The organism is Salinarimonas soli, from assembly GCF_008386575.1.
GTDB classification, from domain to species: domain Bacteria; phylum Pseudomonadota; class Alphaproteobacteria; order Rhizobiales; family Beijerinckiaceae; genus Salinarimonas_A; species Salinarimonas_A soli.
The window spans coordinates 1-55,797 of the sequence record NZ_VUOA01000056.1 but is presented as its reverse complement, the minus strand read 5'-3'; the positions used below and the strand labels follow the sequence as shown (position 1 = coordinate 55,797).

Annotated in this window: 41 protein-coding genes and 1 pseudogene; 22 read left to right on the top strand and 20 right to left on the bottom strand. The window is 69.8% G+C overall.

Annotation, left to right across the window (positions count from 1 at the left end; all coding sequences use genetic code 11):
* Nucleotides 1-263: LysE family transporter (locus F0L46_RS24890; protein WP_188312141.1), on the top strand; the 263-nt coding region annotated here is incomplete at its 5' end.
* A 220-nt stretch (nucleotides 264-483) separates the two neighbouring features.
* On the top strand, nucleotides 484-738 hold the full coding sequence (locus tag F0L46_RS24885) for a SemiSWEET transporter (protein WP_149822315.1): 255 nt from the start codon (nucleotides 484-486) through the stop codon (nucleotides 736-738).
* Nucleotides 739-840: 102 nt separating this feature from the next.
* On the opposite strand, the pseudogene F0L46_RS24880 reads toward F0L46_RS24885, so the two are convergent.
* The 4 genes and pseudogenes from F0L46_RS24880 to F0L46_RS24865 all read right to left on the bottom strand — a co-directional run.
* Nucleotides 841-1,197 (bottom strand): annotated as a pseudogene (locus F0L46_RS24880) (GNAT family N-acetyltransferase); the annotation flags it as partial.
* A complete protein-coding gene (locus F0L46_RS24875) occupies nucleotides 1,194-1,841 on the bottom strand; it encodes a CatB-related O-acetyltransferase (protein ID WP_149822314.1) in 648 nt (215 codons plus the stop codon). The pseudogene F0L46_RS24880 and the gene F0L46_RS24875, both read right to left, overlap by 4 nt.
* A gap of 360 nt (nucleotides 1,842-2,201) precedes the next feature.
* Nucleotides 2,202-2,720 carry a sigma-70 family RNA polymerase sigma factor gene (locus tag F0L46_RS24870; protein WP_240540151.1) on the bottom strand — a complete coding sequence of 173 codons (519 nt, stop codon included), beginning with the start codon at nucleotides 2,718-2,720 and terminating at the stop codon, nucleotides 2,202-2,204.
* 518 nt (nucleotides 2,721-3,238) lie between these two features.
* Entirely contained in the window at nucleotides 3,239-3,538 is a 300-nt protein-coding gene (locus F0L46_RS24865; protein ID WP_149822312.1) for a SemiSWEET family sugar transporter, read from the bottom strand.
* A 271-nt stretch (nucleotides 3,539-3,809) separates the two neighbouring features.
* Between F0L46_RS24865 and F0L46_RS24860 the strand changes: the two genes are divergently transcribed.
* The 3 genes from F0L46_RS24860 to F0L46_RS24850 all read left to right on the top strand — a co-directional run bounded on the left by F0L46_RS24860 (nucleotide 3,810) and on the right by F0L46_RS24850 (nucleotide 11,077).
* Nucleotides 3,810-5,957, top strand: a complete 2,148-nt coding sequence (locus tag F0L46_RS24860; protein WP_188312140.1) for a hybrid sensor histidine kinase/response regulator family protein — start codon at nucleotides 3,810-3,812, stop codon at nucleotides 5,955-5,957.
* 164 nt (nucleotides 5,958-6,121) lie between these two features.
* On the top strand, nucleotides 6,122-7,903 hold the full coding sequence (locus F0L46_RS24855; protein WP_149822310.1) for a sensor histidine kinase: 1,782 nt from the start codon (nucleotides 6,122-6,124) through the stop codon (nucleotides 7,901-7,903).
* 81 nt (nucleotides 7,904-7,984) lie between these two features.
* Complete coding sequence (locus tag F0L46_RS24850) at nucleotides 7,985-11,077, top strand: PAS domain-containing protein (protein WP_149822309.1); 3,093 nt, start codon at nucleotides 7,985-7,987, stop codon at nucleotides 11,075-11,077.
* Between the two features lie 291 nt (nucleotides 11,078-11,368).
* On the opposite strand, the gene F0L46_RS27130 is transcribed toward F0L46_RS24850, so the two are convergent.
* A complete protein-coding gene (locus F0L46_RS27130; protein WP_276315624.1) occupies nucleotides 11,369-11,494 on the bottom strand; it encodes a hypothetical protein in 126 nt (41 codons plus the stop codon).
* Nucleotides 11,495-11,644: 150 nt separating this feature from the next.
* Between F0L46_RS27130 and F0L46_RS24845 the strand changes: the two genes are divergently transcribed.
* Complete coding sequence (locus F0L46_RS24845; RefSeq protein ID WP_149822308.1) at nucleotides 11,645-12,475, top strand: aminoglycoside phosphotransferase family protein; 831 nt, start codon at nucleotides 11,645-11,647, stop codon at nucleotides 12,473-12,475.
* A 500-nt stretch (nucleotides 12,476-12,975) separates the two neighbouring features.
* On the opposite strand, the gene gyrB is transcribed toward F0L46_RS24845, so the two are convergent.
* Both gyrB and F0L46_RS24835 read right to left on the bottom strand, forming a co-directional pair.
* Complete coding sequence (gene gyrB, locus F0L46_RS24840; RefSeq protein ID WP_149822307.1) at nucleotides 12,976-15,420, bottom strand: DNA topoisomerase (ATP-hydrolyzing) subunit B; 2,445 nt, start codon at nucleotides 15,418-15,420, stop codon at nucleotides 12,976-12,978.
* A gap of 165 nt (nucleotides 15,421-15,585) precedes the next feature.
* On the bottom strand, nucleotides 15,586-16,200 hold the full coding sequence (locus tag F0L46_RS24835) for a LysE family translocator (protein ID WP_149822306.1): 615 nt from the start codon (nucleotides 16,198-16,200) through the stop codon (nucleotides 15,586-15,588).
* A 216-nt stretch (nucleotides 16,201-16,416) separates the two neighbouring features.
* On the opposite strand from F0L46_RS24835, the gene F0L46_RS24830 reads away from it, so the two are divergent.
* Both F0L46_RS24830 and F0L46_RS24825 read left to right on the top strand, forming a co-directional pair.
* The gene (locus tag F0L46_RS24830; RefSeq protein WP_149822318.1) at nucleotides 16,417-17,586 is read left to right on the top strand and encodes a DUF898 family protein; all 1,170 of its coding nucleotides are present in this window, start codon (nucleotides 16,417-16,419) and stop codon (nucleotides 17,584-17,586) included.
* Complete coding sequence (locus F0L46_RS24825) at nucleotides 17,583-18,671, top strand: M48 family metallopeptidase (RefSeq protein ID WP_149822305.1); 1,089 nt, start codon at nucleotides 17,583-17,585, stop codon at nucleotides 18,669-18,671. The genes F0L46_RS24830 and F0L46_RS24825 overlap by 4 nt, the downstream gene beginning before the upstream one ends.
* Nucleotides 18,672-18,906: 235 nt before the next feature.
* On the opposite strand, the gene recF is transcribed toward F0L46_RS24825, so the two are convergent.
* From recF to F0L46_RS24785, 8 genes are all read right to left on the bottom strand, one after another.
* Nucleotides 18,907-20,052 (bottom strand): DNA replication/repair protein RecF, encoded by a 1,146-nt coding sequence (gene recF / locus F0L46_RS24820; RefSeq protein ID WP_149822304.1) that lies wholly within the window; start codon nucleotides 20,050-20,052, stop codon nucleotides 18,907-18,909.
* Nucleotides 20,053-20,065: 13 nt separating this feature from the next.
* The gene (gene dnaN, locus F0L46_RS24815; RefSeq protein WP_149822303.1) at nucleotides 20,066-21,187 is read right to left on the bottom strand and encodes a DNA polymerase III subunit beta; all 1,122 of its coding nucleotides are present in this window, start codon (nucleotides 21,185-21,187) and stop codon (nucleotides 20,066-20,068) included.
* Nucleotides 21,188-21,502: 315 nt separating this feature from the next.
* Nucleotides 21,503-22,996: a chromosomal replication initiator protein DnaA gene (gene dnaA / locus F0L46_RS24810; RefSeq protein ID WP_149822317.1), complete on the bottom strand. Its 1,494-nt coding sequence runs from the start codon at nucleotides 22,994-22,996 to the stop codon at nucleotides 21,503-21,505.
* Between the two features lie 798 nt (nucleotides 22,997-23,794).
* Nucleotides 23,795-24,061 carry a 30S ribosomal protein S20 gene (rpsT, locus tag F0L46_RS24805; protein ID WP_149822302.1) on the bottom strand — a complete coding sequence of 89 codons (267 nt, stop codon included), beginning with the start codon at nucleotides 24,059-24,061 and terminating at the stop codon, nucleotides 23,795-23,797.
* Nucleotides 24,062-24,264: 203 nt separating this feature from the next.
* Nucleotides 24,265-24,684 carry a CoA-binding protein gene (locus F0L46_RS24800; RefSeq protein ID WP_149822301.1) on the bottom strand — a complete coding sequence of 140 codons (420 nt, stop codon included), beginning with the start codon at nucleotides 24,682-24,684 and terminating at the stop codon, nucleotides 24,265-24,267.
* A 36-nt stretch (nucleotides 24,685-24,720) separates the two neighbouring features.
* Nucleotides 24,721-28,269: an error-prone DNA polymerase gene (locus F0L46_RS24795; protein ID WP_149822300.1), complete on the bottom strand. Its 3,549-nt coding sequence runs from the start codon at nucleotides 28,267-28,269 to the stop codon at nucleotides 24,721-24,723.
* A 235-nt stretch (nucleotides 28,270-28,504) separates the two neighbouring features.
* The gene (locus F0L46_RS24790) at nucleotides 28,505-30,007 is read right to left on the bottom strand and encodes a Y-family DNA polymerase (protein ID WP_149822299.1); all 1,503 of its coding nucleotides are present in this window, start codon (nucleotides 30,005-30,007) and stop codon (nucleotides 28,505-28,507) included.
* On the bottom strand, nucleotides 29,925-30,656 hold the full coding sequence (locus tag F0L46_RS24785; RefSeq protein ID WP_149822298.1) for an ImuA family protein: 732 nt from the start codon (nucleotides 30,654-30,656) through the stop codon (nucleotides 29,925-29,927). The genes F0L46_RS24790 and F0L46_RS24785 overlap by 83 nt, the downstream gene beginning before the upstream one ends.
* Nucleotides 30,657-31,014: 358 nt before the next feature.
* Here F0L46_RS24785 and F0L46_RS24780 point away from each other — a divergent pair, with 358 nt between their 5' ends.
* The 3 genes from F0L46_RS24780 to F0L46_RS24770 all read left to right on the top strand — a co-directional run bounded on the left by F0L46_RS24780 (nucleotide 31,015) and on the right by F0L46_RS24770 (nucleotide 32,869).
* Nucleotides 31,015-31,749 (top strand): helix-turn-helix transcriptional regulator, encoded by a 735-nt coding sequence (locus tag F0L46_RS24780; RefSeq protein ID WP_149822297.1) that lies wholly within the window; start codon nucleotides 31,015-31,017, stop codon nucleotides 31,747-31,749.
* A 173-nt stretch (nucleotides 31,750-31,922) separates the two neighbouring features.
* Nucleotides 31,923-32,582 (top strand): acyl-homoserine-lactone synthase, encoded by a 660-nt coding sequence (locus F0L46_RS24775; protein ID WP_188312139.1) that lies wholly within the window; start codon nucleotides 31,923-31,925, stop codon nucleotides 32,580-32,582.
* Between the two features lie 56 nt (nucleotides 32,583-32,638).
* On the top strand, nucleotides 32,639-32,869 hold the full coding sequence (locus tag F0L46_RS24770; RefSeq protein ID WP_149822295.1) for a hypothetical protein: 231 nt from the start codon (nucleotides 32,639-32,641) through the stop codon (nucleotides 32,867-32,869).
* A 244-nt stretch (nucleotides 32,870-33,113) separates the two neighbouring features.
* Here the strand turns inward: F0L46_RS24770 and ctrA are convergent, their stop codons facing one another.
* Nucleotides 33,114-33,815, bottom strand: coding sequence for a response regulator transcription factor CtrA (gene ctrA / locus F0L46_RS24765; RefSeq protein WP_149822294.1), 702 nt, complete (start codon nucleotides 33,813-33,815; stop codon nucleotides 33,114-33,116).
* A gap of 340 nt (nucleotides 33,816-34,155) precedes the next feature.
* Between ctrA and fliI the strand changes: the two genes are divergently transcribed.
* Together fliI and fliJ are read left to right on the top strand one after the other, a co-directional pair.
* Complete coding sequence (gene fliI / locus F0L46_RS24760) at nucleotides 34,156-35,496, top strand: flagellar protein export ATPase FliI (protein WP_149822293.1); 1,341 nt, start codon at nucleotides 34,156-34,158, stop codon at nucleotides 35,494-35,496.
* Between the two features lie 226 nt (nucleotides 35,497-35,722).
* Nucleotides 35,723-36,136: a flagellar export protein FliJ gene (gene fliJ, locus F0L46_RS24755; protein WP_149822292.1), complete on the top strand. Its 414-nt coding sequence runs from the start codon at nucleotides 35,723-35,725 to the stop codon at nucleotides 36,134-36,136.
* Nucleotides 36,137-36,173: 37 nt separating this feature from the next.
* Here fliJ and recQ read toward each other — a convergent pair whose 3' ends face one another.
* Together recQ and F0L46_RS24745 are read right to left on the bottom strand one after the other, a co-directional pair.
* Entirely contained in the window at nucleotides 36,174-37,988 is a 1,815-nt protein-coding gene (gene recQ, locus F0L46_RS24750; RefSeq protein ID WP_149822291.1) for a DNA helicase RecQ, read from the bottom strand.
* 35 nt (nucleotides 37,989-38,023) lie between these two features.
* Nucleotides 38,024-39,301, bottom strand: a complete 1,278-nt coding sequence (locus F0L46_RS24745; protein WP_149822290.1) for a BaiN/RdsA family NAD(P)/FAD-dependent oxidoreductase — start codon at nucleotides 39,299-39,301, stop codon at nucleotides 38,024-38,026.
* A 139-nt stretch (nucleotides 39,302-39,440) separates the two neighbouring features.
* Here F0L46_RS24745 and F0L46_RS24740 point away from each other — a divergent pair, with 139 nt between their 5' ends.
* Nucleotides 39,441-40,157 carry an endonuclease/exonuclease/phosphatase family protein gene (locus F0L46_RS24740; protein ID WP_149822289.1) on the top strand — a complete coding sequence of 239 codons (717 nt, stop codon included), beginning with the start codon at nucleotides 39,441-39,443 and terminating at the stop codon, nucleotides 40,155-40,157.
* 9 nt (nucleotides 40,158-40,166) lie between these two features.
* On the opposite strand, the gene F0L46_RS24735 is transcribed toward F0L46_RS24740, so the two are convergent.
* Nucleotides 40,167-41,591, bottom strand: a complete 1,425-nt coding sequence (locus tag F0L46_RS24735) for a sensor domain-containing diguanylate cyclase (protein ID WP_188312138.1) — start codon at nucleotides 41,589-41,591, stop codon at nucleotides 40,167-40,169.
* A gap of 175 nt (nucleotides 41,592-41,766) precedes the next feature.
* Here F0L46_RS24735 and F0L46_RS26405 point away from each other — a divergent pair, with 175 nt between their 5' ends.
* The 7 genes from F0L46_RS26405 (at nucleotide 41,767) to F0L46_RS24705 (ending at nucleotide 54,258) form a co-directional block, all read left to right on the top strand.
* On the top strand, nucleotides 41,767-42,093 hold the full coding sequence (locus F0L46_RS26405) for a hypothetical protein (protein ID WP_188312137.1): 327 nt from the start codon (nucleotides 41,767-41,769) through the stop codon (nucleotides 42,091-42,093).
* Nucleotides 42,094-42,200: 107 nt separating this feature from the next.
* Nucleotides 42,201-42,488 carry a DUF4164 domain-containing protein gene (locus F0L46_RS24730; RefSeq protein ID WP_149822287.1) on the top strand — a complete coding sequence of 96 codons (288 nt, stop codon included), beginning with the start codon at nucleotides 42,201-42,203 and terminating at the stop codon, nucleotides 42,486-42,488.
* A 24-nt stretch (nucleotides 42,489-42,512) separates the two neighbouring features.
* On the top strand, nucleotides 42,513-42,893 hold the full coding sequence (locus tag F0L46_RS24725; RefSeq protein WP_149822286.1) for a cell division protein ZapA: 381 nt from the start codon (nucleotides 42,513-42,515) through the stop codon (nucleotides 42,891-42,893).
* Nucleotides 42,894-42,973: 80 nt separating this feature from the next.
* Nucleotides 42,974-43,762 carry an MBL fold metallo-hydrolase gene (locus F0L46_RS24720; protein WP_240540150.1) on the top strand — a complete coding sequence of 263 codons (789 nt, stop codon included), beginning with the start codon at nucleotides 42,974-42,976 and terminating at the stop codon, nucleotides 43,760-43,762.
* 176 nt (nucleotides 43,763-43,938) lie between these two features.
* Nucleotides 43,939-49,773 (top strand): HAMP domain-containing protein, encoded by a 5,835-nt coding sequence (locus F0L46_RS24715; RefSeq protein ID WP_149822284.1) that lies wholly within the window; start codon nucleotides 43,939-43,941, stop codon nucleotides 49,771-49,773.
* Nucleotides 49,770-51,821, top strand: coding sequence for a response regulator (locus F0L46_RS24710; RefSeq protein ID WP_149822283.1), 2,052 nt, complete (start codon nucleotides 49,770-49,772; stop codon nucleotides 51,819-51,821). Before F0L46_RS24715 ends, F0L46_RS24710 begins: the two co-directional genes overlap by 4 nt.
* A gap of 97 nt (nucleotides 51,822-51,918) precedes the next feature.
* Complete coding sequence (locus F0L46_RS24705) at nucleotides 51,919-54,258, top strand: putative bifunctional diguanylate cyclase/phosphodiesterase (protein WP_149822282.1); 2,340 nt, start codon at nucleotides 51,919-51,921, stop codon at nucleotides 54,256-54,258.
* Between the two features lie 33 nt (nucleotides 54,259-54,291).
* Here F0L46_RS24705 and F0L46_RS24700 read toward each other — a convergent pair whose 3' ends face one another.
* Nucleotides 54,292-55,245 carry a crotonase/enoyl-CoA hydratase family protein gene (locus F0L46_RS24700; protein ID WP_210247686.1) on the bottom strand — a complete coding sequence of 318 codons (954 nt, stop codon included), beginning with the start codon at nucleotides 55,243-55,245 and terminating at the stop codon, nucleotides 54,292-54,294.
* Between the two features lie 253 nt (nucleotides 55,246-55,498).
* Between F0L46_RS24700 and F0L46_RS24695 the strand changes: the two genes are divergently transcribed.
* The gene (locus F0L46_RS24695) at nucleotides 55,499-55,768 is read left to right on the top strand and encodes a hypothetical protein (protein WP_149822281.1); all 270 of its coding nucleotides are present in this window, start codon (nucleotides 55,499-55,501) and stop codon (nucleotides 55,766-55,768) included.
* The last annotated feature ends 29 nt before the right edge of the window (nucleotides 55,769-55,797 follow it).

Genomic DNA, 55,797 nt, shown 5'->3' with positions numbered 1-55,797 from the left:
ACCCGCACGTCTACCTCGATACGGTCCTCCTTGTGGGGTCCGTCGGCGCCTCGCACCCACCGGCCGCCCAGCCCGTCTTCATCGCTGGGGCCGCGCTCGCGAGCGCGGCCTGGTTCGCGGCCCTGGGCTACGGGGCTAGGGTGCTGGCGCCTTTGTTCGCCAGGCCCGTCGGTTGGCGCGTGCTCGACCTCCTGGTCGGGACCATGATGCTGTCTCTCGCCACCGGGCTTATCTGGGGCGCAGTACGGAGGACCGCGCTATGAGCTCGCTCGACGTGTTGAGGGCATCCGCCAGCTCGTCCGCCGGCATCGAGCCCGCGCTCCTCGCCCGACCCCCAACGCAGGAACAGAGTGAGCCGCCTCGACGACCGGTGACAAACGGACGTTGAGGAGGCGATCCTTTGGCTTTCTTTTCAGCTCAGCTGAAACTGAACAATCGAGGATTGGGTTAAGTAGTTTCTTCCCCTCAAAATAAGCAAGAGCAATGGCCCTCCTCGACTATGCCGGCTACGCGGCCGCGCTGTGCACGACCTCCGCTTACGTCCCGCAGGTCCTAAAGGTCTGGCGCACCCGGACTACCAAGGACATCTCGCTCAAGATGTTCCTCGTCCTGGTGACGGGTCTCGCGCTCTGGCTCACCTACGGCGTCCACAAGGGCGAGATGCCGCTCATCGTGGCCAACAGCATCACCTTGTGTCTTGCGGGCACCATCCTCGCCTTCAAACTCAAGCACGGTTGAGGGGATTGGGGCGTCGGCGCGGCGGATCATGCGAATGAGAGGGTGCGGGAGCCCCTCGTCGTCGACCTCCCTGCGGCCCACGGCGATGAAGCCCAGGCGCGCATAGAATGCCCGTGCGCCCTGGTTCGCCTCGTAGACCTCGACTGCGATCTCACCCTTGAGGTCCGCCGCGTGCAGGACAAGTTGGCCCCCGATGCCTGTGCCGTGAGCCTGAGGATCGACGAAGAGGCCGCCGATGAAAGCGTCGATGAGGCCGATGAAGCCGAGGATCCGACCGTCGTGCTCCGCCACGACGGTCCGGGCCCGAGGCAGGTACACGTCACCCACGAGCGCACGCTGGCGCGCCAGCACATCCGCGCCTAGGAATGGATGTCCCTGCCGAGATGCGGCCTCCCAAATGGCGAGGCAGGCCTCCCGGTCCTTAGATAAATAGGGACGTAGGTGTAACGCGGCTCTCATCGGTCACATTCCGTCGATACCCAGCGTTCCAGGTCCGTGACGCTGCCGGTTGCGATCACCCGAGCGCATTCGCTGACCCGCTCGATGGGCCAGTTCCACCAGGCGATACCGAGCAGGGTAGCGATCTCCGCCTCGGAGTGCCGGAAGCGAATGACACGAGCGGGGTTGCCGGCGACGACCGCGTAGGGCGGCACGTCCGCGGTAACGACGCTCTTGGCCGCGATCACGGCTCCATGCCCGACCGTGACGCCCGGCATGATCGTCGCTTCGAAGCCGATCCAGACATCGTGCCCGATGGTGATGCCACCCCGGTTTGGCCAAGCATCAGGAAGTGCGTGCTCCCAGCCCTGCCCGAAGATGCCGAGCGGGTACGAGGACACCGTGTCGGTGAGGTGGTTGCCCCCGTTCAGGATGAACGTCGCCCCGTGCGCGACGGAGCAAAAGCGGCCGATGACGAGCCGGTCGCCGATGAAGGGGAAGGCGTAGCGCACGTTCTGCTCGAACGAGAGCGGGTCGTCAAAGGAGTGGTAGTAGGTGTAGTCGCCGACCTCGATTTGGGGGTTCGAGACGGTGGCCTTGAGGAACACCATCGAGGGCTGCGACGGGATGGGGTAGACGGAAAGCGGATTGGGACCGACCGGCATGGTTGGCTCCTGCGTGTATTTGCTGACGAGGGATGAGGGCCAGGGCGCGCGGGGGGCACCGGTCGGGGCTGGCGTCGGGCCGCGCTCGTCAGTGGATAACGTCAGGAGACCTCCAGGTTGGAGCAGTGCGTCTAGCAGGAGCCTTGGCCGTAGGAAAGTGGCTCGCTTTGGACCTGAGGCCCGTCGAGTGCTCCAACGCACCGGTGTCACGGATCGGTTCACACCACCTACGTGCCGCCGACCTTGAGCGCTCCTCCGCTCTCCGGAGGCACTCGTCCCCGGTCTCTGGCTAATGCCGGTTCTTGCCTGACACCGCCCAGCACCGGGCCCAAGCGTTTCAGGCTTCTTGGAACCGCGTTCTCACGCTGCGCACAGGGCGGTGCCTGGGCCCACCTCTTCGATAGGGACGACACCCAGGATCGCAGCCAAGTGGGCACGGGCGCGGCAGACCCTGCTCTTCGCCGTCCCGAGCGGGCATCCCATGATCTCCGCCGCTTCTTGGTAAGAGAGGCCCTCCGCGCCGACCAGCAGGATGGCTTCCCTCAGCTCAACCGAGAGCTCCGCGAGCGCCCGACGTAGGTCGGCGAGGTCGAGCCACGCCTCCTGGGCCGCGGGCGTGGCGATCCGCCCCGCATGGATGCCCTCCGGGTCGTCGATCTCCCGCCCCGCCTTCCGGCACCGCGAGAGGAACGCGTTGCGCAAGATTGTGAAGAGCCAGGCATGGACGTTGGTCCCAGGCTCGAAGCGGTCCCGGGCCCGCCAGGCTCGTTCCACCGTGTCCTGAACGAGGTCGTCGGCCACGTCCGGATTGCCGCACAACGAGATCGCGAAGGCCCGCAGCGAAGGCAGGAAGGCGACGAGCTCGTCCCTCAGATCCACGTCGCGCGTCGGTGCCGGATGAGCCCGACGCAAGCGGTCAAGCCGGGACAGGTTCAAGTGCATGGACGAAACCGGGATCGGGGATGCAGATCATCCCTGGGCTCGCTCCAACGCCACGCCGTCGAAGACCGTTCCCAAGCCCTGTGGCCAGGGGAGCGGCGGATATAAGCCAATGTCCCGCTCGGGCGGTTTGGCCGCAATGCAGGCCGAACCGTCGGCGTGCACTTCCCGGCGGACGTCATGACGCCCAGGAACAGGAGTAGACCAGCGGTGTTCCCACCTCAGTGCCGGCTCAGACGGCGCCCTGGTGGGTATGGACATGACAAACGGCGACGATCCTGGTTTCCGATCTTCCGGCACCGAGCCCGCCGCTCTCCACCGTGGGCTTCTCTCTGCTTTTGGCGAGATGCTTAGGAGATCATACGGGGGTCTGGTCCGAGAGCCGCTGCCGGAACGACTAAAGCGACTGGTGGGCCGCTTCCACCTGTGATGCATCGAGCTTGCTGGTTCAGCCTCGCCTACGACGCCGAAGGGCCCAACGTGTCCGCGATCTGCTCCTTCTTGCGCTGGGGCAGGAGCTTCATAACGAGGATGAAGGCCGAGAGCGCAAGGCAGATCCCGTTGGTCAGGGTGAGCGGCCACTCGCCTTTTATGATCCCGTAGGCGAGCCACAGGGCGAAGCCAACAACCGTGATGATGTACATCTTGGAGGAGATGGCGCTTGTGTCGCGGGTTTTCACGATGCGCCAGGCCTGCGGCGCGAAGCTCGTGGTCGAGCATAACGCCGCGAGGTAGCCGACGACGGTGACGATGTCCAAGTGGCGTGCCTCCAGGCCGAGTACCCCAGGCTAACGCCGTGACCAAACACTGGTTCTACCGTCCCGGACCTCGCGGGCATCTACCCGTGATCGATCCGATCCGTTAGGTTCGTGGCGACCCGCGCTGCATGCCGCGCGCACTGGCGCCGGCCCGTCCGGACGGGGCCGACCCACGACAAGGATGATCCCGCTTGCACACCGTTCCGCGCGCAACGAGTACCCGGGCGCAGGCAGCGCCCCCGTGTGGCGTTCGCGTCCGGCTGGTTCCGTGATGCCTGACCAGAAGCGCGCGCTACGTCCGGAGCACGCCCGCGCCGTCGGGCTCATGCGCCTGCTCCTGGCGGCCACCATCCTGGTGCCCATGGCCCTGTTCGCCTACGCGGCCTGGTTCAACCATGCGGCTGCCCTGCGCAACGCCGAGGACCGTCTCGGGCGCGCCGTCGAGGTGCTCCAGGAGCACGCGCTGCGCGTCTTCGAGACGGTCGAGCGCAGCCTTGCCGAGACCGACGAGATCGTGCGGGGGCTCTCAGACGAGGATATCAGGCGCGACGAGGCGCGCATCGGCGCGCGCCTGAGGCAGATCTCGGAGTCCCTACGCCAGATCCAGTCGGTCTGGATCTTCGACGCGGACGGACGCGCGCTGGTCACCAGCGTCGTCTCGCCCGTGCCGCGGACCGACGTGACCGACCGCGGCTATTACACGGCCCATGTCGAGCGCGACATCGGCACCTACATCGACCAGGTCCTCGTCTCGCGCGTCACGGGCAACCTGTTTTTCAACGTCAGCAGACGCCGGCATAGCCCGGACGGGCGGTTTACGGGTGTGACCGCCGCCGCTGTGTATCCATCTGCGATCAAGGAGTTCTACGCCCGCCTCGCCGGCTCGATTGCCGACCAGTTTGCCTTGGTCCGGGCGGACGGCGAGTTCCTGGCCCGCTACCCGTCCCCCGACGACAGGCCGGTTCGCCTCGACGCCAACTCCGTCTTCGCCCGATCTATCCGGACCCAGCCCGAGGGCGGCACGTTCGATGCCACGTCCCAGGTCGATAGGATTGAGCGCAGGTTCGTCTACCGCAAGCTCCCGGGCTACCCCGTTTATGTCCAGGCCGGCATCTCGACGGCGACGATCCGCGCCGAGTGGCTGTCCGCCCTGGCGAGCCAGCTCGCGTTCGGCCTGCCCGCCACTCTCGTCCTGATCGGGATCAGCTGGTTGGCACTCCGGCGCACCCGCACCCTGTACGAGGAGGCAGCCCGGCGCGAGGCGGCCGAGGGAGCGCTCCAGCAGGCCCAGCGCCTGGAAGCGGTCGGGCAGATGACGGGCGGCATCGCCCACGACTTCAACAACCTGCTGATGGTGGTGAGCGGCGGCGTCGACCGGCTGCGACGCGACCTCGTCGACCCGCGCCAGCGGCGCACCCTCGACATGATCGGCGCCGCTGCCAAGCGCGCGGAAGGGCTCACGCGACAGCTCCTCGTCTTCTCGCGCCGGCAGGCGCTGGCGCCGCAGGTCGTCAGCCTGCCCGATGCGCTGTCCGGCATGAGCGACATGCTGCGGAGTTCGCTCCGCGGCGACATCGAGCTCGTCGTCGACGCCCCAGAGGATCTATGGCGGGTGCGGGTCGATCCGGGAGAGTTCGAGATCGCGGTGCTGAACCTGGCGATGAACGCCAGGGATGCAATGCCCAGAGGCGGACGCATCGAGATTTCGGCTCGCAACCAACCTGGCGGAACAGGCGACCGGGTCGCGCTCACCGTGTCCGACACGGGCGCGGGCATCCCACCCGAAGTTCTGCCGCGGATCTTCGAACCGTTCTTCACGACTAAGGACGTCGGCAAGGGCACGGGCCTCGGGCTGTCCCAGGTCTATGGCTTCGCCCAGCAGTCGGCGGGAGAGATCACGGTCGAGAGCCGCCCGGGACGAACTACCTTCAGGCTTGTCCTGCCCCGTTGCCTTGAGACGACCGAGCATGCCCCGGTGTCGAAGCCCATAACCCCCAGCGTAGGGCGTGGGCGGGCGCTCCTGGTCGAGGATAATAGCGACGTTGCGGAAGTGAGCGCTGGCCACCTGCGCGACCTAGGGTTCGAGATCGACGTGGTCCCGGATGCCGGCAGGGCGCTGGAGCGCCTCGGATCCGGCTCGTACGTGGTGATGGTGTCGGACGTTGTCATGCCCGGCGGCGTCACGGGCCTCGACCTTGCCCGCGAGGTGCGCGCCCGGCATCCTGGGTTGCCGATCCTTCTGGTGACGGGCTATTCCGCGGTTGCCGATGAAGCCGTTGCAGAGGGGTTCACCCTCCTGCGAAAGCCCTACGACCTGCAGGAACTTGCAGGAGCTCTCGACGGAGTGCTGGCGTCAGCGGCTCACAACGAGGATGCCTTGACTGGTAGTCCGAGCCAAAGGACGGGAACGAAGGGCTAGGGGCCGTCGCGGGGGAGCCGTCGTGCGAGGCGCTTCCCGCCGCTGACGGACGAGCGGCAGGGCTGTCCCCAGGGCGCTCAACGGCCCCGCGCGGGGTTGATCCGCTTATAGCCAAGCGGCATGGGTAAGCTATGGTTTAGATCCGGTACGAGCAGACAGCGCGAATGACAACACCAGCAGCCGTGATTTCTCTAGGAAAGGTACTCGCGAGCACATCGGAGGTACATGCCTTCGATGTAGGTGACGACGCGGCTGCCCTGGTCGATGGGCTGCTTGACCCGTTCTACGCCCTCGACGCTGACTTTTGCGTCACCCTGTTCAACCGGGCCGCGGAGGAGCACTTCGGCCTCAAGCGGGCCGAGGTGTTGGGCCGTTGCATCTGGGACCTATTCCCGGGCCAGGTCGGCGGCGAGTTCGACCGGCGTTTTCGGCAGGTGCTCGAAACCGGCGTTGCCGACGTGTTCGAGACCGCCTCCATCGCCCGCGCCGATAGCGTTGTGCTGTTCCGGGTGTCGCGCTACCGGTCCGGCCTGGCGATCTCGTTCCGCAACATCACCCCGGTTCGACGAACGGAGGAGGCGCTTCGCCAGAGCCAGGCACGCTTGGAGATCGCCACGACCGCGGCCGAGATCGGTGTGTGGGACTGGAACCTCGTCACGAACGAGATGGTGTATTCGGAGCGGGCCAAGGCCGTGTACGGCTTTTCGCCCGGCCTGCCCGTCACCTTCGAGCAGGTCCGGGACGCGACCCACCCGGACGACTATCCTGAAACGTCGGCCCAGGCTCGACGGGCCACGGACCCCGAGCAGCGTGACAGGCGCCCGTACGAGTACCGCATCATCCGCCCGAGCGACGGTCAGGTCCGCTGGCTTCTGGCCCATGGTGAGGCCGTGTTCTCGAAGGTTGGCGAGTTCGAGCGGGCCGTGCGCTACGTCGGCACTATCCAGGACATCACCGAACGAAAGCAGGCGGAGGAAGCCGTCCGCGCGAGCGAGCGCCGGCTTGTTCTTGCCGTCGAGGCTGGCCGGATGGCGGTGTGGGAGTACGACGTCGCGACCGACTCGGTGCAGGGCTCGCCCGAGCTGAACCGCCTGCTGGGCTTTCCGCCCGAAGCGACTCCAACGGCCAGCGAAATGCGGGCCCGGTACTACCCCGGGGAGCAGGAGCGCCTGCAGGAGATCGGCACTGCGGCCCTGCAACGGGGCGACCGTTTCTTCGAGGCGGAATACCGCTATGTCTGGCCAGACGGCGACGTCCGGTGGCTTATGCTGCGGGCTGAAATCATCCTCTCGGTAGCGCAGGCGCCGGAGCGAGTCATCGGCGTCGTCCTTGACGTGACCGAGCGCAAGCGGGCGGAGAGCCGCCAGGACCTGCTCATCAATGAGCTGAACCACCGCGTGAAGAACACGCTCGCGACCGTGCAGGCATTGGCGCGCCAGAGCTTCCGTGACGGGACCGAGGGCGGGCCGAGCCAAGCCTTCGAGGTGCGTCTCCTCGCTCTGTCACGCGCCAACGACCTCCTCACACGGCGGAACTGGACCGGTGCGTCGCTTCGGGAGATCGTTGACCAGGCTCTTGCGCCGTACGCCGAGACCGGGACCGACCGCGTCGTGGTCGCAGGGCCGGACATCATCCTGCCGCCGAATATGAGCGTGTCTCTCGCCCTGGCGCTGGGCGAGCTGTGCACGAACGCCGCCAAGTACGGCGCGCTCTCCACGCCGACCGGTCGCGTCTCGATCACCTGGTCCGTCGACGAGCAGGGGACGCAGCTGAAGCTCACGTGGACGGAGCGGGGCGGCCCGCCGGTCCGCCCCCCAGAGCGGCGGGGCTTCGGGTCCCGGTTAATCGAGCGCCTTCTCGCTCAGGACCTGAACGGCGAGGTACGCCTCGCCTTCGATCCGGAGGGGGTGACTTGCACTGTCGAGGCGGTGGTGCAGGGCCAGTGACCGTTTTCTCGATTGCAAGGTGTGACGCATGGTCGAACGACCCGGGTGGCGCTATGTCTCGCAGGTGAGGAACGGATCCCCTTGAGCCAACCAGCCCGACTGCCCTCCCTACGGTCGCGCCTCGTCCTGCTCGCGCTGGCGATCCTCGTCCCGGCCCTCTGCGCGTCTGCCCTAATGCTCTACGCCGGCTACCGCCACGGCCGGCTGGAGGTGGAGAAGCACCTTCAGGAGACAGCTCGCGCCCTGTCCCTCACCGTCGACCGGCAGCTCGGGCAGGCCGAGGCCCTGCTCTGGTCACTGTCCGCGTCCCCCATGCTCCGGATGGGCAACTATGCCGGCTTCGATACGCTGGCCCGGGAGGCCGTCCGGATCCCGGGAGCCTGGGTCGTGGTCGAGGAGGACGGCCACCAAATCGTCAACACCCGCCTGCCGCCCGGCAGCACCCTTCCCAGCCCCGGAACGGCTTACCGGCAGGGCGTTGAGCCTGGACAGATCCGGATCAGCAACCTGTTCACGGGCACGGTGGCAAAGCAGCCGACCGTTTCAGTCGACATCCTGGTCGATGTGGGCGGTGGCCGCCAGCGCCACCTTTCCGTCATCATGCAGGCCGACACGGTGGCCCGGATCCTAGCCGATCAGGCACTCCCGAACGGGTGGGTCGGCGCCATCGTCGACCGCAACGGAGCGGTCGTGGCGAGATCCCCCGATCACCAGCGATTCGTGGGCCGGCCCGCTACGGGTGACAACCTCGAACGCATCAAGGCCGGCGTCAGCCAGGGCGTGTTCGAAAGCGTCAATCTCACCGGTGTCGAGACGGTGCTGGCGCTCTCCCGATCCCCGGCTTCGGGGTGGACGACGATCCTAGCCGTTCCCCGGGCGGAACTCTCGGCAGGGATCAAGCAGCTTGCCTTATACCTCGCCGGCGCTGCCGGGCTTCTGGGCATCCTCGGGGCGGCGCTGGCAGTCCACGTCGCCCGGCGGATCGCCCGCCCAGTCGAGGCCCTGGTGGCCGATGCCGAGGCGCTCGCCCACGGAGACTGGGCGCCGGCGTCCCCTGCTGGGTCTGTGCCCGATACCCAGGAGACGGCGGCTCTCCGGCGCGCCTTCCAGGACGCCTGCGCGGCCGTCGGCCAGCGCGAGGCGGAACGCGGCCAAGCCGCGGCAGCGCTCAAGGAGGCGAACGCCACGCTGGAGGCTCGCGTAGCCGAGCGCACTCGGGATCTCGCGCTGGCCAATGCGAGCCTACAGGACAGTCAGGCGGTGCTGGCCGACCGCGAGGCGCTCTATTCGAGCGTGTTCCGGTTCAACACTGACGGCCTGTTCGTCGTCCAGGTCACCTCGGACGCGGAGCTCCTCGTCGAGACCTACAACCCGGCCATCGAGATCCTGATGGGCAAGCCCGCCGAGGAAGCCCGGGGGTTGCCGCTTGCCGAGGTGGTGCCCCCGGCCCTGCTGCCGCTGATTGAAGGGCGGCTGCGCGAGTGTCTCGCCGCCGGCGAGCCGATCTCCTACGAGCGCTCGTTCGCCTTCGCGGCGCGTCGTGGCGTCTGGGCCGTGACGCTCGTGCCGATCCGGGACGCCACGGGCCGGATCGTGCGTATCCTGGGCTCGAACCGCGACATCACCGATGCGCGGGAGGCCGAGGCCGAGATCAAGGCGGGGCGGGACCGCTACAGCGCCCTGTTCGAGCATTCTCCTCTCGATCTGACCCTCATCGACGTGAGGCCCGACGGCGCCTTCATCTACGAGGACGCCAACCCGGCCGTGCTGCGCTCTCTCGGCTTCCAGCGCGAGGCATTCATCGGGCGTCAGGCGACCGAGCTGTTCCCGGCGCAAGCGCCCTTCCTCTTGGAGCGCTACCGCGAGTGCGTTACGACCCGAACCCTCGTCGAGTACGAGGCTGTCATCCGGGCACCCGTCGGAGAGGTCGTGCGCCGGACGGTGCTGGCGCCGCTCGTGGATCGGGACGGACGGGTTGCCAAAATCTTCGCGACCTCGATGGACCTCACCGAGCAGCGCCGGATGGAGGAGCGCCTCCGCCGGTCCGAACGCATGGAGACCGTGGGCCAGCTCACCGGTGGCATTGCGCACGACTTCAACAACCTCCTGACCGTCGTGATGGGCAACCTCGACATGCTCCGGCGGGCCAAGCCCGAGCGGGCGCCGCGTATGATTGAGAATGCCCTCGCGGCCGTCGAGCAGGGACGCCGGCTCACGGGCCAGCTCCTGGCGTTCTCGCGCCGCCAGCCGCTCAAGCCGGAGGTCGTCGACCTCGCCGCGCTTTTCGGACGCATGGACGGACTTCTCGCCCAGTCATTGCGCGGGAACATCGCTCTGGAGATCGACGTCGCCGAGGGGCTGTGGCCCGTTCAGGTCGACCCGACCCAGCTGCAATCCGCGCTCATCAACCTTGCCGTGAACGCGCGCGACGCCATGCCGGGCGGCGGCGCGTTCCGCGTCCGTGCCCAGAACCGGGTGTCGCAGGAGGCCAACGGGGCCGAGGGTGTCACCATCCAGGTGACCGACACCGGCACGGGTATCGCGCCGGAGGACCTGCCGCGCGTCTTCGAGCCGTTCTTCACCACGAAGGAGACCGGCAAGGGCACGGGGCTCGGGCTTGCCCAGGTCTACGGCTTCGTGCAGCAGTCGGGTGGCTCGGTCGACATCATGAGCGAGCCGGGGCGCGGGACGACGCTCATGATCATGCTCCCGCGAGCGTCCCGACCAGCCCCGATGCTGTCGGCGACAGCTCCAATGGCCTCTATGGAGCGCGGACAGGCACTTCGCATCCTGCTCGTCGAGGACAACAAGCAGGTGGCGGAACTCGCGACCGAGCTACTGCAGGAGGCCGGGCACGAGGTCGTGGCGGCTACGACGGGACGGGACGCGCTGGACCGTCTCACGGTCGATGCAAACGTCGACCTGGTGTTCTCGGATCTGGTGATGCCGGGCGGGATCGACGGCGTCGAGCTGGCCCGCATCATCCGGCGTCGATGGCCCGATCTGCCCATCTTGCTCGCCACCGGCTACAGCTCCGAAAGCGCCAAGGCACAGCGCGAAGGCTTCCGGTTGCTGTCCAAGCCCTACGAGCCTGCGGCTCTTCTGGTTGCGGTGTCGGAGGTCACGGCCGCCGCGCGGCCCACTGCAAAGGTGATCCCATTGCGGCCAGCTTGAGAGGTAGCTCCGCGGGCACCCCAGCCATTCCGCTGTGTCCGCGGCGGAGACGGGACGACTCGGTGGGTAGCGAGTTACGGGTAACGCTACCCACAACCCGCTACCATGCAGGCCGGAGACTTAGGCCATTCGCCCCCGGATGCGTTGGAGATCCCGGCGCAGGCGCTCGTTCTCGTCCCGGACTTGGCGGAGGCGCGCCTCGGCGGCTCGGGCATGGTCGACGCCCCACTCGTAGACGGTTCGGACCACGACCTGGCCTGGGACGGGCTGCGGCGGCCTGAGCAGGGCATGTCACGTTGTGCCCTGGCTGCGGACCAGCCGATGCGCCGCTAGGGCGGCGGCAGCCCTCTCCGCCGGATGGTCAGACCCGAGCATGCCGAGAATGCGGATGAGCTTGGTGAGATGGCCGGAGTTCATGGGCGCTCTCCCTGGTTCGTAGGGGGCTCATCTAGGCGGGCCGGTGCTGGCCCGCATCCACACCGGACCGCATGACAGGACAGAGGCCAGGCCCCTTGCTCACGCCCTCAAGCGTGATATCCGGTAAGAAAGGCATCGCTCTACGGCCGAATGTCTCACGACGCCGTCTCCGCCGAGCCCTTCGCCCAGCATCTTGTCCGCTGGCATCTCACCCCGGACGGCCTGGCCATAACGACACAAAGCAGCCGCCTCCTTCCCGTTCTGGCGAGAGGTCGTCCAGCCATGCTGAAGGTGGCGATCTCGCCCGAGGAGCGGGCCGGCGCGGCACTCATGGCCTGGTGGAACGGCGACGGTGCCGCAAGTGTCCTTGCTCATGAGGGCGAGGCCATCCTGCTGGAGCGTGCCAAAGGCGGCCGCTCCCTGCTCGCCCTGGCAATGGGCAACCAGGATGATGATGCAAGCCGGATCGCCTGTCGGGTGGCGGCACGCCTGCATACGCCCAGGGACCGCCCCCTCCCGGACCTGGTACCGCTCGACATCTGGTTCGCCGAACTTTGGCCCGCGGCCGCGCGCCATGGCGGCGTCCTGGGGAGATGTGCCGAGGCTGCCCGAACGCTCCTCGCTTCGCCCCGCGAGGTCGGCGTGCTGCACGGCGACATGCACCACGGTAACGTGCTCGATTTCGGGGAAGGCCGGGGCTGGCTCGCCATCGATCCCAAGGGGCTTCGGGGCGAGCAAACCTACGACTTCGCCAGCCTCCTGTGCAACCCGGAGCTCCCGTCGACGCGGGATCCCGTCCGCCTCGTCCGACAGGCGGCCATCATTTCGGAGGCTGCCCGCCTTGACCGTGAACGCTTGCTTCTATGGGCGCTCGCCTACGCCGGCTTATCGGCGGTATGGGACACGGACGACGAGAACCCGACGGACGCCGACCTACGCATGCCCCGCGTGCTCGCGAATTTGCTTGGGCACCAGGTATGACACAGGGCGACCCCGCCGGCGCTCGCGGGTGATGTCGGGCGAAGCAAGGATCGGATGCCGGATCCAACGCCTCGGGCGTTGTGGATTACGGGGACGAGATCTGGGTACGGGCGTGGGTACGCAGATCAAATCCGCTCCACGCTAAGTGCCTGATTTTCATCAGGATTATAAAACGAGAGAGGACCTGGTGGAGCTGAGGGGAAGCTCCGCTGGGCTGGTGCAAGGCACCTGCCACTCAAGGAGCAGGCATCACCCCCTCGATGAACCCCAGCGGAGATCGACGTACTCGGGCCAAGGTCGAGCCCTTACCTGCCTTACAATGCAGGCGCTCGACTGGCGGGCTCGATCAGCCCCGCCGTGCGTTACTGACAGGCCCGGTCACGAAAAGTCTGAGCCTTGCACTCTTGGTTCTGCGCGCGAGAGTCCACCTTCTGTGACAATCGACTCCAACTACTCGCGCGTAGAGTCCAACTTATCTGGTAAATCACACGACGCAGTCCTCACACATCCAAGTTCGCCACGCTCAGCGCATTGTCCTGAATGAACTCCCGCCGCGGCTCCACCACGTCGCCCATGAGCTTGACGAAGAGGTCGTCGGCGTCGGTGGTGTCCTTCACCTTGACCTGGAGGAGGGAGCGGTTGTCGCGGTCCAGCGTCGTTTCCCAGAGCTGGTCGGGGTTCATCTCGCCCAAGCCCTTGTAGCGCTGGAGGGTGAGGCCCTTGCGGCCGAAGGCGGTGACGGCGTCGAACAGGGCCACGGGGCCGAAGATGGTGGTCTCGTCGCCCCGGCGCACGAGGTGGGCCGGCTTGTCGTAGACCTCCTGGAGGGGGCTCGCGTGCTCGTCGAGGCGACGGGCCTCCTGGCTCGCGAGCAGCGAGGCGTCGAGGATCGCCGCCTGGCGCACGCCCCGCACCGTGCGGGTGAAGACGTAGCCGCCCTCGCGCACCTCGCCCGTCCAGCCGCGCTCGGTCTCCTCGGCGATGACGTCGAGGCGGCGCGCCACCTCGTCGGCGGTCGCCTGGGCCTGCGCCTCGTCGGCCACGAGATCGGGGCGAAGCGCGCCGGCGATCGCGGCCTGCTCCACCACGGCGCGGTCGTAGCGGCTGTGGAGGCCGCCGAGCAGGCCGCGGATGGCGCGGGCCTCCTCGACGAGCTTCTTCAGCTGCTCGGAGCCGAACTCGGTGCCGGTGGCAAGCCGCAGGGCGGCGCTGTCCGTGCCGGTCTCGATGAGGAAATCCTCCAAGGCCCGCTCGTCCTTGGCGTAGAGCGAGGTCTTGCCCCGGGTCACCTTGTAGAGGGGCGGCTGGGCGATGAAGAGGTGGCCGCGGTCGATCAGCTCCGGCATCTGCCGGAAGAAGAAGGTCAGCAGCAGGGTGCGGATGTGGGCGCCGTCGACGTCCGCGTCCGTCATGATGATGATCTTGTGGTAGCGCAGCTTGTCCGGGTTGAAGGCGTGCGAGCCCTCCCGGCCGATGCCGGCGCCGAGCGCCGTGATCAGCGTGCCGATCTCCTGGGAGGACAGCATCTTGTCGAGGCGCGCGCGCTCCACGTTGAGGATCTTTCCGCGCAAGGGCAGCACGGCCTGGAACTCGCGGGCGCGGCCCTGCTTCGCCGAGCCGCCGGCGGAGTCGCCCTCCACCAGGAACAGCTCGGCCTTGGCCGGGTCGCGCTCCTGGCAATCGGCGAGCTTGCCGGGCAGGGAGTTGACGCCGAGCGCGTCCTTTCGGGTCATCTCGCGGGCCTTGCGCGCCGCCTCGCGGGCAGCCGCCGCCATGGCGACCTTGCCCACGATCACCTTGGCCTCCGCCGGGTGCTCCTCGAGCCAGGTCGAGAGCGCCTCGTTGACCACGTTCTCGACGGCCGGGCGCACCTCGGAGGAGACGAGCTTGTCCTTCGTCTGCGAGGAGAACTTCGGGTCGGGCACCTTCACGGAGACGACGGCGGTGAGGCCCTCGCGGCAATCGTCGCCGGTGAGCGACACCTTCTCCTTCTTCGTCAGGCCCGAGCTGTCGGCATAGCCCGTGACCTGGCGCGTCAGCGCGCCGCGAAAGCCCGCCATATGCGTGCCGCCGTCGCGCTGGGGGATGTTGTTCGTGAAGCAGAGCACGGTCTCGTGGTAGGAATCGTTCCACCACAGGGCCACCTCGACGCCGATGCCGTCCTTCTCGGCGCGCAGCATGATCGGCTTTTGCACCAGCGGCGTCTTGGCCCGGTCGAGATAGCGCACGAAGGCCTCCGTGCCGCCCTCGTACATGAGCTCCTCGCGCTTCACGTCGGCGTGGCGCGCGTCGGTGAGGATGATGCGAACCCCTGAGTTCAGGAAGGCGAGCTCGCGCAGCCGGTGCTCCAGGGTGGCGTAGTCGAACTCCACCATGGTGAAGGTCTCAGGGGAGGGGAGGAAGGTCACCTCCGTGCCCCGCCGGCCCGGCGCCTCGGCCACCACCGCGAGCGGCGCCACGGGCACGCCGTGGCGGAACTCCATCATGTGCTCCCGGCCGTCGCGCCAGATGCGCAGGCGCAGGAACGAGGACAGCGCGTTCACCACCGACACGCCCACGCCGTGCAGGCCGCCCGAGACCTTGTAGGCGTTGCCGCTCTCGGCCGTGTTGTTGAACTTTCCCCCTGCGTGCAGCTGGGTCATGATGACCTCGGCCGCCGAGACGCCCTCCTCCGGGTGGATGCCCGTGGGGATGCCGCGCCCGTTGTCGCCCACCGTGCAGGAGCCGTCGGCGTTGAGCGTGACGATCACCTCGGTGGCGTGGCCGGCGAGCGCCTCGTCGATCGAGTTGTCGACGACCTCGTACACCATGTGGTGCAGGCCCGAGCCGTCGTCCGTGTCGCCGATATACATGCCCGGACGCTTGCGGACCGCGTCGAGGCCCTTGAGGACCTTAATGGACTCGGCGTCGTAGGCATGTTCGTTCTTGCGGGCAGGTTCGGCCATGTCGGGGTCCTTCGTGGCGCGCATCGCACGCGCGCGGGGCGCCAAGCGCCATGATTCGTCAACGTTCTATGTAAGCACTGGACGCCGGGATTTCACCCTCGCGCGTGGACGCGCGCGCGGATTTCTCAAATTAATCCAAGGCCGTGCCGGTTGGGTCACGCGCGCCTAGCGCGTCGCCATCGCGACCGCGGCGCCGGCCATCACGGCGCCCGTCGCACGGTTCACGGCACGGATGGCGCCGGGGCTCGTGAACAGGTGGCGGGCGCGGGCCGCGAGCGCCATGTAGGCGCCGAACACCAGGCCGAGCACGCCGAGCGTCACCGCCACGAGCTCGGCGTAGCCCAGAGGCGTCACCCGGGCGAGATCGAGCAGGGTGGGCAGCAGCGCGAGGTAGAACACCACGACCTTCGGATTGCCGAGCGTCACGGCGAGGCCCGCGATGAAGAGGGTCACGGGGTGCTCGCGCCGGGTGTCGGCCGCGATCTCCCGCGCCGCCGCGGGCGCCGTCCAGAGCCGCCAGCCGAGATACAGGAGATAGGCGCAGCCCGCATACTTGATGGCGAGGAACAGGCCGTGGAAGGCTTGGGCCAGGGCGGCGAGGCCAAGGATCGCCACGGTGAGCCACACCACGTCGCCCACCGCGACCCCCGCCGCGAAGGCGAAGGCCCCTTGCGTCCCCCGGCCGAGAACCCGCGCCACGATGGCCGCGATCCCCGGTCCCGGCGAGGCGGCCGCGATCAGGAGGGCGGTGGCGAAGACGATGAGGCCGGCTGGGTCCATAGGGGGGCTCCGGGAGACGGACCGCTTATAGCCCAGTCGGCGGCGGACTTCACGCGAGAAGGCGCCGAGACGCCGTCGTCGCGGCCTGCGATCGCGCATCGGCGAGCCCGATGCCGGTGCGTCAACCCTAGCGTCAAGACATCTCGCGCCCAGGATGGACGGCCAAGCTTCCCCGCCATAGGATTGTGCAATCCAGGAGAGAGCGCCGTGAACCACATGCCCGCCGTGCCGCCGCCGATCGATGCCGCCGCGGCGTTCCGGAACGAGCGGGGCGCGTTCTTCAGGATCCTGATCCGCGGCGCCCTGTTGCAGCTGCCGACCTTCGGCTTCTATCGCTTCTGGCTCCTGACCGAAATGCGGCGCCACCTGTGGTCCCGCACGAGCCTCGGCGGCGTGCCGTTCGCCTATACGGGGCAGCCCAGGGAGCTGCTGGTGGGCTTCCTCGTCGCGACAGCTCTGCTCGTGCCGGCCTACGTGGCCTATGCGATCGTAGGCCTGGTGGCGGAAGCCTGGCAGGCCTTCGCAAGCGTGCCGCTCTTCCTCGTCTTCTGGTTCTTCGGCCATTTCGCGCTCTATCGCGCCCGCGCCTACAAGGTCTCGCGAACGCAGTTTCGCGGCCTGCGCTTCTGGATGGACGGATCGGGGCTCGCCTATGCGGTTCGCGCCATCCTGTGGGACGTCGCCGTCGTCGCGAGCCTCGGGCTCGCCTATCCCTGGCGCGCTGCGAGCCTCGAGCGCTACAAGATGGCGCATACCTCCTTCGGCACGCTGAAGGGCGGCTTCACGGGCACGGGCGCGAACCTTTTCCGGCGCGGTGCGGTCTATTGGCTCGTCGGGCTCGCGGCGGTGGGTCTTGCCGCGGCGCTCGCCTTCGCGACCGCCGAACAACCCTCCGCGGCGCTTCCCGCCGGCGCGGGCGTGGCGGTTCTGGCGGCCATGGTGCTTTATCCGCTCCTGATGGGCGTGCATCTTCGCTGGCAGGTGGAGGGCACGCGGTTCGGAGCCCTTCGCTTCGAGAGCCGGTTGACCGCAGGCGGCGTGTTCTGGATCTACCTCAAGGCGGCCCTGATCATCCAAGGCTTCCTCATCGCGGCCGGCATCGTGCTCGGGATCACGGTCGCGGTGCTCGGCGACACGCCGAAGGATCAGTTCACCCCCGGCCTCGTCCTAGGCTTCGCGGTCATCGCGCTGGTCTACCTCGCCATGCTTCTGGGCTTCGGCGTCCTCAAGCGCTTCTATGTCGACCGGGGGGTCTGGCAGGCGGTGGCCGACACCACGACCGCCTCGGGGGTCGGCGTCCTCGACACGGCAGCGGCTGCGGGGGCGCCCGCCGGCAGCGTCGGCGCGGGCCTCGCCGACGCCCTCGACCTGTCGGGCGGGCTATGACGCAAGCCGGTCGCGGGGCTTGTTATGACGGCCGCACGGCCCGCCGTCGCGACGTCGCGATCCTCTTGGAGCCCGGGGGCCTTCGCGCCGTCGAGGAGGGGGAGGAGGTGCTCCTCTGGCCCTATGAGGCGATCCGCCGGGAGGAGACCACCGGGGACGGGCTGACCATCGGCAGCGTGGACGACGCTCTGGCGCGGATCGAGATCGCGGATGCGGGGCTCGCGGCGGAGATCGCCCGGCGCTGCCCGCGCCTTCACGCCCGCGCGGACGCGGACCGGGCACCCGTCGGCCGCATCCTCCTCTGGTCGGCCGCCGCGGCGGCGTCCATCCTCGTCACGGTCGTCTATCTCGTCCCGCTCGCGGCAGGTTACGCCGCGGCCCTCGTCCCGCCCGCGATGGAGCGTCGGCTCGGCGACGCCGTGGAGGGCAGGGTGCGGGCGCTGCTCGGCGGCGGCGGCACGGTCTGCGCCGACGAGATGGGCCTGCGGGCCCTGGACCGGCTCGCCGAGCAGCTGGCGAGGGCCGCGAACCTGCCCGAGCCGCCCCGGATCGTGGTGCTGCCCGCCCGGACGCGCAACGCCGTCGCGCTGCCCGGCGGGCGAATCGTCCTCCTCGACGGCATGCTGCAGGAGGCGAGGACGCCCGACGAGGTCGCCGGGGTGTTGGCCCACGAGATCGGGCACGTGGCGCACCGGGACGGGCTCAAGCGGATGATCCAGGTAGGCGGCACGGGCTACCTGCTCGGCCTCCTGTTCGGCGATGTCGGAGGTGCGGGCGTGCTCGTCGCGCTCGGCCAGACCCTCGTGGACACCTCGTATAGCCGCGGGGTCGAGGCGGAGGCGGACGCCTATGCGGCACGCCTGCTCGCAGGGCTCGGGCGCCCGGCGATCCCGCTCGGCGACCTGATGGCCCGGATGGAGGGGGAGGAGGGCGGCGGGCCCGCCTTCCTGCGCACCCACCCGGGCGGCACCCTGCGCCGTGACGCCCTGCGCGGCGGGCCGAACCCGACCGACGGCGCGCCCCTCCTCACCCCGGAGGAATGGGCCGCCCTGCGCCGGATCTGCGCCAGCACGCGGCAGGCGTGAGTGGCTGGCAGGACGGAGGGCCCACCCTCCCACCTCGTACTGAGAGGCTGGCTCATAAGTATGGCCTACCCTTCACCCTCGTCCTGAGGTGCCCGCCGGAGGCGGGCCTCGAAGGGCGCTCCAGGGATCCCCGGAGGGCTGTGGGAGCGTGGTGCGTGCTTCGAGACGCGCTCTTCGAGCGCTCCTCAGCATGAGGGGGAAGGGAGCGTCGTTCCCGGCCAGTCTCTCAGACAGCTTAAAGCCGCGCCACGGCGCCCGGCGTGACCTGGAGGAGGTCGGCGGCGTCGCCGAGCTCGGCGAACAGCGCCGGGTCGGCGCCCGTCATCCAGACCTGGCCGCCGAGCCGGGCGAGCGTCTCGAAGAGGGCGGCGCGCCGGCGGGGATCGAGATGGGCCGCGACCTCGTCGAGGAGGACGAGGGGGGCAAGGCCCGTCATGGCGGAGACGAGGCGCGCATGGGCCAACACCAGGCCGATGAGCAGCGCCTTCTGCTCCCCCGTGGAGGCGGTGTCGGCGGGGATGTCCTTGGGGCCGTGGCGGACCACGAGGTCGGAGGCCTGCGGGCCCACGAGGGTGCGGCCCGCCGCCCGGTCCCGGGCGCGGCTCTCGCGCAGGATCGCGCGGTAGCGGTCCTCGGCATCGACGGCGGCAAGCGAGGCGACGAGCTCGTCGAGCTCTCCCTGGAGCGCGATGCGGGCGAAGGGGAAGGGCGAGGCGTCGTCGCGGGTGGCGTCGACGAGGACCCGCAGGCGCTCCACCGTCTCGCGCCGGGCGGCGGCCACCGCGACGCCGAGCTCCGCCACCTCCCGCTCGATGGAATCGAGCCAAAGGTCGTCGGAGAAATCGTCCTCCAGCACCCGGTTGCGCGAGCGCAGGGCCCGATCCAGGGCGTTCACCCGCGCGCCGTGCTCGGCGTCGACCGCGAGCACGAGGCGGTCGAGGAAACGGCGGCGGTCGCCCGCAGGACCGCGAAACAGGGCGTCGAGATCGGGGGTGAGCCAGACCACGCGCAGGTATTCGGCGAAGGCGGCCGGCGAGGAGGCGCCGGCCCCGTCGATGCGGCAGATCCGGCTCGTGCGCCCCTCGGGCGTCGGCGGCACCAGCCCCGTGCCGAGGCGATGCTCGCCGAAGGCGCCCTCCAGGGAGACCGAGACCGCGAAGGCGCCGTTGCGGTCGCGGGCCATGTCGGCGAGGTCGGCGCGGCGCAGGCCCCGGCCCGGCGTGAAGAGGGAGAGGGCCTCGAGCAGGTTCGTCTTGCCCGCGCCGTTCTCGCCCACCAACGCCACGACGCCTGCCCCCGTCGCGAGGTCGAGGGTGCGATAGGAGCGGAAATCCTGCAGGACGAGCCGGACGATGCGGGGGCCGTTGGCGCCTTCGGGCAAGGGGCGGTCCGCGTCACACCCGCATGGGCATCAGGACGTAGAGGGCGGGCGCGCCCTCCCGGTCCTGGATCAGCGTCGGGGAGCCGGGATCGGCGAGCATGAAGGTGGCGGTGTCGCCGTCGAGCTGGTTCGTGATGTCGAGGAGGTAGCGCGCGTTGAAGCCGATATCGAGGCCGCTCGCCTCGTAATCGACCTCCAGCTCCTCCGTGGCGCTGCCCGAATCCGGGTTGTTGACGGAGAGCGTCATGCGCCCCTCGGTCACGGCGAGCTTCACGGCCCGCCCGCGCTCCGACGAGATGGTGGAGACGCGGTCCACCGCCTTGGCGAACACGTCCCGGTCGACGACGAGGCGCTTGTCGTTGCCCGTGGGGATCACGCGCTGGTAGTCGGGGAAGGTGCCGTCGATGAGCTTCGAGGTGAGCACCACGCCCGCGAAGGTGAGGCGCACCTTGGCGGAGGAGAGCTCCACGCGGACCTCCTCGGCGCCGTCGTCGACGAGCTTCTGGATCTCGGCCACGGCCTTGCGGGGCACGATGACGCCGGGCATGCCGAGCGCGCCTTGCGGCGCGGGCAGCTCGACGCGGGCGAGGCGGTGCCCGTCGGTCGCGACCGCCCGCAGGAGCCCGCCGCTCCCGCCGCCGTCCACCGCGTGCAGGAAGATGCCGTTGAGATAGTAGCGCGTCTCCTCGGTGGAGATCGCGAACTGGGTCTTGTCGATGAGGCGCTTGAGGTCGCCCGCCGGCAGGGTGAAGGCGTGGGGCATCTCGCCCGCGGCGAGATCGGGGAAGTCGGTCTCGGGCAGTGCCTGGAGCATGAAGCGCGAGCGGCCCGCGCGGATCTGCATCTGCGCGCCGTCGGCGCTCGTCTCGAGGGAGATCTGGGATCCGTCCGCGAGCTTGCGCACGATGTCGTAGATCACGTGGGCCGGGACCGTGGTGGCGCCGGGCTGGGGCACGTCGGCCGCAACCGTCTCGGTCACCTCCATGTCGAGGTCGGTGGCCTTGAGGCCGAGGCCCGAGGCGTCGGCGCGCAGCAGCACGTTGGAGAGGATCGGGATCGTGTTGCGCCGCTCGACGACGCGATGCACGTGGCCGAGCGCCTTCAGCAGGGCGGCTCGCTCGACTGTCACTCTCATGGGTCGGTCCGGACGTGAATTAGAGGTCAAAGGGCATGCCGGCGGGATGCTCGCCGCGTTCTGGACCGGGTCCGGTCGGGGCCGAGCACCGCTTCTGGCGGGCCCGGCACTTTGGCGGGTGCGCCGCCGGAACGCAAGGCCGCGGATGAGTTCCCCTGAGCCTTGTGGGGAGGGGGCAGGGGTGGGGTCGGAAAGTCGGAGCTGGAGATCGGAAGGGGGAGCACGCACGCGCGTACAGCCCTTTTCGGGACCGGGACCTCTCGCGTCCCGACCCCCACCCCCGGCCCCTCCCCGCAAGGGGGAGGGGAGTGGACTTCAATCCTGCAGCATGCGCTTGAGGAGCTCGACCTCCTCGGAGAGCGCGTTGTCCTCGCCCAGCGCCTTCTCGATCTTGCGCACCGCGTGGAGCACGGTGGTGTGGTCGCGTCCGCCGAAGCGGCGGCCGATCTCAGGCAGCGAGCGCAGGGTGAGCACCTTGGACAGGTACATCGCGATCTGGCGCGGGCGCACCACGGCGGCCGTGCGGCGCTCGGAGAGGATGTCGGAGCGCGAGACGTTGTAGCGCGAGGCGACGAGCTTCTGGATGTCCTCGATCTTGACGCGCTTGGGCTCGCGGTTGCGCACGAGGTCGCGGATGGCGCTCTCGGCGGTCTCCAGGGTCACGGGGGCGCCCGTCAGCGTGGCATGCGCCAAGAGGCGGTTCACGGCGCCCTCCAGGTCGCGCCCGTTGGCGGTGACCGAGCGGGCCACGTACGAGACGACAGCGGGGCTCACCTCGAAGGTCGGGTGGGCGGCCTGCACGGCCTGGATGCGGGTGGTGAGGATCGAGACCCGCAGCTGCTCGTCGAGGGCGCCGACCTCCACCACGAGGCCGCCGGCGAGCCGCGAGCGCACGCGCTCGTCGAGGCTCTCCAGCTCCGCCGGGGGGCGGTCGGCCGCCACGACGACCTGGCGGCCTGCGTCGATGAGGGCGTTGAGGGTGTGCCCGAACTCCTGCTGGATCGTGCGGCCCTGGATGAACTGAACGTCGTCGACCACGAGCAGGTCGATGCCCCGCAGGCGCTCCTTGAAGGTGTGGGCGGTCTGCGCCTTCAGGGAGGCGACGAAACCGTACATGAAGCGATCGGCGGTGAGATAGATGGCGCGGCGGCCCGCCTCGCGCACCTCGTGGCCGATGGCGTGCAGCAGGTGGGTCTTGCCCAGGCCGACGCCCGCGTGGAGATAGAGCGGGTTGTAGAGGGCGCCGCCCTCGTTGCGGGCGATGCGCTCGGCGGCGGCGAGCGCCAGCGCGTTGGAGCGGCCGCTCACGAAGGTGCGGAAGGTGAGGCGGGTGTCGAGCGGGGCGCCGGAGAGGTCGCCGGGCTCGCGGTCGGCATCGGCGGGGCGCTGGAGAAGCGCCGCGGCCGCCATGGGCTCGGGCCGGGCGGGCGCGCCCTCGTCGGCCTTGCGGGCGGGGGAGGTGGCGGGCTCGCGAGGGCCGGCGCCGCGCACGCCGAGGCCGATGCGCTCCACCGAGGCATCCTCGGCGCGGTAGATGGAGAGCACGCGGTCGACGTAGTGCGCCTCGATCCAGCTCTTGAGGAAGCGCGTCGGCACCGTGAGGCGCGCGCAGCCGTCGGCCACGGCGTCGATCTCGAGACGGGCGAACCAGCTCGTATAGACGTCCTCGCCGAGCTCGGCCCGCAGGCGCCGCTTCACGCGCGCCCAGGTGTCCACCTGTCCCTGCCGCTCGGCTCCCGACCCGATCCCGTCCGCCCCCGACAGTCCCGCGCCATTCTGGCCTTCGCTCACGTCGCCGCCTCGATACATACTCAACACCTCCGCCGCTCCTGCACACGCGCCGCTCGAAACCTGTGGATCGGCTCTGCCCCCAGGGCCTCCCAGGTCCCGGAGGGATCGCCCCCAGGTCGACACAATAGTCCACCGTCATCGGCTCAGGCCGATGTTGTTGCCGTCGTCTTGTCTGTGATCTCCGAAATCGTCAGCGTGGTAGAAGCGATGATTAAAAGATCATCCTCACGCTACGGCAGAGCCCGCCTTTTTTTGTAGTTCATCGCAACGTCGATATACACCGCCCAATCCCCGTGAAGGAGGCCAACACGCTCGATCGTCTTAGGATGACTTCGCGGCGGGGCCGTCGAAGTGGAGTGACCTTACACAGGGCCTGTGGGTGGCGCAACCGAAACGAGTCGCCGCGCCGTGACCGGAGCGGTCCCGATCGCCTGCCACGGAAGCGCCGCAAACCAGTAAGCCACTGCCGGTCTTAACATTTTGAACACCCCGCCATCGGCCCCGAAATCGCGACTCAAAACGCCGAGCCAAGCGAGACCGTTCCGCGATTCCGGAGCGCTCCGGCCAAGATTCTGAGGGGCCCAAATCCTTTGGGGCTTAACCCCATGATTTCAAAGGAGTTTGGCTGCGCGGTCGCAGGCGCGCGGGTGCCGGTTTTCACCCGGCAAAAGAGGTGTTGAGTCAACGGGAACGAAAGGAAAACGATCAAGCTGGAGGGAATGCGTGGCAGGCCGGTGACTCACCTCCGGCGGCCCTAGACACGACAAAGCCCGGCACGAGGCCGGGCTTGCGTATCGTCGAACCTGGAGGGGTCGATCAGGCGTTGAGCGCCTTCACCCGCACCGCGAGGCGCGAAACCTTCCGCGACGCCGTGTTCTTGTGGACGATGCCCTTCTGGGCCGCCCGCATGATCTCCGGCTCGGCGGCGCGCAGCGCCTCGGCGGCCTCGGTGCCGTTGCCGGCGGTGAGCGCCTCCTCGACCTTGCGCAGGAAGGTGCGCATGCGCGAGCGGCGCATCTTGTTGACCTCGGTCCGGCGCGCGATCTTGCGCGTCATCTTCTTGGCCGACCTGGTGTTGGCCATGGCTAAACCCTCGCTTCCATAATGCCGCCCCGGCGAGCCCCGGAGGGGCTGGCGCGCGAGGGGATCGGCCGTGTTGTTGCTGAACCCGTGAGTCCTCCGGCCATGCCGGTGCAGACCCGTGAGCGCGGGCTTATAGCCGCGACCGCGTGGGGCGTCAACGGATTTGCGGCGGCTCCCGCGCCGATCCCAGGGTGACCCTGGGCTCAGCCCATCAGCCGGCGGTGATCGACGCTGATGCAGCGCTCCGCCACCACGGCGAGCCCCGCCGCGACGGCCCTGCGGACGGCGTCCGGGTGGCCGACGCCGAGCTGGAGCCAGAGCGCGGGCGCGCCCGCCGCGACCGCCTCCTCCACGAGGGCCGGCACCGCGTCGGGGCGGCGAAACACGTCGACGATGTCGACGGGCTCTTGGATCGCGGCGAGCGAGGCCCGGAACGGCTCGCCCGCAAGGCTCCGCCCCATGAGCGTGGGGTTGACGGGGATGACCCGGTAGCCTGCGCGGGCGAGATAGAGGCTGATGCCGTGGCTCGGGCGGCCGGGATCCGTGCTTGCGCCCACCACCGCGATGGTGCGGGTGCGGGACAGGAGATCGCGGATGGCGCCGGCATCGTCGAGAAGGGGCATGCCCGACAAAGCCGGGGCTTTGGTGCGGGTTCCGCCTCAGCGGAAATCCCGCGTGCGCACCTTGAGGCTGTCGATGTGGAGATCGGGGATGTAGATCTCCCGCGCCTTGCGGCCCAAGCCCCCGCGCGGGTCGGCGCCGGTGCCGCCCCGCGCCTCGTCCCCCCGGCCATGGGACAGGGGGAAGGCGTCGTTGCGGTCGCCGACCCCTCGCAGGAGGTCCGACAGGTCGGCGAGGTCGTGGGCGACGAGGTGGATCACCTCGCCCTCGCGCTGCACCCGGCCCCGCACGCCCATCATGGCGGCCGAGAGGATCAGGCGCCGCCGGCGCTCGAACAGTTGCGGCCAGACGATGACGTTGGCGATATCGGTCTCGTCCTCCAGGGTGATGAACATCACGCCCTTGGCCGAGCCCGGCTTCTGGCGCACGAGGACGAGCCCCGCCACCGTGATCCAGCGCCCGTCCCGGGTGGCGGCGAGATCCTGGCAGGGGCGCATGCGCTGCCGGGCGAGGTCGCCGCGCAGGAAGGCGAGGGGATGGGCCCTGAGGCTCAGGCCTTGAGCCCGGTAGTCCTCCACCACCTCCCGCCCCGGGGTCATGGGGGTGAGGGCCACGGCGGGCTCGTCGAGCTCGGGGAGGATCGCGGCCTCCCGCGCGTCCGCCGCCTCGAACAGGGGCAGGGGCGCACCCGACAGCCCCCGGATCGCCCACAGGGCGTCGCGCCGGGACAGCCCGAGCGAGCCGAAGGCGTCCGCGTCGGCGAGCCGCTCCAGGGCCGCGACGGGCAGCCCCGTACGCCGCTTGAGCGCCTCGATCGAGTCGAAGGGCTCTCCGGGCCGGTGGTGATCGTGCCCGTCGGGCGATCGCTGGCTTGTGCCGTCGCGCGGCGAGGCATGCGCCTCGCCGACCCCCCTCTGCCCCTGCGGGGCATCTCCCCCGCAAGGGGGGAGAGGGGCGTGCCCGTCTCGACCATGATCCAAGGGGTGATGCGACGGGTGCCGGTGATCCCTCTCCCCCCTTGCGGGGGAGAGATGGAGAGGGGGGTGCGGCGCGACAGCGCCGCCACGGCCCGGCCAGGAACGCGCCCGCTCGTCCTGTGGCGCCGATGCCGGCGCATCGCCGGGAGGGCTTGCCCCCCGCACCGCCACGAGCCGCGCCCCGTCCGCGTTGGCGAGCCCCTTGGCCATGCGAAGGCCGAGGCGCACGGCGAGCAGGCGGCCGCCCGTCTCCTCCAGGGTGCAGTCCCAGCGGGACTGGTTCACGTCGATCGCGCGGATCTCGACCCCGTGGGCGCAGGCGTCGCGCACGATCTGGGCGGGAGCGTAGAAGCCCATGGGCTGGGCATTGAGGAGCGCGCAGCAGAACACGTCCGGATGGTGGCACTTCATCCAGGAGGAGGCATAGGCGATCTTGGCGAAGCTCGCCGCGTGGCTTTCGGGGAAGCCGTAGGAACCGAAGCCCTCGAGCTGGCGGAAGGTGCGCTCGGCGAAATCCGGCGGGTAGCCGTTGCTGATCATGCCGGCGACGAGCTTGTCCCGGAACCGGTTGACCCCGCCCGTGAACTTGAAGGTGGCCATGGAGCGGCGCAACTCGTCGGCCTCCGTCGCCGTGAAGCCCGCCGCCACGATCGCCACCTTCATGGCCTGCTCCTGGAAGAGCGGCACGCCGAGCGTTCGCCCGAGCACCGCCTCCAGCTCGGGCTTCGGGTAGGTCACCTGCTCCCGGCCCTCCCGGCGGCGCAGATAGGGGTGCACCATGTCGCCCTGGATAGGCCCGGGCCGCACGATCGCCACCTGGATCGTGAGGTCGTACAGGTTCCTCGGCTTCATGCGGGGCAGCATGGCCATCTGGGCGCGGGACTCGATCTGAAAGGTGCCCAGCGTGTCGGCGCGCCGGATCATCCGGTAGGTGGGCTCGTCGTCGATGGGGATGGTGGCGAGGTCGTGCCGGATGCCGCGATGTGCCTCCAGGAGATCGAAGGCCCGGCGCATGCAGCCGAGCATCCCCAATCCCAGCACGTCGACCTTCATGAACTTGAGGCTGTCGATGTCGTCCTTGTCCCATTCGATCACCTGGCGGTCGGCCATGGAGGCGGGCTCGATGGGCACGAGCTCGTCGAGGCGATCCTGGGTCAGCACGAAGCCGCCGGGATGCTGGGAGAGGTGGCGCGGGGTGCCGATGAGCTCGCGGGCGAGCTGAAGCGTCAATTGGAGCCGACGGTCGTTCAGGTTGAGGTTGAGGGATTTTGCCTCGCGCTCGCCCACCCCCTCCGTCGACCAGCCCCAGACCAGGCCCGAGAGCGCCGCCGTCACGTCCTCGGGCAGGCCCATCACCTTGCCCACCTCGCGCACGGCGCCCCGCGAGCGGTAGCGGATCACGGTGGCGCAGAGCGCGGCGCGGTGGCGGCCGTAGGTGTCGTAGACCCACTGGATCACCTCCTCGCGCCGCTCGTGCTCGAAGTCGACGTCGATGTCGGGGGGCTCGTTGCGGGCCTCCGAGACGAAGCGCTCGAAGAGCAGGCCCTGCTCCACGGGATCGATGGAGGTGATCCCGAGGCAATAGCAGACGATGGAATTGGCCGCCGAGCCCCGGCCCTGGCACAGGATCTCCCGCGAGCGGGCGAAGCGCACGATGGCGTGGACGGTGAGGAAATAGGAGGCGTAGTCGAGGCGGCGGATGAGCTCCAGCTCGTGGCGCAGCTGCGCCATCACGCGCTCCGGCACGCCTTGCGGATAGCGCTCGCGCGCGCCCTCCAGGGACAGGCGCTCCAGGGTGTCCATGGCGCTGAGCCCGGGCTCGGCCACCTCCTGCGGATATTGGTAGCGCAGCTCGTCGAGGGAGAAGCGGCAGCGGGCGACGATCTCGCCCGTGCGGCGGATGGCGTCGGGATGGCGGGCAAAGAGACGCTCCATCTCGGCGGGAGCTTTCAGGAAGCGGTCGGCGAAGCGCTCGCGGCGAAAGCCCGCGTCGTCGATGGTGCAGCCCTCGCGGATGCAGGTGACCACGTCCTGGAGCATGCGCCGCTCCGCCGCGTGATAGAGCACGTCGTTCGTGGCGACGCCCGGCACCCGGGCCGCGCGAGCCATCTCGTCGATCGCGTGCAGCCGGGCGGCGTCGTTCTGGCGGAAGCGCCGGGTGAGCGCGCAATAGGCCCGGTCGCCGAAAGCCTCGCGCAGGTGGGCGAGCTCGCGGGGCAGGGCCTCGCCGATGCGGCCCGGCACGAGAACCGCGATCATACCCTCGCCCCAGGCCGCCACGTCCGCCAGGCCGAGCCGGCAGGCGCCCTTGCCGGCCCGCGCCTTGCCAAGGCTCAGCAGGCGGGTGAGCCGGCCATAGGAGGCCCGGTCGGTGGGATAGACGAGGAGCGGCGCCCCGTCCTCGATGTCGAGGCGCGCGCCCGCCACGAGGCGCACCCCCGTGGCACGCGCGGCCTCGTGGGCCCGCACCAGCCCCGCCACCGAGCCCCGGTCGACGACGCCGAGCGCCGTGATGCCGAGGGCGGCGGCAGCGGCGAACAGCTCGTCGGGCGAGGACGCGCCGCGCAGGAACGAGAAGTGGGTGGTGACCTGAAGCTCGGCGTAGGTCATGGGGGACCCCGCCTCTTCCCGCGGGCGGGGAGAGGGCTCCGGCTGCGGACCGGCAGCCGGAGCGAGCGAACCGAAGGTGAGCGGGGGTGAGGGGGTCTATCCGGGCGAACCTCTCCTTGAGACGCCTCCTCACCCTCGGGCTGCCGCCTTCGCCTCGGCCCCCGGTGAGGGGGGCCTCGGCCCTCTCCCCTCACGGCGGGGAGAGGAGCGCCGCCACGTCCGATCGCGCGCGCCCTCATCCGAACAGCCCGTGCAGGAACCAGCGCCCGCCCTGGTCGGAGGGGGCGTCGCGGAAGATCCAGTAGCGCTGGCCGCGCTCGTCCTCGACCCGGTAATAGTCGCGAAACGACGAGGCCTCGTCGGCCGAGCGCCACCATTCGCCGAGCACCCGCTCGGGCCCGTCGGAGCACACCACCTTGCGGCGCAGGGATCGCCAGGTGAAGGCGGCAGGCGGGTTGTCGGGCAGGAGCGCCGTGACCCGGACGGGCTCGGGCGGATCGATGAGGCGCACCGGCCGCCCGAGCCCGCCGGGCCAGCCCGTGCCGGTGGGAGGCGCGAGGGGCGCCACGCGGGTAACCGAGCGCTCAGGGATGTCGCTCTCGACGGGAGCCTGGCGATAGACCCGCGCCGGGCCGAGCCGCGCCGCCAGGACGTCGACCAGGGGGCCGAGATCGAGGGGAGCGTCGGCCTCGTCGATCCCGCGCACGCCCAATTGCCCCGGCGGCAGCGGCTCGACGCGGGTGGCCGCGAGCACCGCCTCCTCGATGCCGAAGCCCGGATCGACCTCCTCCAGGCGGTCGGTCAGCAGGCGGGCCAGATGCGCCAGATCCCGGCTCGGGCGCGCCGTGGCGACGCGCACGGCCCGCGTGCCCCCATCGACGCGGCCGAAGACGAGGTCGAGCCGGCGGACGCCGAGCTCCCGCGCCTCCAGGTCGCGGCACAGATCGGCGCACAGCCGCGCGGTGACGCGGGCCAGGGTCTCGGGCGCGCCGATGGGCTCGGGGAAGGCGATCCGCCGACGGATCGTCTCGGGGGGGACCAGGGGGGCAATGGGCTCGGGAACATGGCCCAAGGCCTGGTCGAGGCGCCGGCACAGGTCGAGGCCGAGCCGCCGCGACAGGGGCGCGCCGGGCAGGGCGAGCACCTCGCCGATCCGCTCGATCCCGAGGCGCCGCAGGGCGTCCACAATGTCTGGGGGCAGGCGCAGGGCCGCCACGGGCAGGGGCTCCAGCACGCCCGGCAGGTCCCAGGGGTCGGCCCGGCGCACGCGCCCGAAGCGGGCGAGCGCCCAGGCCGCGCCCGGCGTGTCGGCGATCGCGGCGCGGGCCGCGATCCCGGCCCGGCCGAAGCGGTCCACGAGGTCGTCGAGGAGGGCATCCTCCCCGCCGACGAGATGGGCCGCGCCCGTCACGTCGATCCAGATCCCGTCGGGGGGATCGGCCGCCACGACGGGTGCGTAGCGCAGGCACCAGGCGGCAAGCCGCGTCAGCTCCGCGCCCTCCGCCTCCGGGGACGCCTCGGCCACGTGCAGGTCCGGCACCAGGGCCTGGGCATGGGCGACCGTAAGGCCGGGGCGTAGCCCCAAGGCGGCCGCGGCCGCGTCGACGCCCACGAGGACGCGGCGCGACCCCTCCCGGCGGGCGGTGACGAGGGGCTCAGCCGGCGGCGGCGCGGCGGCGTTCCGGCGCACGCGGTCGGTCGGCCAGGTCGGGAGGTGGAGCGAGACGACCCTGGGCATCGGGACCGCTCAGGATCCAGGCGCGCGGGTCGGCCCCGCGGCAGCGCAGGAGCTCGACCCGCCAGCGCGCCCGTCCCAGGCCCGGAATGGACGCCTCCCCCGAGGGAGCGGGCGCGATGCGCCAGCGGGTGAGCACGGCGTTGGGCTCGGGCTCGGCGCGGGTCCGGCGCACCGCGAAGGCGGGCACGCCGGAGTCTTCCGCGGCCAGCAGCAGGCGGCGGGAGGCGGTGAGGCCGAGCCGGCCCGTCTCGCCCACCACGCCCGCGAGCCCCGCATGGCGCAGGCCCTCCTCCATGGCGGCGAGCACCTGCGCCTCCCGCAGGGTTTCGGCATAGAGGACGCGGTCGGGATGGAGGCCGACGCAGGCGAGCGCCGGCGCGAAGAGGTCGCGGCGCGCGAGGCACCACAGGACCGGGCCCGGGCGCCGGGCCAGGAAGGCGGCCACGAACAAAGCCGCCAGAGCCCCATGCTCGCCCTCCTCCATGATCTCGTGCAGCCCGCCGAGCGCCAGGCCGCCGCCCGGCAGGTGCGCGTCGAGGGCCGGAACCCCGAACGGCAGGACGCCCGCGCGCCCCGCCTTCCGTTGTCCCAGGCCGTCGATGCGCTGGCGCAGATCCGCCAGCAGACGCTCGCGCCCGGCATGTGCCATGCCTTGCCTAACATGTGTGCCCTGTTGTTTGTTCCTATTTTGTTCTAATCAGGAGCGGAGTCAATGGAGCTTGGCCGCAAGCCGAGCGGTCTGGTGAAAACGGGGATAACGGCTCGCGCCCCGGCCCGCCGCACCGGTCGGGCCATGCCCGAACGGAGCCGCGTCGACCAACCTATGTGAACGAGGTAAGTTTGATTCACTTCTATGACATGAATAGACAAAGGGTGGGGCTTTCGCCGTCCTCCCCAAGTGGTATGCAATTGGTGAGGCGGCGGTCGCCGTCGTCGTGGGGGCTGTCGTCGAGTCCGGTCTCAATCCTTGGGGATCGATCCGGGTGCGCCGCTTGGGGACTGACTGCATGTTGAACATCCGTGCTCAGGCATTCGAATTGATCGATCGCCTCGCGGAGCTTCCAAGCGAGGTGTCGCTCGCCGCCGAGCTGAGGCGGGCGGGCGATCTGTTCGGATTCGACAATTTCTTCATGACCGGCCTGCCCGCGCGTCCCGACGAGCGGCTCGAGAAATACGCGATGGTGTCCGGGTGGCCCGACGAGTGGCTCTCGCGCTACACCGATTACGGCTACGTTCACGTCGATCCCGTGATCCGCAAGATCCGCGCCACGACCATGCCCTTCATGTGGGACGAGGCGCCCTACGACCGGGACGACCACGCGGCGGCGCGGGTGATGAGCGAGTCCCCCGATTTCGGCCTCGTGGTCGGCATGACCGTCCCCATCCACACCGTGAAGGGCTTCACGGCGGGCGTCTGCTTCAGCTCCCGCCATCGCCTTCATTGGAACGGAGAGACCCGGGCGGCCCTCCATCTGATCGCGATCTACGCCCATGCCCGGGCCGTGGAGCTCATCGAGGCCAGGACGGACGCTCCCTCCAAGCCGCCCGTCCGCCTCTCGGCCCGCGAGGTCGAGTGCCTGCGCTGGACCGCCGCCGGAAAGACCGCCTGGGAGATTTCCGTCATTTTACGGTTGTCCGAGCACACGGTGACAGGCTATCTTCAATCAGCGGCTGTAAAGCTCGGAGCCGTGAATCGCATCCAGGCTGTGGCCGAAGCTATCCGGCACCGCCACATCATCTGAAGTCCCGTCAATCCTTGCGGCTGTTTCTGGATTGACTCTCTTCCCGGTTGCGACATTCGGGCGATACGCAGCCTGAAAGTCCCGTTTACGAAGACGCAACCCCCAAAATCAGGGGAATGGCCCCCCTCCCGTCGTCGCGACAGATTTCTCCCGTCGCACGTGAGGGGGAAGTCATGTTGCTACTTATTGATTGCCACAATCATCACCGTCACGGGGCTCTTCTGGAGAAGGCCTACCGGTTCCGGCATCGGCATTTCGTCGATCGTCTGAAGTGGGAGGCCCTGCGCAAGCCCGACGGGCGCGAGATCGACCAGTTCGACGGGCCCGACTGCGTTCACGTGATCGGCGTCGAGAACGACGAGGTCGCGTCCTATGTCCGGCTCCTGCCGACCACGCGCCCGCATCTGCAAAGCCACGTCTATCCCGAGATCCTCCAGGGCGCGCAGGCGCCGACGGGCCCCGGCATCTACGAATGGACGCGCGGATCGGTCGACCCGAACAAGCGCGACGGGTCGACGGGGATCGACCGCACCACCGCGGGCTTCTGGCTCGGCGTCGCCGAGGCGGCCGAGCATCTGGGGCTCGACGGCCTGCTCGTGCAGTCCCACCCCATGATGATGGGCCGCATCCTCGAGCTCGGCTGGCAGGTCAAGCCGCTGGCCCTGCCCACCACGTATGACGGCGCGCCCATCGTCTCCTACTACGCCGGCATGAGCCCGAAGACCCTGCCGAAGCTGCGCGCCACCTTCGGCATCAGCCACCCGCTGCTGGTGATCGAGGACCGGGCTCCCGCGGCGCCCGGCGCTCCCACCAGGCCCCGCTACCCGTCCTGATCCACCGCGCGACCGGCCGGCGGACCAGACGAACCGATCACACGGAACCACCTACGATGAACATCATCGCCGAAACCGACGACCGATCGACCATGGAGGTCGAGTTCGAGCGCCTTCTGGTCACCTTCAAGGATCACCTCTCGCCGGAGGCGCGCGGGAACATCCTCGGCTTCCTGCATCTGGCCGGCGACCTGCCCATCAAGACGGATCTGAGCCTCAACGCCGAGGGGCAGGTCGTGCTCGTCTTCTCCGTGGACGGCGAGCCGGCGCGCGCCGCCGAGCCCTGACGGACCTGGGCGCGCCGGCGTCCCTCCTGGATCGAATCGACCTCCCGCGGGCCTCCGCGGGGGGACGTTCGCATGCGCGGGAGCGAGGTGCGCCCCACACCGCCTGCTGGCGCAGGCCTGAGATGCCGCGCCGAAGGCGCTCCCCCCGTGACCCGGGCAGCGTACGGAACGGCGCTCCAGACGCGCGAAAGCCCCGCCTTGGGCGGGGCCTCCGGGTGGTCCGACGGGCCGGGGAGGGCTCGGATCAGACGGCGATACGCTCGTCGGCGTCGTTCGGCTCGCGCAGCACGTAGCCGCGGCCCCAGACGGTCTCGATGTAGTTCTTGCCGTTCGAGGCGTTCGCGAGCTTCTTGCGCAGCTTGCAGATGAACACGTCGATGATCTTCAGCTCCGGCTCGTCCATGCCGCCGTAGAGATGGTTCAGGAACATCTCCTTGGTGAGCGTGGTGCCCTTGCGCAGGCTGAGGAGCTCCAGCATCTGGTACTCCTTGCCCGTGAGGTGCACCCGGGCGGTCGAGACCTCGACGGTCTTGGTGTCGAGGTTGACCACGAGGTCCCCCGTGGTGATGACCGACTGGGCGTGGCCCTTGGAGCGGCGCACGATGGCGTGGATGCGCGCCACCAGCTCGTCCTTGTGGAAGGGCTTGGTGAGGTAGTCGTCCGCGCCGAAGCCCAGACCCTTCACCTTGTCCTCGATGCCCGCCAGGCCCGACAGGATCAGGATGGGCGTCTTCACCTTGGCGACCCGCAGGGAGCGGAGAACCTCGTAGCCCGACATGTCGGGCAGGTTCAGGTCGAGCAGGATGATGTCGTAATCGTAAAGCTTGCCGAGATCGACGCCCTCCTCACCGAGGTCGGTCGTGTACACGTTGAAATTCTCGGACTTGAGCATCAGCTCGATGCTTTGCGCTGTTGCGCTGTCGTCCTCGATGAGAAGTACGCGCATTTCAGGTCCCCAGCCCCTTAGATGGTGCGGGCAAAACCGCACCGCTCGTCCGCGACGGGATCGCCCCGGACGCTCTTGCCCATTCGACTCGCAACGTTAACGACCAATGGTTAACAAACCCTGATTCCAGCGCGCAAGCGGACAAACCCGCAGCTTTCGCCGCCGGGGAAATCGTGCTGGCATGCAGGAGGAATTGGAGCGCCATCCGGCTCGAACTTGCGTGTTAGAATTTCGGTTCAAGCGACTCTCGCGACTCGCTTCCTGATCTTTTTCCGTGACGGATCCAGACCCCGGCCGATGCAGTCTTAACGAGACCGGTAAACGAAAGGTTGATGCTTTCATGCCACACGAGAATTCGCCGAGCCGGCTCGCCGCAGCGCTCGCCGCGCTCGACGGCGTCGACCCGTTCGACGTCTACGGGCGGGTGGCGGCGGTGCGGGGCCTTCTCGTCGAGGTGGCGGGGCCCGTGGCCGCCATGCGGCTCGGCGGGCGCCTCGACATCGAGGTGGAGCGCGGCAGCCTCGTGCCCTGCGAGGTGATCGGGTTCTCGGGCGAGCGGGCGCTCGCCATGCCGTTCGGCGTGCTCGACGGCGTGCGGCGCGGCTGCGCAGCCCATGTCCGGGGGGAGGCGGGGGGCGTGCGCCCCGCGCAGGCCTGGCTCGGGCGCGTGGTCGACGCCCTCGGGCGGCCCATCGACGGCGCCGGGCCGCTGCCCCAGGGCCAGGCGCTCTATCCCTTCCGCGCCGATCCGCCCCCCGCCCATGCCCGCCGCCGCGTCGGCCCGCCGCTCGATCTCGGGATCCGCTCGCTCAACGCCTTCCTCACCATGTGCTCGGGGCAGCGCATGGGCATCTTCGCGGGCTCGGGCGTGGGCAAGTCGGTGCTGCTCTCCATGCTGGCCCGCTACACGGCGGCCGACGTGGCGGTGATCGGGCTCGTGGGCGAGCGCGGGCGCGAGGTGCAGGAATTCCTCCAGGACGATCTCGGCCCCGAGGGCCTCGCCCGCTCCGTGGTGGTGGTGGCGACCTCCGACGAGCCGGCCCTCATGCGCCGCAACGCCGCCTATCTCACCCTCTCGATCGCGGAATATTTCCGCGACCAGGGCCTGCAGGTCCTGTGCATGATCGATTCCATCACGCGCTTCGCGATGGCCCAGCGCGACATCGGCCTTGCCGCCGGCGAGCCGCCCACCGCCAAGGGCTACACGCCCACGGTCTTCAACGAGCTGCCGCGCCTTCTCGAGCGCGCGGGGCCGGGCACGGGGGAGGGGGCCATCACGGGGCTCTTCACGGTGCTCGTCGAGGGCGACGACCACAACGAGCCCGTGGCCGACGCCGTGCGCGGCATCCTCGACGGCCACGTGGTGATGGAGCGCGCGATCGCCGAGCGGGGGCGCTACCCCGCGATCAACGTGCTCAAATCCGTCTCGCGCACCATGCCGCGCTCCTGCGACCCGGCCTATTGGCCCGTGGTGCGCCGCGCCCGCCAAGTGCTCGCCACCTATTCGGACATGGAGGAGCTGATCCGGCTCGGCGCCTACCGCCAGGGCTCCTCGCCCGAGGTGGACGAGGCCATCGCCCTCATGCCCCAGCTCGACGCCTTCCTCGGGCAGGCCAAGGACGAGGCGACCCGGATCCCGGAGGCCTATGCGCGCCTCGCCCAGATCGTCGGCCCGGGCTGACGGCGCCGCGCGCCGCGACGGCTCACCTTGCGTGACGCGGGTGTAAGGAAGGATCAACCTCCATCGGTCATGGTGACACCATCCCACGGCGCCAGGCTTGCCGCGGGCCGGAATTTCCGGGCCACCCCCATCCGGGGTGCGGGCCTTCGTTCGGGAGCAGGCGGCAGCCGCAGCGGGTCCGACCCGTCGCCGGCGTGGGGTCGCGTGCGACGTGGAGTTGGTGTCGATGAAGTCGCGTGAAACGCTCATTCGCCTCAAGCGCTTCCAGGTGGACGAGAAGCGCCGGCGGGTCGCGCAGATCGAGATGATGATCGCCGATTTCGACCGCATGTCGGTCGACCTCGAGCGCGAGATCGCGCAGGAGGAGCAGAAGGCGGGCATCTCGGATCCGGCGCACTTCGCCTATCCGACCTATGCCAAGGCGGCGGCCACCCGCCGCGACAACCTCCGGCGCTCGGCGGACGACCTCAAGGTGCAGCTCGACGAGGCCAAGGCCGAGCTCGGCGAGGCCTTCGAGGAGCTCAAGAAGGTCGAGATCCTCGAGGACCGCGAGCGCACCACGGAGCGCACGGTCGCCAACGCCCGCGACCGCGCCGCCATGGACCAGATCGGGTTGAACCGGGCCCGGGTGAATTATTGAGCGCGGCTCCCCTCTTCCCTGAGAGAGGGGTGACGCCTCACGCCCTGGCGTGCTCCGCCACGACCTCCAGGAACGCGTCCCCGTAGCGGTCGATCTTGGCGCGGCCGACCCCGTGGATCTCGGCGAGCGCCGACGCGGTGAGAGGACGCGCTGCGGCGATCTCGTGCAGGGTGCGGTCCGTGAAGATCACGTAGGCCGGCACGGAGGCCTCCTTGGCAAGCCGGGTGCGCAGCGCCTTGAGGGCGCCGAGCAGCGGATCGTCCGCGTCGACCCGCGTTCCCTCCTCCGCCGCCTGGCCCTTGCGCCGGCGCCCAAGGCGCAGGCGCAGCACGTCGGAGCGCAGGCGCACGGGCTCGGCACCCTTGAGCGCCGCCCAGCCCCGCTCCGTGACGGAGAGCCCGCCATAGCCCGCCACGTCCACCGACGCGAGGCCGAGCGCCACCACCTGGCGGATGAGCGAGCGCCACTCGCCCTTGGCGCGGTCCGCGCCGACCCCGAAGGTCTTGAGCCGGTCGTGGCCGCAGCGCGCCACCATGTCGGTGGTCTCGCCCACGAGCACGTTGACGATGTGCTCGGCCCCGAAGCGCTCCCCCGTGCGCAGGATGCCTGAGAGGATCTTCTGCGCCTCCACCGTGCCGTCGAAGGAGATCGCCCCCTCCTGGCACAGGTCGCAATGGCCGCAAGGCGGCGACTCCTCCGCGAAATAGGCGAGCAGCGTCTGGCGGCGGCAGACGGGGGCCTCGCAGAGCGAGACCAGCGCGTTGAGCCGCTGGCGCTCGACGCGCTTTTGCTCGTCGGACATGCCGCTGTCCTCGATCTGGAGGCGGCGCAGGCGCATGTCCTCCATTCCGTAGAGGGTGAGCGTGTCGGCGGGGAGGCCGTCGCGTCCGGCGCGGCCGATCTCCTGGTAATAGGCCTCGATGCTCTTGGGCATCGCGGCGTGCGCCACGAAGCGCACGTCGGGCTTGTCGATCCCCATGCCGAAGGCGACCGTGGCCACCACCACCACGCCGTCCTCCTGCAGGAAGACGTCCTGGTTGCGGTCGCGCTCGGACTGATCCATGCCCGCGTGGTAGGGCAAAGCCCGGAAGCCCTCGCTCTCGAGCATGGAGGCGATCTTCTCGGTGGCGTTGCGCGAGGAGCAATAGATGATGCCGCTCTCGCCCTTGTGCTTGTCGAGGAAGGCCAGGAGCTGCTTGCGGGTGTTGTCCTTCGCGGCGAAGGCGAGCCGGAGGTTGGGCCGGTCGAAGCCGTGCACGAAGAGCCGCGGCGGCGCCTCGAACAGGCGTTCCACGATGTCGTCGCGGGTCGCGACGTCGGCGGTGGCCGTGAAGGCCACGGTCTGGACGCCGTCGAGGCGGCGGCGGGCCTCGCCGATGGCGGCGTATTCGGGCCGGAAGTCGTGGCCCCATTGCGAGACGCAGTGCGCCTCGTCGATCGCCATGAGGCGCACGTTGGAGCGGGCGAGCCACTCGATGGTGTTGCCGTGGGCGAGGCGCTCCGGCGACACGTAGAGGAGCTTGAGCGTTCCCTCGCGCACGCCCGACGCGATGCGCCGGCGCTCCTCCTCGTCGATGGAGGAGTTGAGCGCGCCCGCCTCCACCCCGTTGTTGCGCAGCGCCGCCACCTGATCGCGCATGAGGGCGATGAGCGGCGAGACCACCACGGTGAGGCCGTCGCGGGCGAGCGCGGGGAGCTGGTAGCAGATCGACTTGCCCGCGCCCGTCGGCATGATGGCGAGCAGGTTCTCGCCCGCCATGACGGTCTGCACGATCTCCTCCTGCCCGGGGCGGAAGGAGCCGTAGCCGAACACGTCGTGGAGGATCTGCAGGGGATCGCTGACCTGTTGCATGATGCCCCGGATGTCGCCGCTTCGGGCCTGCGCCGTCAATGCGGGTTCCTCCGGGGCTCCCGCGCGCCCGCCGAGGACACGTCGCCGCACGAGGTCGCCCGCTCGTCGAGCCAGGCGAGCGCGCCGCGCGCCGCCGCAAGGCCCGTCGCGAAGGTGGCCTGGAGCAGGTAGCCCCCCGTCGGCGCCTCCCAGTCGAGCATCTCGCCCGCGACGAACACGCCCGGGCGGCGGCGCAGCATGAAGCGCTCGTCCGTCTCCTCGAAGGGCACCCCGCCCGCCGAGGAGATCGCGCGCTCGATCGCCTGCACGCCCTCGACCCGCAGCGGCACCGCCTTGATCAGGCAGGCAAGCTCGTCCGCCCCCGCCGGCAGGGTCCCGCCCGTGCCCTCGCGCAGGAGGCCGATGCCGGCGGGGCTGAGCGCCGCCGCCTTGCGCAGGAAGGTCGAGGCGGACTGGCCCGCCCGGGGCCGTCCGAGGCGGCGGGCCAGGTCGTCCTGGGCAAGATCCGGGCGCAGATCCACCTTGAGCGTCGCCGCGCCGTCGCGGGCGACGGCGTCGCGCAAGGGACCCGACAGGGCATAGACCGCGCCGCCCTCCAGCCCCCCGCGGGTCACCACCGCCTCGCCCCGCACCGTACGCCCGCCGAACGAGAGCGCGATCCGCTTCAGGGGCTCGCCCTCGAAACGGCCGCGGAACACCTCGGACCAAGCGACGAGGACGCCGCAATTGGAGGGCAGGAGCGGCTGGACCAGCACGTCCGCGCCCTGGAGATGGCGGACCCAGGCTCCGTCCGAGCCGAGCCGCGGCCATGACGCGCCGCCCAGCGCCAGCACCGTCGCGGCGGGCCGCGCCACGGTCGTGCCCTCGGGATGGGTGAACACGAGGTCTCCCGTCGGGCTCCACCCCTCCCAGGCGTGGCGCGCGCGGATCCGGACGCCCGCGGCATCGAGACGGCGGAGCCACGCGCGCAGGAGCGGCGAGGCCTTCAGCGAGCGGGGAAACACCCGCCCGCTCGTGCCCACGAAGGTCTCCTGGCCCAGCTCCTCCGTCCAGGCCCGCAGGGCGCCGGGCGGGAAGGCGTCGATCGCCGCGCGAAGCCGCGCCTCGGCGGCGCCGTAGCGCGGCATGAAGCGCTCGATCTCCTCGCTGTGGGTGATGTTGAGCCCGCCCCGCCCGGCCATGAGCAGCTTTCGACCGACGCTCGGCATCCGGTCATAGACCGTGACGCTGCGGCCGGCCTGGGCCAGGGTCTCGGCGGCGATCAGCCCCGCGGGGCCGCCGCCGATGACGGCGATGTCGGAGGTGTCGGTCATGGGGGTCCGGATGGGGCGGCGCTACACCGCGCGGCGGCTTCGACCAGATGGGGGCTCGGCGCCCCCATGTCCAGCGCCGGAACCCGTCCCTGAACCCCTGGTTTCCGGTTCAAGGCCGTGCCGACGCGACAGGAGGACCATGCCCCGGATCGTCACCTACAACGTACGCCGCTGCGTCGGCCTCGACCGGGGCCAATCCCCCGAACGGATCGCCCGGGTGCTGCGGGCCTGCAAGGCGGACGTGATCGGCCTGCAGGAAATCGACATCATGCCAGGCCGGACGGGGGACCAGGTCGGGGCGGTGGCCCGCGCGCTGGGCATGGAGCACCATTTCTTCCCGGCTTTGCGCCTTGCGGGCTACCGCTACGGCATCGCGCTCCTCACCGACCGGCCGTGCCGCCTCGTCAAGGCCGCGCACCTGCCCCGCGCCGGCAAGCTCGAGCCGCGCGGCGCCGTCTGGGCGGCGGTGGAGATCGACGGGGTCGAGGTGCAGGTGATCAACACGCATCTGGGCTTAGGGGGGCGCGAGCGCCTGGCCCAGGCCGAGGCGCTGCTCGGGCCCGACTGGCTCGGCCATCCCGAATGCCGCGAGCCGCGCATCCTCATCGGCGATCTCAACGCGACGCCGCTGAGCCGGGCCTACAAGCGGCTCGCCCAGGGGCCCATGCGGGACGCCCAGGCCCTCCTGCCCCGGCCCCCGCAATGCACCTATCCCAATGCCCTGCCGGTGCTGCGGATCGACCATGTCTGGGTGGGCGAGGGGGTGAGCGTCGCCGATGCGCGGGTGCCCCGCGATCCCCTGGCGCGCGTCGCCTCGGACCACCTGCCGCTCGTCGTGGAGTTCGGCGTCGCCTGAGCCGGCAGGTTAGGCGGGATCCGCGGGGGCAAGGCTGTCGGCGCCCTCGAAGACCACCGTGCGGTTGCGCCCGAGCGCCTTGGCCCGGTAGAGCGCCTTGTCGGCGTCGAGGAGCATCTGCTCGGGGCTGATGCCCGGCCCGAACGCCCGCAGCCCGATGCTCGTCGTGATCCGGACCCGCTCGCCCCCAACCGCGATGTCCGTGTCGGCGAGGCTCCGCCTCAGGCGCTCGGCGAAGGCGAGGGCGCCGCCGAGGGCGGTGTGGGGCAGGAGCACCATGAACTCCTCGCCCCCGACCCGGCCCACGATGTCGATGTCGACCCGCGCCGAGTCCACGAAGAGGGCCGCCACCGCCATCAGTACCGTATCGCCGGCTGCGTGGCCGAAGCGGTCGTTGACGTGCTTGAAATGGTCGATGTCGAGGGCGAGCAGGGCGAGGTCGTGGCCGTAGCGCCTCGCGACCGCCGTCTGGGCCCGCACCGCGTTGGCGAAGCCGCGCCGGTTGAGAACCCCCGTGAGGTCGTCGGTGATCGACAGCCGGCGCAGCTCGGCCTCCAGGGCTTGGCGCTGTTCGATCTCGGCCGCCAGCTCCTGGCGCGAGACCTCGGCCTCGAACAGGGCGTATTGCAGGTCCGTGATGTCGTTGAACGACATGACGAAGCCGTCCTCCAGGGGCGCCACGGTGAGGCGCAGCCAGGTGTCCCGGCGCGCATGGGAGAGGTTGATCTCGAAGCGCTCCGTGGTGCGCTCCTCGACGACCTTGACGCAGCGCTCCCAGAAGCCCGTCCCGAGCAGGCCGGGAAAGAGGTCCCGCAGGCTGCCGTCGACGAGGCGCCAGACGGGATGGCCGGCATAGTCGCAGGCGCGCCCGTTGGCGCTCATGATGACCGCGTCCACCACCTCCCCGCCCCGGTCGCGCACGGCGCGCAGGCTCATGATGCCGTCGCAGGAAGCCTCCAGCACCGCGTCGAGCAGATCCTCGCGGCGCACCCGCGGCAGGAGCGCGACGAGGAGCCGGTCCTCGCCCTCGGGGGCGCGGGCGGGCAGGACGAGGCGGTCCCAGACCCGCACCGCGCGGGCGTCCAAGGATCGCTGGACCGTGAAGAGCGGGCGCCCGTCGGCCACGACCCGGTCGAAGAGGGAGGTCAGCGGGCGGGCGATCTCGGCCGGCGCGTCGGCGAGGAGCCGTCCGGTGAGGTCGCGCCCGCAGGCCGCCACGATGGCGGGGCCGACCTGGAGGAAGCGGTAGCCGTCGGGGCTCGGCGCCACGATCTCGAGATGCACCTGGATCCCCGGGCTCAATCGGTCGCGCAGGACGTCGAGCGGCGCGCGGCCGTCCCGCTCCGCGCACCCGCGGTAGGCGGCGAGGATCGCGCCGATCTCGGCTGCCGTGGCATGCCTCTCGATATCGGTGTCGTAGACGAGCGGGAACATGATCTCGGGTCGACTGAGCGCCCGCACCTTACGGGCGCCCGTGTCGCCGATCGGTAAAGCGTTCCCCGTGCCCGGGGCTGAATTGGCGGCGATGCTTAACGATGTCCTGACGCGCCGGCCTCCTCCCCCGGCACGCTTCTTGCCGGGGAAAGGGGACCGCGGCAGGGGGTGACCCATGATGATCCAGTGGCCCATGATCGCCGGCGCCCTGACGCTGCTGGCGAGCGAGCCGGGGCCCGCGCCGGCCGAGCCCTCCGTGGGACGCGGGACGGCCGTCGAGGTCGGCAGCACGTGCGGCGGCGACGCGTTCAGCTTCGCCGAGGTCGACCCGCCCCGCCGTGGACGCAGCGCGCTGCATGTGGTGCCCGACACCCTGTGCGCCGACGTCGAGGAGACGCGCCGCTCCGCCATCGGCACGCTCAACGTGGTGATCGAGCCGCCGGGCCGGTCCGGGCGCGACGGGGAGCCGGGCAGGCCCGTCCGGCGCGGCCAGCCGTTCTGATTCGCGGGGGCGCGACCCACCGGAAGCCCCCGGGCTTGCGCCCACCGGCTTGACCTGGGACGGGGGGAGCGTCCCTAATCGGGCCGGTTCGGCAACAGAGGACGGCGATGGCGGCGGGTTTCGATGACGCCTTGCGACGGCTCGACGCCGCGGTCGGCCTGGTCGAGGCTGCGGTCGCGCGCCGCCTCGACGCGGAGCGGCGGCGGGGCGATCTGGAGACGGAGCTGCAGATCATGCAGGACGACCGGGCGCGACTCGCCATGGAGCTCGACGGCGCCGCCTCGCGCCTGGGGCAGGTCGAGGCCGCGACTGGGGACGTGGAGCGGCGGGTCGGCCGGGCGATCGACACGCTGCGCGACGTGCTGGCTCGCGCGGAGCCCAGCGAGACCGATTGAGCCCAACCATCGAGGAGAATCCGGGTGCCGCAGGTCACGGTGACGATCGCAGGCAAGACCTACCGCATGGCCTGCGGCGAGGGCGAGGAGGCGCATCTGGAGGGCCTCGCCGCCCTCTATGACGGCAAGATCGAGGAGATGCGCGGGGCCTTCGGCGAGATCGGCGACATGCGCCTGCACGTGATGGCGGCGATCAGCATCGGCGACGACCTCGTCGACGTCCGCCGGCGCCTCGGCCGGGTCGAGGCCGAGCTGGCGGAGCTCAAGGAGCTCCTCCTGGCAGGGGACGAGAGGGGCCAGTTCCAGGAGCGGCGCCTCACGGACGCCGCCCTCAAGGCCGCCGAGCGGCTGGAGCGGGTCGCCCGCAGCCTCTCCATGCAGCCTCACGCCCCCTCGACCGACTGAAGCCGCGCGCGACGGCGCGACGCGTTTCCCTTGCGGCAGGAATGCCTCTAGGCTCGGGTCAGATCCGCGGAGGTCGAACCATGGCCCTCTCGTCCCGCCTGCGCCGTCTCGCCTGTGCCCTGGCCCTCGTCCTCGCTCCGCCGGCGCTTGCGGCCCAGGGCTGCCCCGGCGCGGTGGCCTCCCGCAGCCTGCCCATCCGGCTCGCCTCGCTTAGCGCCAGCGAGGTGCGGATCACCTTCGTGGGGCACGCGACCTTCCTCGTCGAGACCCCCGGCGGCGTGCGGATCGCCACCGACTACAACGATTATGTCCGCCCCGGCGTCACGCCCGAGGTGGCGACGATGAACAAGGCCCATTCCACGCATTTCAGCGCTGCGCCCGATCCCGCGATCGCCCATGTCCTGCGCGGCTGGGATCCCAACGGGGGCGCGGCCCGCCACGATCTCCAGGTGGGCGACGCGCGCATCCGCAACGTGCCGACCAACATCCGGGATTATGCCGGGGCCACGGAATATGACGGCAACTCGATTTTCGTGGTCGAGGTGGCGGACCTGTGCATCGCGCATCTGGGCCACCTGCACCACACCCTCACGCCCGAGCATCTGCGGGCGCTGGGCCGCATCGACGTGGTGCTCGTGCCCGTCGACGGCTCCTACACCCTGGGCCAGGACGGCATGATCGAGGTGCTGGCCGCGCTCAACGCGCCCGTGATGATCCCGATGCACTTCTTCGGGCAGGCGACCCTCCAGCGCTTCCTCGCCAAGGCCGCCGAGCGCTGGCCCGTGGAGCAGGCCGGGACCGCGAGCGTCACCCTCACCCGGGACGGCCTGCCCTCCCGGCCCAAGGTCCTCGTGCTCCAGGGCCGCTGACCTCCCGCCCCGGGGCACGGCCGCGAGGGGAACCGGAACGCGCCGGGCGCGTTACGCAAGGTCGACGTCACAAGGGCGTCGGCCACGGGGCATGCTCCCGCAGGCCGGCGGATGTCGAATAAGAACAGTTCACGTCAACGGCCCCGTCGGGGCCGGTCCGACAGGCCGGGGATCCCATGAGTCAAGTGTCCGAGTCGCAGCTCGATCCGAAGCTGCTTCTGAAGTCGTTGCGTGCGTTTCGCCGGGGCGACTTCACCGTGCGCCTTCCCTCCGACCTGACGGGCGTCGACGGCGAGATCGCCGAGGCCTTCAACGATGTCGCCGCCCTCAACCAGAGCCTCGTGAAGGAGCTGGAGCGGGTCGGGCGCGTGGTCGGCAAGGAGGGCCGCATCGGCGAGCGGGGCAAGCTCGCCGCCGCCCAGGGCGGCTGGAGCGAGTGCATCGACTCGGTCAACGCCATGATCGGCGATCTCGTGCAGCCCACCGCCGAGGTGGCCCGGGTCATCGGCTCGGTGGCCAAGGGCGACCTGGGCCAGACCATGCAGCTCGAGATCGACGGCCGCCCCTTGCGCGGCGAGTTCTTGCGCATCGGCCGCGTGGTCAACACCATGGTGGACCAGCTCAACTCGTTCGCCTCCGAGGTGACCCGCGTGGCGCGCGAGGTCGGGTCCGAGGGGCGCCTCGGGGGGCAGGCGCAGGTCAAGGGGGTCGCCGGCACCTGGAAGGACCTCACCGACAACGTGAACATGATGGCCGCCAACCTCACGGGCCAGGTGCGCAACATCGCCGACGTCACCACCGCGGTGGCGAACGGCGACCTCTCCCGCAAGATCACGGTCGACGTGAAGGGGGAGATGCTGGAGCTCAAGAACACCATCAACACCATGGTGGACCAGCTCAACTCGTTTGCCTCCGAGGTGACCCGCGTCGCCAAGGAGGTCGGATCGGAGGGCAAGCTCGGCGGGCAGGCGCAGGTCAAGGGCGTCGGCGGCGTCTGGGCGGGGCTCACCGACAACGTGAACATGATGGCGGCGAACCTCACCGGCCAGGTGCGCGGCATCGCCGACGTGGTGACCGCGGTCGCCGAGGGCAATCTCACCCGCAAGCTCACCGTGGAGGCCAAGGGCGAGATCGGCGCGCTCGCCGACACCATCAACGGCATGATCGACACGCTCGCCACCTTCGCCGACCAGGTGACGAACGTCGCCCGCGAGGTGGGCATCGAGGGCAAGCTCGGCGGCCAAGCCCTCGTGCCGGGCGCCGCCGGCCTGTGGCGCGACCTCACCGACAACGTGAACATGATGGCCGCGAACCTCACGGGCCAGGTGCGCAACATCGCCGAGGTGACCACGGCGGTGGCGAACGGCGACCTTTCCAAGAAGATCACCGTCAACGTCAAGGGAGAGATGCTGGAGCTGAAGAACACCATCAACACCATGGTGGATCAGCTCAACTCGTTTGCCGGCGAGGTGACGCGCGTGGCGCGCGAGGTGGGCACGGAAGGGCGGCTCGGCGGCCAGGCCCAGGTCACGGGCGTCGCCGGCCTGTGGCGCGACCTTACCGACAACGTGAACATGATGGCCGCGAACCTGACGGGTCAGGTGCGCAACATCGCCGACGTCACCACCGCCGTGGCGAACGGCGATCTGTCCAAGAAGATCACGGTCGACGTCCGCGGCGAGCTCTTGGAGCTGAAGAACACCATCAACACCATGGTGGACCAGCTGAACTCCTTCGCTTCCGAGGTGACCCGCGTCGCGAAGGAAGTCGGCACGGAGGGCAAGCTCGGCGGGCAGGCGCGCGTGGAGGGCGTCGGCGGGGTCTGGAAGGGGCTCACCGACAACGTGAACCTCATGGCGGCGAACCTGACAGGCCAGGTGCGCAACATCGCCGACGTCACGACGGCGGTGGCCAATGGTGATCTCTCGAAGAAGATCACGGTCGACGTTCGCGGCGAGCTCTTGGAGCTCAAGAACACCATCAACACGATGGTCGATCAGCTCAACTCCTTCGCCTCCGAGGTGACCCGCGTCGCCAAGGAGGTGGGGTCCGAGGGCAAGCTCGGCGGGCAGGCCCAGGTGAAGGGCGTCGGCGGGGTCTGGAAGGGGCTCACCGACAACGTGAACCTCATGGCGGCGAACCTCACCACCCAGGTGCGCCAGATCGCCGAGGTCGTGACCGCGGTCGCCACGGGCGATCTGTCGAAGAAGATCACCGTCGTGGTCGAGGGCGAGGTGCTGGAGCTGAAATCCACCATCAACACGATGGTGGACCAGCTGAACTCCTTCGCCTCGGAGGTCACCCGCGTGGCCCGCGAGGTGGGCACGGAAGGAAAGCTCGGCGGCCAGGCGCAGGTGCGCGGCGTCGCCGGCACCTGGAAGGACCTCACCGATTCCGTGAACTCCATGGCCGGCAACCTCACCGGCCAGGTCCGCAACATCGCCGATGTCACGACGGCGGTGGCGAACGGCGACCTGTCGAAGAAGATCACGGTCGACGTGAAGGGCGAGATGCTGGAGCTGAAGGACACCATCAACACCATGGTGGACCAGCTCAACTCCTTCGCCTCCGAGGTGACGCGCGTCGCGCGCGAGGTCGGGTCCGAGGGCAAGCTCGGCGGTCAAGCCCAGGTGAAGGGGGTCGCCGGCACCTGGAAGGACCTCACCGACAACGTGAACATGATGGCCGCCAACCTGACGGGTCAGGTTCGCAACATCGCCGACGTGACGACGGCCGTGGCCCGGGGCGATCTCTCCCGCAAGATCACGGTGGACGTGAAGGGCGAGATGCTGGAGCTCAAGAACACCATCAACACGATGGTGGACCAGCTCAACTCGTTTGCCTCCGAGGTGACGCGCGTCGCCAAGGAGGTCGGCACGGAAGGAAAGCTCGGCGGGCAGGCCCGGGTGGAGGGCGTCGCCGGGCTGTGGCGCGACCTCACCGACAACGTGAACCAGCTCGCCGCGAACCTCACCAACCAGGTGCGCGCCATCGCCGAGGTGGCGACGGCCGTGACCAAGGGCGACCTCACCCGCTCGATCACGGCGGAGGCCCTGGGCGAGCTCGCCGCGCTCAAGGACAACATCAACGAGATGATCCGCAACCTGCGCGACACGACGCAGAAGAACGCGGAACAGGACTGGCTCAAGACGAACCTCGCCCGCTTCACCCGCATGCTCCAGGGGGAGCGCGATCTCGCGACCGTGTCCGATCTCATCCTGTCGGAGCTCGCGCCCCTCGTGAGCGCGCAGCGCGGCGTGTTCTACACGGTGGAGAACCACGACGGCGAGCCGGTGCTCGATCTCGCCGCCTCCTACGCCTTCACCGAGCGCAAGCATCTGGGCAACCGCTTCCGCATGAAGGAGGGCTTGGTCGGCCAGTGCGCCTACGAGAAGAAGCGGATCCTCCTCACCAACGTGCCGGCGGACTACATCACCATCGGCTCGGCGCTCGGCGAGGCGGCGCCCCTCAACATCATCGTCCTGCCCGTGCTCTTCGAGCAGGAGGTCAAGGCGGTGATCGAGCTCGCCTCCTTCCACCGCTTCTCGGAGACGCACCAGTCCTTCCTCGATCAGCTCACCGAGTCGATCGGCATCGTGCTCAACACGATCGCGGCCAACATGCGCACGGAAGGGCTGCTCAAGCAGTCGCAGCTCCTCACGGGCGAGCTGCAGAGCCAGCAGGACGAGCTCAAGACGAAGAACGACCAGCTGGAGGAGCAGGCCCGCACGCTCCGCCAGTCCGAGGAGCTGCTCCGCACCCAGCAGGACACCCTGCAGCAGACCAACGATGAGCTGGAGGAGAAGGCGCGCCTCCTGGAGATCCAGAAGCGCGAGGTCGAGACCAAGAACCGCGAGGTCTCGCTCGCCAAGACGGCCCTGGAGGAGAAGGCCGAGCAGCTCTCCCTCACCTCCCGCTACAAGTCGCAGTTCCTCGCCAATATGAGCCACGAGCTGCGCACCCCGCTCAACTCCCTGCTCATCCTCTCCAAGCTCCTCACGGAGAACGCCGAGGGCAACCTCAGCGACAAGCAGCGCGAGTTCGCCAAGACCATCCATGCCGCCGGCACGGATCTCCTCAACCTCATCAACGACATCCTCGACCTCTCCAAGATCGAGTCGGGCACGGTGACCCTCGAGACCTCGGAGGTCGCGATCCCCGAGGTCGTGGAGCAGCTGGAGCGCACGTTCCGACTCATGGCGAGCGAGAAGGGGCTCGCCTTCGCCATCGACGTCGATCCCGCCATGCCGCGGGTCATGCGCTCGGACGAGAAGCGCCTGATGCAGGTTCTGCGCAACCTGCTCTCCAACGCGTTCAAGTTCACGGAACGGGGCGGGGTCCGGCTGCGGATCGGCCCGGCGGAGGGGGCGCCTCTGCGCACCGGTCCGGACTGGATCGCCTTCGAGGTCACCGACACCGGCATCGGCATCCCGGACGACAAGCAGCGCATCGTCTTCGAGGCGTTCCAGCAGGCGGACGGGACCACGAGCCGCAAATATGGCGGCACGGGCCTGGGGCTCGCCATCAGCCGGGAGATCGCGCGGCTGCTCGGCGGCGAGATCGTCCTGCGGAGCCGGCCGGGCGAGGGCAGCACCTTCACCCTCTACGTGCCCCGCGAGACCGCCCTGGGCGAGCCCGCCCCGGTGACGCGTCCGACGGGCTTCGAGCCGGCCGGTCCCGCGATCATGCGTCAGCCGAGCGCCCCCATGGCGCTCGCGGGCGCCGTGGACGACCGGGCCCGCATTGTGGAGGGCGACCGGGTGGTCCTCATCATCGAGGACGACGCCATGTTCGCCTCCGTGCTCCTGGAGCTTGCCCGCGAGCAGGGCTTCCGGGGGATCACCGCGGGCGACGGCGCGACGGCGCTGGCGCTCGCCCATCGCTACAAGCCCCAGGCCATCACCCTCGACATCGGCTTGCCCGACATGGACGGCTGGGCGCTGCTCGACCTGCTCAAGAACGATCCGCGCACCCACCACGTGCCGATCCACGTCATCTCCGTCGACGACAGCCGCAAGCGGGGCCTGCGGGCCGGCGCGTTCGGCTATCTGGAGAAGCCCGTCGACCGGGAATCCCTGTTCGACGCGCTCTCGCGCACCCGCGACTTCATCGAGCGGCCGGTGCGCACGATCCTTCTCGTGGAGGACGACGAGAACCAGCGCGCCAGCATCGAGGCGCTGGTCGGCTCGGAGAGCCGCGAGGTCACGGGCGTCGGAACCGCGGCTTCCGCGCTGGAGGCGATCCAGGCCCGGCGCTTCGACTGCGCCATCGTGGATCTCGGCCTGCCCGACATGCCGGGCGCCGACCTCATCGAGCGCATCCGCAAGACCAAGGGCGGCGATTCCCTGCCGATCCTCGTCTATACGGGGCGCAGCCTCTCGGCGGACGAGGAGCGGCGCCTCGCCCAGATCGCCTCGACCGTGGTGCTCAAGGGCGACACGTCGAGCGATGCGCTGCTCAAGGAGACCGCCCACTTCCTGCACCAGGCGATCCAGGACGAGGAGGCGGCGCCGATCGTGCTCGCCCCCCGGCCCTCGGGCGACGGGGTCGCGCTCGCGGGCCACAAGGTGCTCGTGATCGACGACGACATGCGCAACATCTTCTCGCTGACCGCGGCGCTGGAACAGCATGGCCTTGAGGTCGTTTTCGCCGAGAATGGCCGCGAGGGCATCGAGCGGCTGCGCACCACGCCCGGCATCGACCTGATGCTCGTGGACATCATGATGCCCGAGATGGACGGGTACGAGACCATGCGCGAGGTGAGGCGCGTCCAGGCCTACCGCAACCTGCCGATCGTGGCCGTCACGGCCAAGGCCATGGTGGGCGACCGGGAGAAGTGCCTGGAGGCGGGGGCCGACGACTACGTCTCCAAGCCCATCGACATGGACCATCTCCTGGCCGTGCTGCGGGTGCAGCTCGCCCGCAGCCCCCGGCGCGGGGCCAACGGCGACGGGCGCTCCCATCCCCCCGCCGCCGCACCGGCGTCCGGGGAGGCCGGGCACCCCGTATGAACGACTTCTTCGCCTCGGCGGTGGCTGGCCCCCCCGAACTCCCCGCCCGTGTCGAGCCGCGCGGAACCGTCACGGCGAAGATCCTCGCCGTGGACGACGACCCGCGCAACCTGCTCGCCGTGCGCGAGATGCTCGCGAGCCCCGGCATCGAGGTGGTGACGGCCGCCTCCGGCCCCGAGGCCCTGCGCCTCGTGCTGCGGGACGATTTCGCGGTCATCCTCCTCGACGTGCAGATGCCCGGCATGGACGGCTACGAGGTGGCGGGGCTCATCCGCAACCGCCCCCGCTCCTCGCGGGTGCCAATCATCTTCCTCACCGCCTTCAACAAGGACGACGTGCACGTCTTCCGGGGCTATTCGGCCGGCGCGGTGGACTACGTCTTCAAGCCCATCGAGCCGCTGATCCTGAAGTCCAAGATCGACGTACTCGTCGACCTCTATCGCAAGACGGAGGAAATCCGGCGCCAGGGCGAGGAGGAGCGGCGCCTTCTGCTCGAGAACCTGCGGGTGCGCGGCGAGAAGCTCAAGGCCGAGCAGGCCCTTCGCCGCCGCGACGAGCACCAGACCCTGGTTCTGGGCGCCCTGCCCATCGCCCTCTACACCGCCTCCCTGGAGGAGGACCACCGGCGGCTGCATTTCACCAACGACAGCATCAGCCGCATCACGGGCTTCGCGCCCGAGGACTTCCTGCGCAGCCTCGATTTCTGGGAGACGCGCCTCCACCCCGACGACCACGATCGGGTGATCGGCGCGCTCGACATGGCGGGGCAGGACGCCGTGACCCTCGACTATCGCTGGCGCTGCGCCGACGATTCCGAGCGCACGATCCTCGACCACCTCGTGGTGATCCGGGACGACGACGGGCGCCCGCGCGAATATTTCGGCATGTGGCTCGACAACACTGACCGCCGCCAGCTGGAGCAGCAGCTCCTGCATGCCAGCAAGCTGGAGGCGATCGGCCGGCTCACGGGCGGCATCGCCCACGACTTCAACAACATGCTCGCCGTGGTGATGGGCAGCATCGAGCTGCTCCAGCGCTCGCTCGGCGACAACAAGTCGGCGCAACGCCGGGCCGACATGGCGATGGAGGGGGCCCGGCGCTGCGCCGATCTCACCAACCGGCTCCTCACCTTCTCGCGACGCCAGTCGCTCCAGTCCTCGGTCACGGACCTGCGCATCCTCGTGCCGGCCATCGTCGAGCTCATCCGGCGGACGCTCGGCGAGCGCATCGAGATCGATCTCGACATCCCGGAGGCCGTCTGGCCCGTCTTCGTCGACCGTTCGCAGTTCGAGACCGCCCTCATCAACCTCGCGGTCAACGCCCGCGACGCCATGCCGACGGGCGGGCGCCTCACCATCGCCGTGCGCAACCGGCCCGAGACCGCGCCCGAGGGCGAGGAGGCGAGCGAGATGGTGGAGGTGTCGGTCGCCGACACCGGCGAGGGCATGGCGCCAGAGGTCCTGGAGCACGTCTTCGAGCCGTTCTTCACCACGAAGGAAAGCGGCAAGGGCACGGGCCTGGGGCTCAGCATGATCTACGGCTTCGCCCAGCAATCGGGCGGGCGGATCACCATCGAGAGCCAGCCCGGCGAGGGTACCACGGTCCGCCTCGTCCTGCCCCGCACCGATCGCGCCTTCGACGGGGTAGCCGAGGTGGCCGCCGCCGGGGTCCCGCCGCCCGAGGGCAACGGCGAGACCATCCTCGTCGTGGAGGACGACCCGGACGTGCGGCAGGTGGCGGTCTCGACGCTCACCAATCTCGGCTACACGGTGAGAGAGGCGGCCAACGGCGACGAGGCGCTGACGAAGCTGCGCGACGGCGGCACCGTCGTCCGCCTCGTCTTCTCCGACGTCACGATGCCCGGCCCGCTCACGGGCGTGGATCTCGCCCGCGAGGTGCGCCGTCTGCAGCCCGACATCGGCGTGCTCCTCACCACGGGCTATGTCGGCGAGGACGTGCGACTCGACGAGGGCGTGGAGATTCTTCCTAAGCCCTACCAGACGCAGGATCTCGCCCAAAAGCTTAGAGGATTGTTGCGCTCGGCCTAAGGTAGCAAGGTGGCGTAGCGTCGCTCGCCTATTGCGAGAATTTTCTTAATCGTTTGGGTCTACGATCCGGGCATCGGTCCTCTGCCCAAGTGGTCCCATGATGTTCCGCAAGCTGCTCACGGTTCGCCGTCTCGACGCCGAGCTCCCCCGCGAGGTGCGGGCGGCGCTGGTCGCGTCCCTGTTCGCGCCCTTCGGCTCGCTCATCGTCGGCGCGGTCTCGGGGGCGGTGATCGGCGTGATGGTTTCCCAGCGCGCGGGCGATCCCTGGATGACGGTCTGCGCCTTCGCGATCTGCCTCGTGGCGGTCGGGCGCATCGTCTCGGCCTATGCCTATCGCCGTCTCGCCCGGCCCGACGTCGTCGGCTTCGAGGCCCGCTGGCAGCGGATCTACGAGGTGGGGGCCTGGTCGTATTCGGGGCTTCTGGGCCTCCTGTGCTGCCTGGCGATCCTGCGCACCGACGACCTGGGCGTGCATCTCGTGGTCGCCACCACAACGGCGGGCTATGCGGCGGGCATCACCGGGCGCAACGCGGGCCGCCCCTTCATCGCCATCTCGCAACTTCTGCTGGCCGCTGGCCCGCTCTCGGTCGCGCTCCTCGTCTATGGCGACGCGCTGCATTTCGGGCTCGGCATCGTCATCCTCCTGTTCATGTACGGGATGACCGACATCACGCTGAGCATCCGCGACATCGTCGTCCAGGCCCTGGTGACGACCCGCGACAAGGCGGCGCTCGCGGCGCGCTATGCCGAGCAGGCGAACCGGTTCGACGCCGCGCTGAACAACGCCTCCCACGGCCTGTGCATGTTCGGCCCCGACAGCCGCCTCGTGGTGTGGAACGAGCGTTTCCTGGAGCTCTCGGGGCTGCCGCGGGAGATGGTGCGGGCCGGGGCCACCATGCGGGATCTCGTGCGCGGCAGCATCGCGGCGGGCAACCATCCGGGCTCGACCCCACGCCAGACCATGCGGGCCCTCATCACCGATCTGTCGGGCGAGACGGGGCAGACCTTCGTGGGGCTCGGCGACGGGCGCACCCTCGCCCTATCGCGCCGCCTCATGCGCGACGGCGGCTCGGTGGTGATCTTCGAGGACGTGACCGACCGGCGGCGCGCCGAGGAGCGCATCGCCCGCATGGCGCGCTTCGACGAGCTCACGGGCCTGCCCAACCGCGCGCAGTTCCGCGAGCGCATCGCCGAGGCGCTGAAGGGCGAGGGCCGTCACGCGCCCGCGCCCTTCGCCCTGCACGTGATCGACCTCGACTACTTCAAGACCGTCAACGACACCCTCGGCCATCCCATGGGCGACCGCCTGCTCCAGGCCGTGGCGGCTCGCCTGGAGGGCGTGGTCGAGGCGCCCGACATGATCGCGCGGCTTGGCGGCGACGAGTTCGTGGTGCTCCAGTTCGCCACCGCCGACCGGGGCGAGGTCGAGGCCCTGGCCCAGCACATCCTGCACGCGGTGCGGGCGCCCTTCGAGGTGGACGGGCATCGCCTCGACATCGGCGCCTCGATCGGCGTCGCCCTGTTCCCGGCCCACGGCACGGACGGGGACAAGCTGTTCAAGTGCGCCGACATGGCCCTCTACGCCGCCAAGGCCGCAGGCCGCGGCGCCCTGCGCTTCTTCGAGATCGAGATGGACGTGGCGGCTCAGGCGCGCCGTGCCCTGGAGCTCGACCTGCGCCACGCCATGGCCCGCGGCGAGCTTCAGGTCTATTTCCAGCCCATCGTCGACCTCTCGACGGACCGGTTCGCGGGCTGCGAGGCGCTGCTGCGCTGGAAGCACCCGACCCGGGGGTTCGTGTCGCCGGCGGAGTTCATCCCGATCGCCGAGGAAACCGGCCTCATCATCCCGATCGGGGAATGGGTGGTGGGCGAGGCCTGCGCCATGGCGGCGGGGTGGCCGCGCGACATGCGCGTCGCGGTCAACCTCTCGCCGGTCCAGTTCAAGGACCCGCACCTGCCCATGCGCATCATCGGCGCGCTCTCCCGCACGGGGCTGCCGGCTTCCCGCCTGGAGCTGGAGATCACCGAGACCGCCGTCCTTCAGGACAGCGAGGCGACGCTCGCGGCGATGCACCAGCTGCAGCACCTGGGCGTGCACATGTCGCTCGACGATTTCGGCACCGGCTTCTCGTCCCTGAGCTACCTGCGCACCTTCCCCTTCCAGAAGATCAAGATCGACCAGTCCTTCACCCGCGATCTCGGGCGCGACCCGGGCGCGCTCGCGATCGTGCGGGCGGTCTCGGCCATGGGCAAGGACCTCGGCATGCACATCGTCGTCGAGGGCGTCGAGACGCAGGAGCAGCTCGATCTCGTGCGCCGGGAGGGCTGCAGCGAGGTGCAGGGCTACCTGCTCGGCCGGCCGATGACGAACGAGGCGCTCTGCGCCCTGATCGCGCCCGAGGAGCCGGCTCAGGTCGGCGCGCAAGCCGGCGCCTGAGCGCGCGGCCCGGCGCCGGCTTGAGGATGGCGCCTACTCGGCCGCCATGAGGAGCGCGGGGCGCAGTCGGTCCTGGGCGCCGACGAGGCGCTCCATGATCTTGAGATCCTGCTCGCGCAGGCGCAGCGACGCGTCGGCCCAGATCTCGACGATGGCGTCGAGCTCCGCCAGGGTGACCGGGTTCACCTCGCGCATGGCCTGGTAGACGGCCCGGTGGGCGCTATGGCGGCGCCGGCTGCGGCTGATGTAGTCGCGCACCGCCCGCTCGCCCTCGCCGGGCTCGGCCAGCACGTGGACGAGGCCCATCTCGTACATGTCCTCGGCGGTGTGCATCGTGCCGTTGAGGATCATGTCCTGCGCCTTGGCGGCGCCGAGGCTGCGGGTGAGGAAGCTTGCCGCCCCCATCCCGGGGAAGAGCCCGAACAGGTTCTCCGGCAGGCCGAACTTCACGCCGCGCTCCGCCACGATGACGTTGAACGACATCAACGACTCGAACCCGCCGCCGAGCGCGTCGCCCTGCACCAGCGCCACGGTGACGAGGGGCAGCCCGAGGCCGTGCAGGTTGCGGTGGAGGATCCGGACGCAGGACTGCCCGTAGCGCACCAGGGCGTCGCGGTCGCGCTCGCGGATCTTCTTGGCGAAGAGGTTGAGGTCGCCGCCGAGGCTGAACACGCCCGGAAAGCGCGAGGCGAGCACGAGATAGCGCACGTCCGCTTCGCGGCCGGTCGCCCAGTCGGCGATCCCGTCCTGCCAGGCGTGGAAGTCGTTGAGCAGGGCCGGGTTGTAGCTCGGGCGGCCGTTCGGACGCATATGGGTCCAAAGCGCCCCCGTCTCGGCCTCCCAGACGACCTCGAGCTGGCGCAGGCCGAACAGGGGATGGGACGTGGCGGGCGTCCGGTCGTTGACCGGAATCGGCGGCATCAGGGGGGCGAAGGGCTGGGCGGGAACGACGGGGGACGGCAGGGAATGGGGTGACGCGACTGACATCGATGGAGATCCGTTAACAACTCCGCAACCATAGCCGTTACGGAACCCTCGCGCCATAGTGTGTATTCGGCCGCGATGCTCGTTAACGATGCAGAACTCCCGCGAGCTGCGCGCAAACCCTTAAAAAGCAATGAATTTCCTGCAGAAGTTCGGTTAACCATAGTTCCAGAAAGCTTCCGCAACGTGTTCCGCACGGGAACGGCCCCGCTTCCAGCGGGTTGAGACAACCGTACCGATCCACCCGGGAGGCTCCATGCCCGTCCGATCAGCTCTCGTCGCCGCCCTCCTCCTTCTCGGAGCGAGCACGTTCGCGCAGGCCGCGCCCGTGGCGCTCCCCGATCACGTCGCCGCCGCGTTCATGAAGGGCCCGAAGTGGAAGGGCGGCAAGGTCAAGGCCTACAGGGTCCAGCGCGGACGCGCCTACGGCCATCGCGCCCTGCCCGGACGGCGGCTCGGCTGGTACAAGCGCGGCTATCGCCCGGCGCGGGCCTACCGGCCGGCGCGGGTCATCTATTACCGCTGAGCGGGACGCCTCAGTCTCCTGAGGGGGTC

Coding starts and splice junctions, on each gene's coding strand:
- fliI (WP_149822293.1), top strand. CDS start 34,156: ATGCCACACGAGAATTCGCCGAGCCGGCTCGCCGCAGCGCTCGCCGCG.
- F0L46_RS24790 (WP_149822299.1), bottom strand. CDS start 30,007: ATGCCCAGGGTCGTCTCGCTCCACCTCCCGACCTGGCCGACCGACCGC.
- F0L46_RS26405 (WP_188312137.1), top strand. CDS start 41,767: ATGATGATCCAGTGGCCCATGATCGCCGGCGCCCTGACGCTGCTGGCG.
- F0L46_RS24705 (WP_149822282.1), top strand. CDS start 51,919: ATGATGTTCCGCAAGCTGCTCACGGTTCGCCGTCTCGACGCCGAGCTC.
- F0L46_RS24835 (WP_149822306.1), bottom strand. CDS start 16,200: ATGGACCCAGCCGGCCTCATCGTCTTCGCCACCGCCCTCCTGATCGCG.
- F0L46_RS24720 (WP_240540150.1), top strand. CDS start 42,974: ATGGCCCTCTCGTCCCGCCTGCGCCGTCTCGCCTGTGCCCTGGCCCTC.
- F0L46_RS24855 (WP_149822310.1), top strand. CDS start 6,122: ATGACAACACCAGCAGCCGTGATTTCTCTAGGAAAGGTACTCGCGAGC.
- F0L46_RS24770 (WP_149822295.1), top strand. CDS start 32,639: ATGAACATCATCGCCGAAACCGACGACCGATCGACCATGGAGGTCGAG.
- F0L46_RS24845 (WP_149822308.1), top strand. CDS start 11,645: ATGTCTCACGACGCCGTCTCCGCCGAGCCCTTCGCCCAGCATCTTGTC.
- F0L46_RS24730 (WP_149822287.1), top strand. CDS start 42,201: ATGGCGGCGGGTTTCGATGACGCCTTGCGACGGCTCGACGCCGCGGTC.
- F0L46_RS24745 (WP_149822290.1), bottom strand. CDS start 39,301: ATGACCGACACCTCCGACATCGCCGTCATCGGCGGCGGCCCCGCGGGG.
- F0L46_RS24700 (WP_210247686.1), bottom strand. CDS start 55,245: ATGTCAGTCGCGTCACCCCATTCCCTGCCGTCCCCCGTCGTTCCCGCC.
- F0L46_RS24885 (WP_149822315.1), top strand. CDS start 484: ATGGCCCTCCTCGACTATGCCGGCTACGCGGCCGCGCTGTGCACGACC.
- F0L46_RS24825 (WP_149822305.1), top strand. CDS start 17,583: ATGACGCAAGCCGGTCGCGGGGCTTGTTATGACGGCCGCACGGCCCGC.
- ctrA (WP_149822294.1), bottom strand. CDS start 33,815: ATGCGCGTACTTCTCATCGAGGACGACAGCGCAACAGCGCAAAGCATC.
- F0L46_RS24740 (WP_149822289.1), top strand. CDS start 39,441: ATGCCCCGGATCGTCACCTACAACGTACGCCGCTGCGTCGGCCTCGAC.
- F0L46_RS24830 (WP_149822318.1), top strand. CDS start 16,417: ATGCCCGCCGTGCCGCCGCCGATCGATGCCGCCGCGGCGTTCCGGAAC.
- F0L46_RS24780 (WP_149822297.1), top strand. CDS start 31,015: ATGTTGAACATCCGTGCTCAGGCATTCGAATTGATCGATCGCCTCGCG.
- F0L46_RS27130 (WP_276315624.1), bottom strand. CDS start 11,494: ATGAACTCCGGCCATCTCACCAAGCTCATCCGCATTCTCGGCATGCTC.
- gyrB (WP_149822307.1), bottom strand. CDS start 15,420: ATGGCCGAACCTGCCCGCAAGAACGAACATGCCTACGACGCCGAGTCC.
- F0L46_RS24875 (WP_149822314.1), bottom strand. CDS start 1,841: ATGCCGGTCGGTCCCAATCCGCTTTCCGTCTACCCCATCCCGTCGCAG.
- F0L46_RS24735 (WP_188312138.1), bottom strand. CDS start 41,591: ATGTTCCCGCTCGTCTACGACACCGATATCGAGAGGCATGCCACGGCA.
- F0L46_RS24710 (WP_149822283.1), top strand. CDS start 49,770: ATGAACGACTTCTTCGCCTCGGCGGTGGCTGGCCCCCCCGAACTCCCC.
- F0L46_RS24715 (WP_149822284.1), top strand. CDS start 43,939: ATGAGTCAAGTGTCCGAGTCGCAGCTCGATCCGAAGCTGCTTCTGAAG.
- F0L46_RS24775 (WP_188312139.1), top strand. CDS start 31,923: ATGTTGCTACTTATTGATTGCCACAATCATCACCGTCACGGGGCTCTT.
- rpsT (WP_149822302.1), bottom strand. CDS start 24,061: ATGGCCAACACCAGGTCGGCCAAGAAGATGACGCGCAAGATCGCGCGC.
- F0L46_RS24800 (WP_149822301.1), bottom strand. CDS start 24,684: ATGCCCCTTCTCGACGATGCCGGCGCCATCCGCGATCTCCTGTCCCGC.
- recQ (WP_149822291.1), bottom strand. CDS start 37,988: ATGCAACAGGTCAGCGATCCCCTGCAGATCCTCCACGACGTGTTCGGC.
- dnaN (WP_149822303.1), bottom strand. CDS start 21,187: ATGAGAGTGACAGTCGAGCGAGCCGCCCTGCTGAAGGCGCTCGGCCAC.
- dnaA (WP_149822317.1), bottom strand. CDS start 22,996: ATGTATCGAGGCGGCGACGTGAGCGAAGGCCAGAATGGCGCGGGACTG.
- F0L46_RS24695 (WP_149822281.1), top strand. CDS start 55,499: ATGCCCGTCCGATCAGCTCTCGTCGCCGCCCTCCTCCTTCTCGGAGCG.
- F0L46_RS24860 (WP_188312140.1), top strand. CDS start 3,810: ATGCCTGACCAGAAGCGCGCGCTACGTCCGGAGCACGCCCGCGCCGTC.
- F0L46_RS24795 (WP_149822300.1), bottom strand. CDS start 28,269: ATGACCTACGCCGAGCTTCAGGTCACCACCCACTTCTCGTTCCTGCGC.
- F0L46_RS24785 (WP_149822298.1), bottom strand. CDS start 30,656: ATGGCACATGCCGGGCGCGAGCGTCTGCTGGCGGATCTGCGCCAGCGC.
- fliJ (WP_149822292.1), top strand. CDS start 35,723: ATGAAGTCGCGTGAAACGCTCATTCGCCTCAAGCGCTTCCAGGTGGAC.